Origin of the sequence: Oerskovia flava (assembly GCF_026163685.1) — a bacterium.
Classification (GTDB): Bacteria; Actinomycetota; Actinomycetes; order Actinomycetales; family Cellulomonadaceae; genus Oerskovia_A; species Oerskovia_A flava.
Genome location: NZ_JAOXSR010000002.1, coordinates 57042 through 114712, shown reverse-complemented (window position 1 = coordinate 114712; position 57671 = coordinate 57042). Strand labels below are relative to the sequence as shown.

Here is a 57671-nt window from a genome sequence, read left to right as displayed (position 1 = left end):
ACGAGGTGGTGACGCCCTAGAGCGCGACCTCGCTCATGAGGGTGCCGAGCTCGGTACGGCCCAGCACGCGGGTGGTGCCGGGACGCAGGTTGCCCAGGTGGATCGGACCGATGCGGGTCCGCAGCAGCTGGGTCACGGGGTACCCGACCTCCTCGAACATCCGCCGCACGATGCGGTGACGGCCCTCGTGCAGCTCGACCTCCACGAGGCTGGCCTGCGGGGTCGAGTCGACGACCCGGTATCGGTCGACGCGGGCCGGCCCGTCCTCGAGCTCGACGCCGTGCAGCAGCTTGTTCGCGGTGTTGCCCGCCACGCGGCCCTCGAGGGTCACGAGGTACGTCTTGGGGATCTCGTACTTGGGGTGCGCGAGCCGGTTCGCGAGCTCACCGTCGTTGGTGAGCAGCAGCAGGCCCTCACTGTCCGCGTCGAGGCGACCGACGTGGAAGAGACGCTCCGTGCGGTTCGCGACGAACTCCTGCAGCGACGGACGCCCCTCGGGGTCGTGCATGGTCGAGACCACACCGAGCGGCTTGTTGAACGCGAGCGTGATCTTCGTCGTGTCGAGCTGCAGACGCATCCCGTCGACGTGCACGACGGCGCGCTCCGGGTCGACGCGCACGCCGAGCTCCGTCACCCGCACGCCGTCGACCTCGACGCGGCCGTCCGAGATGAGGTCCTCGCACGCACGGCGCGACCCCACGCCCGCCGAGGCGAGGACCTTCTGCAGCCGCACACCGTCGGCGACGTGGACGTCGCGAGGCGGGCTCTCCGGCGCCGCGCGGCGCGCACGGGCAGGACGCGACGCCCCAGCGGCCCCGCGCCCCGTGCCACGTCCGGTGGCACGGCCGCCCCCGCGGGGGGACCCGCCGTCGGGCCGACCGGTGGACCGGCGGGGACGCCCGTCGTCGGCCTCGCCCGGTCGCGGCTGGCCGGACTGCGTCCGACCGGCCCCTGCCTGGTCAGGCCTCGCCTGACCCGACCGTGGCTGGGTGGAACGCGCCTGGCCGGACCTGCCCTGGCCCGACCGTGCCTGACCGGACCTGCCCTCGTTCGACCTCGACCCGCCCGACGCGCGACCGGACCCCTCGCCCTGGTGCTGCCTGCTGCTCATGATCGTCCTTCGGTCGTCGGTGCGGTGCGACCCGCGGTGCTGGTGTCGGTGCTGACGTCGGTGCTCGTGCCGGCGCCGTCGGCGTGATCGTGGTGATCGTCACGTCCGGCGGGCTCGTGACGCGGCCCGAGACCGCCGAACGCGTCGAGCCCGTCGAGGGTCTCCATGTCCGGCAGGTGCGGTGCCAGGTGCGGCAACTCGTCGAGGCTCGTGAAGCCCATCCGTTCCAGGAAGTACCCCGTGGTCCCGTACAGGACCGCCCCGGTCGACGGGTCCTGACCCACCTCGGCGACGAGCCCACGCGTGGAGAGCGTACGGACCACGCCGTCGACGTTCACCCCCCGGACGGCCGAGACCTGACCGCGGGTGACCGGCTGACGGTACGCGATGACGGCGAGGGTCTCCAAAGCGGCCTGCGTGAGACGGGCCGTCTGCCCCTCCAGCACGAACCGCCCGACGACCTCGGCGAACGCGGGCGCCGAGTAGACGCGCCACCCGCCGCCTGCCTCGCGCAGCTCGAACCCGCGCGGCGCGAAGCCGTGCTCGCCGCGGTACTCCTCCGCCAGCGACACGAGGAGGTCGTCAACCTCACCGGTCGGGAGCCCGAGCGCCGCGGCCAGCCGCACGGCCGGGATCGGCTCGTCGGCGACCATGAGCACCGCCTCGAGAGCCGCCCTCGCCCCGCCCGGGAGGTCGTGCACGTCGTGCACGGCGTCAGGTTCGTCCATGGTCGCGTCGTCGCTCACCGCGATCCCTCCGTGTCATCATCGGCCCCGTCGACGGCGTCGAACTCCGCGTCGCCGTCGAACTCCGTGCCGACCTCGCCCAGGACGTCCTCGGTCTGCGCGTCCTCGCTGCCCGTCCAGCGCACCGTCAGCTCGCCGAGCGCCGTCACCTGGTCGAAGCCCACGACGCCCTCACGGAACAGCTCGAGCAGCGCGAGGAACCGCGCCACGACCACGACCGTCTCGCCCGCGTCGGCCACCAGGGCACGGAACGTCGCGGCGCCCTCGTGGCGCAGCCGGTCGACGAGGAACCCGGCCTGCTCGCGCACGCTGACGGCCGGCGCGTGCAGGTGGGCGAGGTCGACGCCGGGCGGTGGCGGCTTGGGCGCGAGCGCGTCGGCGGCGAGCGCCGCGAGCTGGTCGGGCCCGAGCTGCCAGACGAGGTCCGGCAGCAGCGCGGCAAACGCCGGCTCGAGCTGCACGACGCGCGGGAACCGGCGGCCCTCGGTCGCGAGACGCTCGGCCATGACGGCGGCCACCTGCTTGTACGCGCGGTACTGCAGGAGGCGGGCGAAGAGCAGGTCGCGGGCCTCGAGGAGCTCGAGGTCTTCGGCGTCCTCCACGTCACCGGCCGGCAACAGCCGTGCCGCCTTGAGGTCGAGGAGTGTCGCCGCCACGACGAGGAACTCGCTCGCGGTCCCGAGCGCCCAGCCGCCGCGGACCCCGCGCCGCGTCGCGGGCGCGTCGGCCGCGCGGATGTACGCGATGAACTCGTCGGTGACTTGCGCGAGCGACACCTCGGTGATGTCCAGCTTGTGCTTCATGATGAGCGACAGCAGCAGGTCGAACGGCCCGGAGAAGTTCTCCAGGTGCACCTCGAAGCCGGTCGGGACGGTCGCGACCGGTGTCGTGTCAGGCGGCGTCGCCACGTGCTACCAGCTCCCGGGCCAGCTGCCGGTAGGCGGTAGCGCCCGCGTGGTTCGGGGCGTACACGGTGATGGGCTCGGCCGCCACCGACGCGTCCGGGAACTTCACGGTGCGGGCGATCACGGTGTGCAGAAGCTTGTCGCCGAACGCCTCGTGGACGCGGGCGATCACCTCGCGCGAGTGCAGCGTGCGCGAGTCGTACATCGTGGCGAGGATGCCGTCGACCTCGAGCAGCGGGTTGAGCCGGTCGCGGACCTTCTCGATGGTCTCCACGAGCATCGCGACACCCCGCAGGGCGAAGAACTCGCACTCGAGCGGGATGAGCACCCCGTGCGCCGCGGTGAGCGCGTTGACGGTGAGCAGGCCGAGCGACGGCTGGCAGTCGACGAGGATCACGTCGTACTCGTCGGCGATCGGTCGCAGCACCCGGGACAGCACGGACTCGCGGGCGACCTCGCCGACGAGCTGGACCTCGGCCGCGGACAGGTCGATGTTCGCGGGCAGCAGGTCCAGGCCCGGGACGTTGCTCTGGACGACGATGTCGTGGGCCGTCACGGCCCGGTCCATGAGCAGGTTGTAGACGGTGCGGTCCAGGTCGTGCGGATTGACCCCGAGGCCGACCGACGCCGCACCCTGCGGGTCGAAGTCGACGAGGAGGACCCGGCGCCCGTACTCCGCGAGCGCGGCGCCCAGGTTGATCGTCGTCGTGGTCTTGCCGACGCCGCCCTTCTGGTTGCACATCGCGATGATGCGCGCCGGGCCGTGCCCGGACAGGGGCGCGGGGTCCGCGAACTGCGGGAGCTCGCGGCCGGCAGGGTCGAGGGGCGCCGACACACCGACGGGCGCCGTCGAGGGGTCCGTCGAGCTGTCGGTCGTGGTCTCGCTCGGGGCCTGGCTACTCACGCTCGCCACGGTACCCCAGGGGCCGCGCCCGCACGTCTGCACGCGCCGGGAGCGCGCAGAACCTGTGGACCGGTCAGCCGAGCGCGCGCGGGTGGGCGGAGGCGTAGACCTCGCGCAGCGCGTCGCGCGTGACGAGCGTGTAGATCTGCGTCGTGGTCACCGACGCGTGCCCCAGGAGCTCCTGGACCACACGCACGTCGGCGCCGCCCGCGAGCAGGTGCGTGGCGAACGAATGCCGCAGGGTGTGCGGGGAGATCCGCTCGGGGCGGTCGATCCCCGCACGCTCGGCCGCGCCACGGAGCACCGCCCACGCGCTCTGCCGGCTCAGCCGCGCGCCGCGCGTGTTGAGGAACAGCGCGGGGGTGCCGCTCCCCTGGCGTGACAGGTGCGGGCGGGCGCGCACGAGGTACGCGTCGATCGCGCGCCGCGCGTAGGACCCGACCGGCACGACCCGCTCCTTGCTGCCCTTGCCGAAGAGCCGGACGGCACCACCGTCGAGGTCGATGTCGTCGACGTCGAGGGTCACGGCCTCCGTGATGCGCGCCCCCGTGGAGTAGACGAGCTCGAGCAGCGCACGGTCGCGCAGCGGCCCCGGGCCGTCGCCCGCACCGGCGGCCTCGAGGATCCGTTCGACCTCCTGGGTCGAGATCGCCTTGGGCAGCCGCTTGCCGAGCGCGGGGGGCCGCACGTCGGTCGCCGGGTCCGTCGGGGTCATGCCCTCCGCCGCGCAGAAGCGGTGCCAGCCGCGCACGGCCGCCACCGAGCGCGCGGTGGACGACGGCGAGAGGGGGCTGCCGCCGTCGGACCCGGTCCGCAGCGCGGTGACGTAGGAGGCGACGTCGTCGGCGTCGACGTCGCCGAGCCCCGTGCGGCCGCAGCCGGCGAGGTAGGCGACATAGCGCGTCAGGTCACGCCGGTAGGCCGCGACCGTGTTGACCGAGAGGCCGCGTTCGACAGCGACGTGCGCCAGGTACTCGCGCAACGGACGCTCCAGTCCCCCCGGAACGGGTGGGGCCGGAGCGTCCTCGTGCACGCTCCCTCGCGTCACACCGCCCGCCCGTCAGAAGGGGAGGAACACGTCGACGGCCACGGCCACGAAGAGCAGGGTGAGGTACGTGATCGAGGCGTGGAAGACCTTCATCGCACCGAGCTTGCCGCGGGTCGGGTCGTTCGCCCGGCGCAGCATCGTCACGCACGACGAGAGGAACCAGGCGCCGAGGGCGAGCGCCACGAGGCCGTACACCCACGTCATGCCCGCCAGCGGCCACAGCGCGAGCGAGGACGCGATCATGGCGACCGTGTAGAGCACCATCTCGCGGGCGACCTTGCGGTTGTCCGCGACCACCGGGAGCATCGGCACGCCGGCCTCCGCGTAGTCCCGGCGGAACTTGATCGACAGCGGCCAGTAGTGCGGCGGCGTCCAGAAGAAGATGACGAGGAACAGCGCGAGGGCCGCCCAGCTGAGCGAGCCCGTGACCGCCGACCAGCCGATGAACACGGGCATGCACCCCGCGATGCCGCCCCAGACGATGTTCTGCGGCGTGCGGCGCTTGAGGATCATCGTGTAGCCGACGACGTAGATCGCGATCGCCGCGAACGTCAGCCACGCCGACGCCGCGTTCACCTGCCACGAGAACCACACGAGCGCCAGGACCCCGAGGACGGTCGCGAAGACGAGCGCGGCCCGTGGGGTCACCTCCCCCGTGACCAGCGGGCGGCGCTTGGTGCGGTTCATCACCTCGTCGATGTCACGGTCGAGGTAGCAGTTGAAGACGTTCGCCGACGCCGCGGCCGCGGTCCCGCCCAGCAGCGTCGCGACCACGAGGCCGAACGACGGGAAGCCGCCCTGGGCGAGGATCATCGTCGGGACGGTCGTGACCAGCAGCAGCTCGATGACCCGCGGCTTCGTCAGCGCCACGTACGCGCCGACGCGGCTGCGCACCAGGTCGAGGGTGGTCGCCGCCGCCGGGACCCGGGAGTCCGCGGAGGTCGCGACGGCGGGAGACGGGACACCCGTCTCGTCGATCGGTGCCTGGCTCGTGGTGTGCACGCGCTTCGGTGTTCCGTTCTGGCGAGGTTCTTCGTGGTCAACGGCTGACGCCACGAGCGCCCGCGGTGGGGGCCGCGGCGCGTGGCCCACGCCTCATCGTACGTCGTGGCACTCCACGAGCACGCCGCGCGCACGCCGCGCACGGTGTGAGATTCGACGGGTCGCGACGTGCTCGTGGCCCGCCCGACGGGATCGTTCGCCGTGCGCACGGTGATCCACGGTGTGGTCGCCCTGGAACGTCGGTGCGGGTGCGCGTATAGGCTGAGGAGCGCAACTGACACCTCCTGCCTCGCCCTGCGGCGTGCACGCTCCGCCTGTGCGCCCGGTCTCGGCCGGCCCGCACACCGCGGCCCCGGCCCCGCGCGGCCCACGGCAGGAAATAGTTCAACGGTTGCTCCGAGCTGTTCGACGACGATCCGGGGCGAGGCTCCGGACAGGAAAGAGGTCCGGTGAACGCGTTCGTTCCTGCCAACCAGCCCCTCGAGTGGTCCGACCTGGACGACCAGGCGGTCAAGATGATCAAGGCGCTGGCCGCAGACGCCGTCGAGAAGGTCGGCAACGGGCACCCGGGGACCGCCATCTCCCTCGCGCCCGCCGCCTACCTGCTGTTCCAGAAGGTCATGCGCCACGACCCCAGCGACTCGCACTGGACGGGGCGCGACCGCTTCGTCCTGTCCGCGGGCCACTCCTCGCTGACGATCTACCTCCAGCTGTTCCTCGCCGGCTACGGCCTCGAGGTCGAGGACATCGCCGCGCTGCGCACCTGGGGCTCGAAGACCCCCGGACACCCCGAGTACAAGCACACGAACGGCGTCGAGATCACCACGGGCCCCCTCGGCCAGGGCCTCGCCTCCGCCGTCGGCATGGCGATGGCCGCGCGCCGCGAGCGCGGCCTGCTCGACCCCTCGAGCGCCCCCGGCGAGAGCCCGTTCGACCACCACGTGTACGTCATCGCCTCGGACGGCGACCTGCAGGAGGGCGTCACCTCCGAGGCCTCGTCGATCGCCGGGCACCAGCAGCTCGGCAACCTCGTCGTGATCTGGGACGACAACAAGATCTCGATCGAGGACGACACGGACATCGCGTTCACCGAGGACGTGCTCGCGCGCTACGAGGCGTACGGCTGGCACACCCAGCGCGTCGACTGGACCCAGGGCGGCACCGGCTACGCCGAGGACGTCGACGGCCTCGCCGCCGCGGTCGCGGCCGCCCAGGCCGAGACCGGCAAGCCGTCGATCATCGCGCTGCGCACCATCATCGGCTGGCCCTCGCCCACCAAGCAGAACACCGGTGGCATCCACGGCTCCGCCATGGGCGCCGACGAGATCCGCGGCCTGAAGGAAGAGCTCGGGCTCGACCCCGAGGCGACCTTCGCCGTGCCCGCCGAGGTCCTGGCCCACACCCGCGCCGTCGGCGAGCGCCAGAGCGACCTCCGCGAGCGGTGGAACACGGCGTTCGACGCGTGGAAGACCGCGAACCCCGAGGGCGACGCCCTCCTGCAGCGCCTCACCGCCCGCGAGCTGCCGGCCGGCTGGACCGACTCCCTGCCGACCTTCGAGGCCGGCAAGGACGTCGCCACCCGTGCTGCCTCCGGCAAGGTCCTGTCCGCACTGGCGGACACCCTGCCCGAGCTCTGGGGCGGCTCGGCCGACCTCGCAGGCTCGAACAACACGACCATGGACGGACAGCCGTCGTTCGTGCCCGTCGAGCACTCCACCAAGAAGTTCCCCGGCCACGAGTACGGCCGCACGCTGCACTTCGGCATCCGTGAGCACGCCATGGGCTCGATCCTCAACGGCATCGTGCTGCACGGCGGGACCCGCGCCTACGGCGGCACGTTCCTCACCTTCAGCGACTACATGCGTCCCGCGGTGCGCCTGGCCGCGCTCATGGAGATCCCGTCGACGTTCGTGTGGACGCACGACTCGATCGGGCTCGGCGAGGACGGCCCGACGCACCAGCCGATCGAGCACTTCGCCGCGCTGCGCGCCATCCCCGGCCTCGATGTCGTGCGACCCGCCGACGCCAACGAGACCGCCTGGGCCTGGCGCACGATCCTCGAGCACGACGACCGGCCCGCCGGCCTCGTGCTCACGCGCCAGAACGTCCCGACGTTCCCGCGCGGCACCGACGGGTACGCGGACGCGTCCGGCACCGCGCGTGGCGGCTACGTGCTGCTCGACACCGACGGCACGCCCGACGTCATCCTCATCGGCACCGGCTCCGAGGTGCAGCTGGCCGTGGCGGCGCGCGAGCAGCTCGCCGCCGAGGGTGTCGCGGCACGGGTCGTGTCGCTGCCGAGCCGGGAGTGGTTCGACGCCCAGGACCCCGCCTACCGCGAGTCCGTGCTCCCCGCGGGCGTCGCCGCCCGCGTGTCCGTCGAGGCGGGCATCGGGCAGGGCTGGCGCGACCTCGTCGGCGACGCCGGCCGCATCGTCAGCCTCGAGCACTACGGGGCCTCCGCGGACTACAAGGTCCTCTACCGCGAGTTCGGCATCACCGCCGAGGCCGTGGCCGCCGCCGCGAAGGAGTCGATCGCCGCAGCCCGCGACGGCGCGGCACCGGGCGGCGCAGCGGTCCCCTCCCAGGGCGGGACCGGCGACCAGCTCTGATCCGTTTGTAGGCTTCCGGGAGGGGACGGGCCGACGTCCGTCCCCTCCCGGGCCGTCAGACCCACGAGAGGGAGAACACCGTGCACCACGACGCAGCACCCGCCCCCGTCCGCGAGCTGTCCGCGGCAGGAGTCTCGATCTGGCTGGACGACCTCTCCCGAGAACGGCTGCGCAGCGGGGGGCTGGCCGAGCTGGTCCGCACCCGGGCCGTCGTCGGGGTCACGACGAACCCCACGATCTTCGCGGGCGCCCTCGAGTCCGGTGACGCGTACGACGCGCAGCTCGAGGAGCTGTCCGCGGCCCGCGTCGACGTCGAGGCTGCCGTCGAGACCATCACCACCGACGACGTGCGCGCGGCCGCCGACGTGCTGCGCGACGTCTACGACGCCACCGACGGCATCGACGGTCGGGTCTCCATCGAGGTCGACCCCCGCCTGGCGCACGACACCGACGCCACGGTCTCCACGGCCGTGCGGCTCTGGCGCACCGTGGACCGCCCGAACGTCCTCATCAAGATCCCGGCCACGCTCGAGGGCCTCGACGCGATCACCCGCACCCTCGCCGAGGGCATCAGCGTCAACGTCACGCTCATCTTCTCCCTCGAGCGGTACCGCGCCGTCATGGACGCCTTCTGCGAAGGGCTCGAGCGGGCGGCCGCGGCGGGCCACGACCTGTCCACGATCGCGTCGGTCGCGTCGTTCTTCGTCTCGCGCGTCGACTCCGCCGTGGACGCGGCGTTGACGGCCGTCGGCACGCCCGACGCCCTCGAGCTGCGCGGCCGCACGGCGATCGCCAACGCCCGGCTCGCGTTCGAGGCGTACGAGCAGGTGCTCGCGAGCGACCGCTGGCGCGCCCTGGCCACCGCCGGCGCCCACCCCCAGCGGCCCCTGTGGGCGTCAACAGGCGTGAAGAACCCCGAGTACCGCGACACGATGTACGTCGACGAGCTCGTCACCGACGGCGTCGTCAACACCATGCCCGAGCCGACGCTCGAGGCGTTCGCCGACCACGGGGCGGTCTCCGGCGACACCGTGGTGGGCACCTACGAGGCGTCGCGCGCCGTCCTCACGGCCATCGAGTCGTTCGGCGTCTCCGTCGACGAGGTCACCACGACGCTCGAGCGCGAGGGCGTCTCGAAGTTCGAGACCAGCTGGGAGGACCTGCTCGCGACGGTCTCGGCCGGACTCCGCCGCACGGCGCCGACGTCGTGACCACCAGGACGGACGTCACACCGTCAGGATGCGACGGACGCCCTACGCTCTGACCAGGTCCGCGTCCCGGACCGACCATCCAGCCCGCCGACGAGAACGGTGACACCAGGTGAGACCGGCCAAGATCAGCGCAGAGCACAACCCGCTGCGCGACCCGCGTGACCTCCGACTCCCCCGCATCGCGGGCCCCTGCGGCCTCGTGATCTTCGGCGTCACGGGCGACCTCGCCCGCAAGAAGCTCATGCCGGCCGTGTACGACCTCGCCAACCGAGGGCTCCTGCCACCGGGCTTCGCGCTGACCGGCTTCGCGCGGCGCGACTGGGCCGAGCAGGACTTCGCCCAGGTCGTGCGGGACGCCGTCAAGGAGCACGCACGCACCCCGTTCCGCGAGGCGACCTGGAAGCAGCTCGCCGAGGGCATCCGGTTCGTCCAGGGCGAGTTCGGCGACGACGAGGCGTTCGAGCGGCTGCGGCAGACCGTCGAGGAGCTCGACGCGGACCGTGGGACCCGAGGGAACCACGCCTTCTACCTCTCGGTGCCACCCGGGGCCTTCCCGCTGGTCTGCGAGCAGCTCTCCCGCTCGGGCCTGTCCGAGTCCACCGACGACGCGTGGCGGCGGGTGGTCATCGAGAAGCCCTTCGGGCACGACCTCACGAGCGCACGCGAGCTGAACGACGTCGTCTCCGAGGTCTTCCCCCCGGACTCCGTCTTCCGTATCGACCACTACCTGGGCAAGGAGACCGTCCAGAACCTCCTGGCGCTGCGGTTCGCCAACCAGCTCTACGAGCCCATCTGGAACGCCAACTACGTCGACCACGTCCAGATCACCATGGCCGAGGACATCGGCATCGGTGGCCGCGCCGGGTACTACGACGGCATCGGCGCGGCCCGGGACGTCATCCAGAACCACCTCCTGCAGCTCCTGGCTCTCACGGCCATGGAGGAGCCGGTCTCCTTCGACGCCGACCAGCTCCGCGCCGAGAAGATCAAGGTCCTGTCCGCCGTGCGGCTGCCGCGCGAGCTCGCCAAGCACACGTCGCGCGGCCAGTACTCCGCTGGCTGGCAGGGCGGCGAGGAGGTCGTCGGGTACCTCGACGAGGACGGTATCTCCCCCGAGTCGGCCACCGAGACGTTCGCCGCGATCCGCGTCGACATCGACAACCGGCGATGGGCGGGCGTCCCGTTCTACCTGCGGACGGGCAAGCGCCTGGGCCGTCGTGTGACGGAGATCGCGGTCGTCTTCAAGTCCGCACCGCACCTGCCGTTCGAGTCCTCCGCCACCTCGGAGCTCGGCAAGAACGCCCTCGTGATCCGCGTGCAGCCGGACGAGGGCGTGACGATCCGCTTCGGCGCCAAGGTCCCGGGCACCGCGATGGAGGTGCGCGACGTCACCATGGACTTCGGGTACGGCCACGCCTTCACCGAGTCCTCGCCCGAGGCGTACGAGCGGCTCATCCTCGACGTGCTGCTCGGTGACCCGCCGCTCTTCCCGAGCCACGAGGAGGTCGAGCTGTCGTGGAAGATCCTCGACCCGATCACCGCCTTCTGGGAGTCCAAGGGCACACCGGACCCGTACCGCTCCGGGACCTGGGGACCAGACTCCGCCGACAAGATGATGGCCCGGGACGGTCGCACCTGGCGGCGGCCGTGACCGCCCCCCGGGCCGTCGGGCCCGCCACCCGCCGCGTGCACGCGGCACCCGCCCCGAGGAGCCCGTGGAGGCGACCCGCATGATCATCGACCTGCCCGAGACCACCACGAACGCGGTCAACAAGCGACTCGTCAAGCTGCGGGACGAGGGCGGCGCCGTCGCGCTCGGCCGTGTCCTCACGCTCGTGGTCCTGGCCGACGAGGCCGACGTCGAGGACGCCGTCGCCGCCGCCAACGGCGCGAGCCGGGAGCACCCCTGCCGCATCGTCGTCGTCGCGCCGTCCGTGCAGCGCACGCAGCCGCGCCTCGACGCGCAGATCCGCATCGGTGGCGACGCCGGCGCCAGCGAGGTCGTGGTCCTGCGCCCCTCGGGGCCGCTCGCCGCGCACTCCGACACGCTCGTCATGCCGCTCCTGCTGCCCGACGCCCCGATCGTCGCCTGGTGGCCGCGAGAGCTGCCCGACGACCCGTCGCGCGACCCCGTCGGGCAGATGGCGCACCGCCGGATCACGGACACCGTGGGCTGCGCCGACCCGGTGGCACGGCTGGCCTCCCTGAGCTCCACGCACAGCCCCGGCGACACCGACCTCGCGTGGACCCGCGTGACCCTGTGGCGCGGGCTGATCGCGGCCGCGCTCGACGAACCGCCCTACGAGTCCGTCACCGCGGTCGAGGTCGAGGGCCAGGAGGACCACCCCTCGGTCGACCTCCTCGCCGGCTGGCTCGCGCTGCAGCTCAGGTGCCCCGTCACGCTCACCCGTCGTTCCGGCGTCTCGGGTGTGACCCGGGTCGTGCTCGGGCGCAAGGGTGGCTCGATCGTCCTCGACCGGCCCGACGGCCGGGTCGTCACCATCAGCCAGCCCGACCAGCCCGACCGGCGGATCTCGCTGCCGATGCGCCAGCTCGAGGAGTGCCTCACGGAGGAGCTGCGCCGGCTCGACCCCGACGAGGTCTTCGGCGACGTCCTGACCAAGGGCCTGACGCGGGTGAGCTCGTGACCGGCACCGCTACGGGCCGGTCGGTACCGCGCCTGGTCGTCGTCCACCCGGACGCGACCGTCCTGGCCCGGGCGACCGCGGCCCGGCTGCTCACGCGCATCCTCGACGTGCAGTCGGTCCGCAGCACGGTGCACGTCGTGCTCACCGGGGGGACCGTCGGGATCGCGACCCTCGCCGAGGTGGCGGCCGACCCCGTGCGGGACGCGGTCGACTGGGCCGGCGTGCACGTCTGGTGGGGCGACGAGCGCTTCCTGCCGGACGGCGACCCCGACCGCAACGAGACGCAGGCCCGCGCGGCGCTGCTCGATGCGTTGCCGACGCTGCCGCCCGGCAACGTGCACGTCGTGCCGGCGCTGTCCTCGGAGGTCACGACCCCCGAGGACGCCGCGGCCCGCTACGCCGCGACGCTCGCCGAGCACGCGCCCGACGGGGCCGACGCACCCGTGTTCGACGTCCTCCTGCTCGGGATGGGCCCGGACGCCCACGTCGCGTCCCTGTTCCCCGGCCACGAGGCCCTCGACGTCCGGGGAGTCGCGGCCGTCGGCGTACACGGCTCACCGAAGCCACCGCCCGAGCGTGTCTCGCTGACGTTCGAGACGATCTGCGCCGCCGCGGAGGTCTGGGTCGTCGCGGCCGGAGCCGAGAAGGCCGACGCCGTCAGCGCCGCCCTCGGCGGTGCGTCCACGCACGACGCCCCTGCAGGTGCCGTGCGCGGGGTCGCACGCACCCTCTGGCTGCTCGACGTCGCCGCTGCCGGCGGGACGAGCTCGGCGCGCTGACCCCCGCCCGCCGCGGGCGGGCCCGACGAGAGAGTGGTGCACCATGACGGATCGCGACACGTGGGAGCGCGTCGACCGGTACTACGCGCCGCTCGTCGGGGAGGACGACGCACTCCGCGAGACCGACGCACGTGCCGCGGCGGCGGGCCTGCCCGCGATCCAGGTCTCGCCCGCTCAGGGGAAGCTCCTGCACCTCCTGGCCCTGGTGCAGGGCGCGCGCCGTATCCTCGAGATCGGGACGCTCGCCGGCTACAGCACGATCTGGCTGGCGCGCGCGCTCGAACCCGGAGGGCGCCTCGTGACCTGCGAGCTCGACCCGACCCACGCCCGGGTCGCCCGCGAGAACCTCGCGACGGCGGGTGTCGCCGACCTCGTCGAGGTGCGTGAGGGTCCGGCCGCCGACACGCTGCGGGAGCTGGTGCGCGGCGGGGACGAGCCCTTCGACCTCGTCTTCATCGACGCGGACAAGCCCTCCAACCCGCTGTACCTCGAGCTCGCCCTGCAGCTCGTACGGCCCGGCTCGCTCGTCGTCCTCGACAACGCGGTGCGCGGGGGTGCCGTGGCCGACGCGCTGAGCACCGACGAGAACGTGCTGGGTGTGCGCCGGTTCGTCGAGGACGTCGTCGCGAACCCACGGCTCACCGCGACCGCCGTCCAGACCGTCTCGGTCAAGGGCTACGACGGGTTCGTGCTCCTGCGCGTCGCCTCCTGAGCGCGCTCCGCCGGAGACAGCGCTGACGGACCGACCGGTGGGGCCTCCGGCCCTCGAGAGGGTCAGCCTCCGCGACGGGCCCGCAGGGCGGCGAGCGCCTCGTCGAGGATCGCGATCCCGTCCTCGTCGGTGCGGCGCTCCTTCACGTACGCGAGGTGCGTCTTGTACGGCTCGTTACGCTGCTGGCTCGGCGGGCTGGACGCATCCTGCCCGGCCGGGAACCCGCACCGCGGGCAGTCCCACGTCTCCGGCGCCTCGATCTCAGCCTCCAGGGAGAAGCTGGGGCGGGTCTCGTGCCCGTTGGCGCACCAGTACGAGACGGAGAACCGCGGGGCGGCGTCGCCCCGCTCCGTCTCGCCCAGGGGCCCGGCACCTACCCGAGAACCACGGATCGCACTACCACCAGCCACCAGATCACTCCCCTGTTGTGCGAACCGGGCCCGTCAGGACCGGTCGTGTCGTACACGGGACGTCCGTCACGCCCCGGCCGAACCGTCAGCTGACCCGCTGGATGAGACCGAGGAGGACGATGACGATCGCCCAGACGACGGCGAACGTGATCGTGATGCGGTTGAGGTTCTTCTCCGCGACGCCCGAGCTCCCGACGCTGCTGGAGATACCACCGCCGAACATGTCGGACAGTCCCCCACCCTTGCCCTTGTGCATGAGCACGAGCATCGTGAGGAAGCAGCTGGTGAGGACCAGCATGATCTGGAGGGCAATGCGGAGCGCGTCCACGAGTACGTCCTTGATGCTCTGGGTCCGCCGGAGGAGCCGGACCGCACGGGTGTCCGGTGCCGCCGGGGTCCGCCGGTGGCACGCAGGACAAGGGTAGGCGACGACAGGCCGATCCGGCCAACCCCGGCCCCGCAGAGCTCACGGGGATCAGGGGTCGGCCGGACCCGGCCGTCGTCAAGATGCTCGAGAGTCAGACCGCGTGCGACTGGTAGCGCACGATCTTCGCGAACTCCTCGGGGTCGAGGCTCGCACCACCGATCAGTGCACCGTCGACGTCGGGCTGCGCCATGATCGACGCCACGTTGCCGGACTTCACCGAACCGCCGTAGAGCACGCGCACACCTGCGGCGAGCTCGGCGTCGTAGAGCTCGGCCAGCCGCGCACGGATCGCACCGCAGACCTCCTGCGCGTCCTCCGGCGTCGCGACCTCACCGGTGCCGATGGCCCACACCGGCTCGTACGCGATGACGATCTGAGCCGCCTGCTCGGCGGCGAGGCCCTCGAGCGCACCGTCGACCTGGGCGAGGGTGTAGGAGACCTGGTCGCCCGCCTTACGCACGTCGAGGCCCTCCCCGACGCACAGGATCGGCACGATGCCCTGACCGAAGGCCGAGCGCACCTTCGCGTTGGCGACGGCGTCGTCCTCCTGGTGGTACTCGCGGCGCTCGGAGTGGCCCACGGCCACGTACGACACGCCCAGCTTGGCGAGCATCACGGGCGAGATCTCTCCCGTGTACGCGCCCTCCGTGTGCTGCGAGACGTCCTGCGCCCCGTAGCCGAGCTCGAGCTTGTCCGCGTCCACGAGCGTCTGCACGCTGCGCAGGTCCGTGAACGGGGGCAGCACGACGACCTCGACGGAGGAGTAGTCGTGCTTGGCGTCCTTGAGCGTCCACGCCAGCTTCTGCACCATGTGCGTCGCCTGGTGGTGGTCGAGGTTCATCTTCCAGTTGCCCGCCATGAGCGGGGTGCGCTTGTCAGCCACGATGTGCCTTCTCTCTCGAGATGTAGGGGTCAGTTGTCGAGGACGGAGATCCCGGGCAGGTCCTTGCCCTCCAGGAACTCCAGGCTCGCGCCGCCACCGGTCGAGATGTGGCTGAAGCCGGCCTCGTCGAAGCCGAGCAGACGCACGGCCGCGGCGGAGTCGCCGCCGCCGACGATGGTGAACGTGCCGCCTGCCGTCGCCTCGACGAGCGCCTGCGCGACGGCACGGGTGCCGGCCGCGAACGCCTCGAACTCGAAGACACCCATCGGGCCGTTCCAGACGACGGTGCGCGCGTCGGCGATCTTGCTCGCGAAGAGCTCGCCGGAGGCGGGGCCGATGTCCAGGCCGATCGTGCCCTCGGGGATGGCGTCGGCGGCGACGACCCGGTGCGGGGCGTCGGCGGCGAACGACTCGGCCGCGACGATGTCGGTCGGCAGGACGATCTCGACGCCGTTGGCCTCGGCCTGCGCCAGGTAGCCCTTGACGGTCTCGATCTGGTCCGCCTCGAGCAGGGAGTTGCCGACCTCGTAGCCCTTGGCCGCGAGGAAGGTGAAGACCATGCCGCCACCGATGAGCAGGCGGTCCGCCTTGGTGAGCAGGTTCGCGATCACGCCGAGCTTGTCGGAGACCTTGGAGCCCCCGAGCACCACCGCGTAGGGACGCTCCGGGTCCTCGGTCGCCTTCTTCAGCGAGTGGACCTCCTTGAGCACCAGCTCGCCGACGGCGGCAGGCAGGACCTTCGCCACGTCGTAGACCGAGGCCTGCTTGCGGTGCACGACGCCGAACCCGTCGGAGACGAAGACGTCGGCGAGCGCCGCGAGCTCGTCCGCGAGGGCCGCGCGCTCGGCATCGTCCTTCGAGGTCTCGCGGGCGTCGAACCGGATGTTCTCGAGCAGCGCGACCTCGCCGTCACCGAGCGCGGCGACGGTCTCGCGGGCCGAGTCGCCGACCGTGTCGGCCGCGAGCGTCACGCGGGCTCCGAGCAGCTCGCCGAGCCGCTGCGCGACGGGCGCGAGCGAGTACTTCGCGTCCGGCTCACCCTTGGGGCGCCCGAGGTGCGCCATGACGACGACCTTGGCGCCGGCGTCGGTCAGCCGGGTGAGCGTGGGCAGGGCGGCGCGGATGCGGCCGTCGTCCGTGATGGTCGTCCCGTCGAGGGGGACGTTGAAGTCCGAGCGCACCAGCACGCGCTTGCCGCGCAGGTCGCCCAGGTCGTCGATGGTCTTCATGAGCACTCCAGTCGAGAGGTCAGTCGAAGAATCTGCCGGCGTGACGGCCGGCGGGTCGGCCCGATCGGGCCTGACACGACGACGTCCGCGTGCGCGCGGGGCCGGCAGGCCACGGCGCGCACGCGGACGTATCGCACTACACGTCGGTCGAGGACGTCAGAGACGCGCGCCCACGTACTGCGTGAGGGCGACGAGGCTGTTGGAGTAGCCCCACTCGTTGTCGTACCAGGAGACGACCTTGACCTGGTCACCGGTCACCTTGGTGAGCTTCGAGTCGAAGATGCTCTGGTGCGGGTTGGTGACGATGTCGCTCGAGACGATGTCCTCGTCCACGTACTCGAGGATGCCCTTGAGCGGGCCGTCGGCAGCAGCCTTGACCGCGGCGTTGACCTCCTCGACCGTGACCTCCTTGGAGGCGGTGAAGGTGAGGTCGGTCGCGGAACCCGTGATGACGGGCACGCGGAGCGCGTAGCCGTCGAGCTTGCCCTTGAGCTCGGGGAGCACGAGAGAGACGGCCTTGGCGGCACCCGTCGAGGTCGGCACGATGTTCTGCGCGGCGGCACGAGCGCGGCGCAGGTCGCCGTGGGGGCCGTCCTGCAGGTTCTGGTCACCCGTGTAGGCGTGGATCGTGGTCATGAGGCCACGCTCGATGCCGATCGAGTCGTTGAGCGCCTTGGCCAGGGGGGCCAGGCAGTTCGTGGTGCAGGACGCGTTCGAGATGATGTTGTGCGCCGCGGCGTCGTACTGCTCGTGGTTCACGCCGACGACGAACGTCGCGTCCTCGTTCTTCGCCGGGGCGGAGATGATGACCTTCTTGGCCCCGCCGGCGAGGTGCGCCTTGGCCTTCGTCGCGTCGGTGAAGAAGCCCGTGGACTCGATGACGATGTCGGCACCGAGCTCACCCCAGGGCAGGTTCGCCGGGTCGCGCTCGGCGAGCGCACGGATCGCCTTGCCGTCGACGATGATGTTGTCGTCGTCGAAGTCGATGCTCAGGGGGAAACGGCCCAGCACGGTGTCGTACTTCAGCAGGTGCGCGAGCGTCTTGTTGTCCGTGAGGTCGTTGACCCCGACGATCTCGATGTCTGCACCCGACGCAATGATTGCGCGGAAGAAGTTACGGCCGATCCGACCGAAGCCGTTGATGCCGACGCGGATGGTCACAATGCCCTCCTCAGGGCGCGCCGGTTGGTTCCGACGCACACGGTTGTTACCGAACGATCACGTACGACGCTGTACGTAGGTGGTGACCGATGACGCTTCCCCTCACCGGTCGACAGGCGCCCCTGAGGGCGGCTCTCGGCGAAGGGTCGTCCCAGCAAGCGCTGCGGCGGCCCGGGTCCGTCACGGACGCCGGCGAAGGTGCACGTCCTCGTCACCTGACAACCCCGAGCCTATACCCAAGCGCCCCCAGCCCGTGACCTGGCGCGAGGAATGAGACAGTACACGCGCACCTGACGAACACTCCGCCGGTCCGGTCAGAGATCGAGCAGGTCAGGGCTCAGTCCGGCCTCGGTGTCCGGGATCCCCAGGTCGGCCGCGCGCTTGTCCGCCATCGACAGCAGGCGCCGGATCCGTCCCGCGACCGCGTCCTTGGTCAACGGCGGGTCCGCGATCTGCCCGAGCTCCTCGAGCGAGGCCTGCTTGTTCGCGAGCCGCAGCTCCCCGGCCTCGCGCAGGTGGTCAGGGAGGTCCGCTCCCAGGATCTCGAACGCCCGCTCCACGCGCGCGCCGGCCGCGACCGCGGCCCGCGCCGAGCGCCGCAGGTTGGCGTCGTCGAAGTTCGCGAGCCGGTTCGCCGTGCCCCGGACCTCGCGGCGCTGCCGCCGCTCCTCCCACACGACCACCGTCTCGTGGGCGCCGAGCCGGGTGAGCATCGCGCTGATCGCGTCACCGTCCCGGATCACGACCCTGTCGATCCCCCGGACCTCGCGCGCCTTGGCGGAGATGCCGAGGCGCCGGGCGGCACCGACGAGCGCGAGGGCTGCCTCCGGGCCGGGGCACGTGACCTCCAGCGCCGACGAGCGGCCGGGCTCGGTGAGCGACCCGTGGGCGAGGAACGCCCCGCGCCACGCCGCCTCCGCCTCGTCCACCCCGGCGGAGACCACCTGGGGCGGGAGACCACGGACCGGACGACCACGGTTGTCGAGCAGACCCGTCTGCCGGGCGAGCGACTCGCCGTCCTTGACCACCCGCACGACGTAGCGGCTGCTCTTGCGCAGCCCGCCCGCCGAGACCACGATCAGCTCGCTCGTGTGGCCGTACACGTCGCTGATGGCCTGCCGCAGCCTGCGGGCTGCGATCGCGGTGTCCAGTTCCGCCTCGATGACGATGCGGCCGGAGATCAGGTGCAGCCCGCCCGAGAACCGGAGCGTCGACGAGACCTCGGCCTTTCGGCAGGACGTCTTGTCCACCTTGAGTCGGGCCAGCTCGTCCTTCACCTGTGCCGTGAGCGCCATGGCGCCATCCTGCCATCAACGCCCGGCCCCCGTGACGCGAACGGACGCGCACGCGCCCGGTGACCAGGTGCGTCGCGCTCAGCGCGAGACCGTGCCCACGTCCCCGATGAAGCCGTCGAACACGTCCTGGTAGGCCGCCGCGAGGCGCAGCGGGTCGTGCCGGGCGGTGCCGTCCCCCCGACGCACCTGGCGCAGGAGCAGGCGCGCGCCCATGCGCGCCGCGGTCTCGCTGAGCTGCTGCGTGTCCTCGACCGCGGACGGGTCGGCGACCACCGCGTCGATGCGCAGTCCCGGGTCGTGCGCGTGGAGGGCGTCGAGGTGGTCGGTCGCGCTCAGGCCGAACGTCTCCCCCGCGTCCGACGAGAGGTTCAGGGTCACGCACCGCCGTGCCCGGGTCTCGTGCAGGGCGGTCGCGAGCTCGGGGACGAGCAGGTGCGGCATCACCGACGAGTACCAGGAGCCGGGGCCCAGCACGACCCAGTCCGCGGCACGCACCGCATCGATCACCTCCGGGCAGGCCGGCGGGTCCGGAGGGATCAGACGGAGCTGCTCGATCCGACCCTCGGTGACCGCGACCTTGCTCTGCCCGACCACGGTCTCGAGACGGTCGCCCGACCGGACCTCGGCCTCGATCCGCAGCGGCACGGACGCCATGGGCAGCACCCGTCCACGGGCACCGAGCAGCCGCCCGACCCAGTCGAGGCCCGCCACCTGGTCGTCCAGCAGCTCCCAGAGCGCGACGATGAGCAGGTTCCCGACGGCGTGCTGGTCGAGGTCGCCGGCGGAGGTGAACCGGTGCTGGAGCAGGCTGCTCCACGTCCGGCCCCACTCGGAGTCGTCGCACAGCGCCGCGAGCGCCATGCGCAGGTCCCCGGGCGGCAGGACGTCCAGCTCGGTGCGCAGCCGGCCCGAGGAGCCGCCGTCGTCGGCCACGGTTACCACGGCCGTCAGACGGTCCGAAACGAGACGCAGCGCCGACAGGCTCGCGGAAAGTCCGTGGCCGCCGCCGAGCGCGACGACCGCGGGGTTCGCGACGTGCACGGTGTCATTCCCTCCCGAGGTCACGCGCGGTGACCGTCACCCGCTGGCCCTGCGCGCGCAGGCGCTGGGCGAGGAGCTCGCTGATGGCGACAGACCGGTGCTTGCCCCCGGTGCACCCGACGGCGATGGTCACGTACCGCTTCTCCTCGCCGAGGTAGCCGGCGAGGACAGGCTCGAGAGCGCTGAGGTAGCGGTCGACGAACTCCGTCGCACCGGGGCGCGCCAGGACGTAGTCCCGCACCGCCGCGTCACGGCCCGTGAGGTGGCGCAGCTCGGTGATCCAGTACGGGTTGGCCAGGAACCGTACGTCCACTACGTGGTCCGCGTCGAGCGGGATCCCGTACTTGAACCCGAAGGAGACGACGTTGATCCGCAGCGTGTCCGGCGTCCCGTCAGCCACGGCCGCGCGCACCTCGCGCGCGAGGTCGTGGACGTTGAGCTCGGAGGTGTCGATCGCGACGTCGGCGCGCTCCTCGATGCTCGCGAGAAGCTTGCGCTCGGCGGCGATGCCGTCGAGGATCCGCCCCTCTCCCTGCAGCGGGTGCGGTCGGCGCACCTGCTCGTAGCGGCGGACGAGCACCTCGTCGGACGCGTCGAGGAAGAGGATCCGGTAGAAGACGCCGGAATCGCGCAGGTGCCTGAGGACGTCGACGAGGTCGGTGAAGAACTCGCGTCCCCGGACGTCGACGACCGCGGCGATCCGCTCGAGCGTGGAGCTCGACCGGGTCATGAGGTCGACGAGCGGCACGATCATCTTCGGCGGGAGGTTGTCCACCACGAACCAGTCGAGGTCCTCCAGGACGGCCGCCGCCCGCGAGCGGCCCGCGCCCGACATGCCGGTGATGATGAGCACCTCGGCGACGTCGGCATCGGGGCCGTGGCCGGCGAGCTCGATCGCGGGGATCCCGGACGGCACGGTGGTCGGTTGGGGTTCGCTGCTCATGTGTCCAGCATGCCAGCCGGCGACGGTCCGCCCTCACCCATCGCTACCGGTGTGTCCGTGGGGGCAGGCGGTGCGAGAGCCGCGACGACGGCCGCAGCGGTCCGCGTGCCCATACCGGGCACGGTGGCGATCTCCTCGGCGGTCGCGGCCCGCAGCCGCTTGAGCGAGCCGAAGTGCTTGAGGAGCGCGCTCGTGCGCGCCGGCCCGAGGCCGGGGACGTCGTCGAGGGCGGAGGCGGTCATCCCCTTGCCACGCTTCTTGCGGTGGTAGGAGATCGCGAAGCGGTGCGCCTCGTCCCGGACCCGCTGCAGGAGATAGAGCCCTTCGGACGATCGCTGGAGGATGACCGGGTAGTCCTCGCCGGGCAACCACACCTCCTCCAGCCGCTTGGCGAGCCCGCACAGCGCGACGTCCTCGATCCCGAGCTCGTCGAGCGCGCTCGCGGCCGCGGCGACCTGCGGAGGGCCACCGTCGACCACGACGAGGTTCGGGGGGTAGGCGAACCGGGCCGGGCGCTCTGCGGCGTCGGACGCGTCCACCTGGCGGCTGCGCGGCGTGTAGCCCGACGCCGGGCCGTCTCCAGGGTGCTCGGGAACATCGGCGGCGAGGTCTGCGCCGTCGACGTCACGCGTGTCCTGGTCCAGCGGGTTACCGGTCTCTGCGACGCGCGCCTGGTCCGCGAGATGCCGACGGAAACGGCGCGTGACGACCTCGTGCATCGCGGCGGTGTCGTCGCGAGCGCCCTCGCCGTCCGGCCCGCGCACGGCGAAGTGCCGGTACTCGCTCTTGCGCGCCAGCCCGTCCTCGAAGACGACCATGGACGCGACCTGGTGCGTCCCCTGCGTGGTGGAGACGTCGAAGCACTCGATGCGCAACGGAGCGCTCTCGAGGCCGAGCGCCTCCTGGATCTCCCGCAGGGCCTGGCTGCGGGTGGTGAGGTCACCGGCACGTCGCGTGCGGTGCAGCACGAGGGCGTGCTCGGCGTTCTTGTGCACGGTCGCGGCGAGCTCCCGCTTGTCACCTCGTCGCGGGACCCGGACGTCGACCTTCGCCCCGCGCAGGCGGGTGAGCCACGCCGTCACCTGCTCCACGTCGGGCGGGAGCACCGGCACGAGCACCTCGCGCGGGACCGCGTCACGCACGGCGGCACGGTCCCCGCCGCCCGCCTCGTCGGCGGCCCCGTAGACCTGCTGCAGCAGGTGCTCGACGAGCTCGGCGTCCGTGACGTCCTCCACCTTCTCCACGATCCACCCACGCTGCCCGCGGATCCGGCCGCCCCGGACGTGGAAGACCTGCACCGCGGCCTCGAGCTCGTCCCCGGCGAGCGCGAAGACGTCGGCGTCGGTCGCGTCGGTGAGGACGACGGCGTTCTTCTCGGTCGCACGCTCGAGCGCGGCGATGTCGTCGCGCAGACGGGCAGCCTGCTCGTAGTCCATCTCCGCCGCGGCCTCCCGCATGCGCTGGTCCAGCCGGCGCACGAACTTCGCGGTGTCACCGGCCATGAAGTCGCAGAAGTCCTCGGCGAGGTCACGGTGGTCCTCCGGCGAGATCCTGCCGACGCACGGCGCGGAGCACTTGTCGATGTAGCCGAGCAGGCACGGCCTACCGGTCTGGTGCGCGCGCTTGAACACACCGGACGAGCACGTGCGCACCGGGAAGACCCGCAGGAGGAGGTCGAGCGTCTCGCGGATCGCCCACGCGTGGCCGTACGGGCCGAAGTAGCGGGTGCCAGGGCGCTTGGTCCCGCGCATCACCTGTGCCCGGGGGAACTCCTCGGACATCGTCACCGCGAGGTACGGGTAGGACTTGTCGTCGCGGTACTTGACGTTGAACCGCGGGTCGTACTCCTTGATCCAGGTGTACTCGAGGGCGAGCGCCTCCACCTCCGTGCCCACGACCGTCCACTCGACGGACGCGGCGGTGGTGACCATCGTCTGGGTGCGGTGATGGAGGCCGGCGATGTCCTGGAAATAGCTCGAGAGCCGCGACCGCAGGTTCTTCGCCTTGCCGACGTAGACGACCCGGCCGTGCGCGTCACGGAACCGATAGACCCCCGGCGAGGTCGGGATCTCTCCCGGCGCAGGACGGTACGTCGCGGGGTCAGCCATAGGTTCCAGCCTAGTTGAGCCCGCCCACTCTCAGGCCGCGACCGAGCATCACCCGGCTCTCGTTGTGACGCAGGTCACCGCCCCCAGTAGGGTGGCTCCATGGGCGCCTTCCACTCCTACGCAGCGACCGTCCGGTGGACGGGCGCGGGCGAGACCGGGACCACGAGCTACACGGCCTACAGCCGCGACCACGACGTCGAGATCACCGGACGACCCGCGATCCGCGCGTCGGCCGACCCCGCCTTCCGCGGGGACCCTGCCCGGCACAGCCCCGAGGAGCTCTTCGTGGCGAGCCTGGCGCAGTGCCACATGCTGTGGTTCCTGCACCTCGCGTCCGCCGCGGGTGTGGTCGTGCTCGAGTACGAGGACGACGTCGAGGGCAGCATGCGCGTCGAGTCCGCAGGCGCGGGCCAGTTCACCGAGGTCGTGCTGCACCCGCGCGTGACGGTCACGTCGACGCCCGACGGCGACGACGTGACGCTGACGGAGCTGCACCACCTGGCCCACGACCACTGCTTCCTGGCACGGTCCGTGAACTTCCCGGTCCGCGTCGACCCCGTCCCGGCCCGGGTCGCGAGCCGCTGAGAGAGTCGCTCACGCCTCCCGATCGACCGAGGCCGTCGAGGTCGACGCGCGCGTCGTGACCGCGCCCGTGGCGCGGGCACTCGCCGCCGCCGTGCGGCCGCCCTTGCGGGTCGCGGTCGCCTTGCGGGCCCCGGTGCCGGACGCGCTCGCCGCGCTGGCCTTGCCCACCGCGCCGGACTTGCCAGCGGCCTTGCCCGATGACTTGCCGGACGCCTTGCCTGCCGGGGTCACCGGAGCCTTCGCGGGCGCGACCGGGACCGGCGGGTGCCCGTCGAGGACGTCCGCGAGGAACCTGCCCGTGTGGCTCGCCGGGACGACGGCGATCTGCTCGGGCGTGCCCTCGGCCACAACCGTCCCTCCACCGGACCCGCCCTCGGGACCCATGTCGATGACCCAGTCGGCGCTCTTGATGACGTCCAGGTTGTGCTCGATCACGAGCACCGAGTTGCCCTTGTCCACCAGCGACTGCAGCACGGCCAGCAACTTGCGGATGTCCTCGAAGTGCAGTCCGGTCGTGGGCTCGTCGAGCACGTAGACGGTGCGTCCCGACGAGCGCTTCTGCAGCTCGCTCGCGAGCTTGACGCGCTGCGCCTCGCCACCGGAGAGCGTCGGCGCGGGTTGGCCGAGACGGACGTAGCCGAGCCCGACCTCCACCAGCGTCTTGAGGTGCCGGGAGATCGCCGGGACCGCCGCGAAGAACTCGGCGGCCTCCTCGATCGGCATGTCGAGCACGTCCGCCACGGTCTTGCCCTTGAAGTGGACCTCGAGCGTCTCGCGGTTGTACCGCGCGCCGTGGCACACCTCGCACGGCACGTAGACGTCCGGGAGGAAGTTCATCTCGATCTTGATCGTGCCGTCTCCGGAGCACGCCTCGCAGCGCCCGCCCTTGACGTTGAACGAGAAGCGACCAGGTGTGTACCCACGGACCTTGGCCTCGGTGGTCTCGGCGAAGAGCCTGCGGACGTGGTCCCACACCCCGGTGTAGGTCGCGGGGTTCGAGCGCGGCGTTCGGCCGATCGGACCCTGGTCCACGTGCACGACCTTGTCGAGGTCCTCCAGCCCTGTGACCCGTGTGTGCCGGCCCGCGACCTGCCGGGCTCCGTTGAGCTGGTTGGCGAGCACCGTGTAGAGGATGGAGTTCACGAGCGTCGACTTGCCCGAGCCCGAGACACCGGTGATCGCCGTGAACGTCCCGAGCGGGAAGCTCACGTCGATCCCGCCCAGGTTGTGCTCCCGGGCACCGACGACCTCCACGGCCCGTCCCGGGTCGACGGGCCGGCGCTGCGCGGGCAGCGGGATGGTGCGGCGTCCGGAGAGGTAGGCACCGGTGACCGACTCCGGCGCCTCGAGCAGCCCGGCGTAGTCGCCGGAGTGCACCACGCGCCCGCCGTGCTCACCCGCGCCCGGGCCGATGTCGACCACCCAGTCCGCGGTCCGGATCGTGTCCTCGTCGTGCTCGACGACGATGAGCGTGTTCCCCAGGTCGCGCAGCCTGGTCAGCGTCTCGATGAGCCGACGGTTGTCGCGCTGGTGCAGGCCGATGCTCGGCTCGTCGAGCACGTACAGCACCCCGACCAGACCGGACCCGATCTGCGTCGCGAGCCGGATCCGCTGCGCCTCGCCGCCGGACAGGGTGCCGGCAGGGCGTTCGAGGGAGAGGTAGTCGAGACCGACGTCGAGCAGGAAGCCGAGGCGTGCGTGGATCTCCTTGAGCACCTCGGCCGCGATGGCCCGCTGCCGCTCGCCGAGCTCGAGCCCGCCGAGGAACTCCGCCGCCTCACGCAGCGGGAGCCGGCAGACGTCCGCGATCGACCGGTCACCCACCTTGACCGCGAGGACCTCGGGCTTGAGACGCGTGCCGTCGCAGACCGGGCACGGCACCTGGCGCATGTACGCCTCGTACTTCTCCTTGGACCAGTCCGACTCGGTCTCGGTGTGCCGCCGCTCGAGGAACGACACGACGCCCTCGAAGCCCGTCGAGTACTGACGCTCACGGCCCCATCGGTTGCGGTAGCGCACGTGCACCTCGTGGTTCTGCCCGAACAGCACGGCGTTCTTCGCGCGCTGCGGCAGCGCGCGCCACGGCGCGTCCATCGAGAAGCCGAGGTCGTCGGCGAGTGCCGTGAGGACCCGCACGAAGTACTCGGAGGAGATCTGCGCCCACGGCGCGACCGCGCCCTCGGCGAGCGACTTCTCCTCGTCCGGGATGACGAGGTCCGGGTCCACCTCGAGGCGGAAGCCGATCCCGGTGCACTCCGGGCACGCGCCGTACGGCGCGTTGAAGGAGAACGTCCGCGGCTCGATCTCGTCGAGCGCGAGCTCGTGGTCGTTGGGGCACGCCCGCTTCTCCGAGAAGCGGCGCTCCCGGTGAGGGTCGTCGGCGTCGGCGTCGACGAGCTCGATGACGAGCAGTCCCCCGGCGAGACCGAGCGCCGTCTCGACGGAGTCCGTGAGGCGGCGCTGGACGCCCTCCCGGGCGACGAGGCGGTCGATGACGACCTCGATGTCGTGCTTGAGCTTCTTCTCCAGCGCGGGCGGCTCCGTCAGCGAGACGACCTCCCCGTCGACGCGGGCGCGCGCGAAGCCCTTCGACTGCAGCTCCTTGAACAGCTCGGAGTACTCCCCCTTGCGCCCCCGCACCACGGGTGCGAGCACCTGGTAGCGGGACCCCTCCGGAAGCTCGAGCAGCCGGTCGACGATCTGCTGCGGGGTCTGGGCGGTGACCTTCTCCCCGCACACCGGGCAGTGCTGCGTGCCGGCGCGCGCGAACAGCAGGCGGAGGTAGTCGTAGACCTCCGTGATGGTGCCGACCGTCGACCGCGGGTTGCGGTTGGTCGACTTCTGGTCGATCGAGACAGCCGGTGAGAGGCCCTCGATGAAGTCGACGTCGGGCTTGTCCATCTGGCCGAGGAACTGGCGCGCGTACGCCGAGAGGGACTCGACGTAGCGACGCTGACCCTCGGCGAAGATCGTGTCGAAGGCGAGCGAGGACTTCCCCGAGCCCGAGAGCCCGGTGAACACGATGAGCTGGTCACGCGGCAGGTCGAGGTCGACGTTTCGCAGGTTGTGCTCACGGGCACCGGAGATGACGAGGCGATTGCTCACCGAAGCATCGTAAGCCCGCCCACCCACAGTCGCACACCTGTTCGACGTCACCTTCACCACTCGGTACCGGCGCGACGGCGCGCCCCGGTGGGAGACTGACGAGTCAGGCCCAGGACGACGAGCGAGGAGCTTCCCGTGACCCGTGACGACGCCTACACCGGCGACGTGCAGGTGGGCGGCCCGGCCGCCCACCGCGTCCTCGACGAGATCGAGATCCGCAAGCTCGCCGTCGGACCCATGGCGAACAACGCCTACCTCCTGACCTGCCGGCGCGACGGCGCCCAGGTCCTCGTCGACGCGGCGGCCGACGACGACCGGCTCCTGGACCTGGTGCGCGAGGGCTCGGGCGGCGCACGGCTGGACCTGGTGGTCACCACCCACAGCCATCACGACCACCTCGGGGCCCTCGCGTCGATCGTGTCGGTCACCGGCGCGGCCACGGTGGCGGGTGCTGCGGACGCCGAGGCGATCCGGGCCGGGTCGGGTGTCGACCCGTCGCAACGGGTGCAGCACGGCGACCTGCTCTGCGCCGGGCACCTGACGCTGGAGGTGATCGCCCTGCGCGGGCACACGCCCGGGTCGATCGCGCTCGCCTACCGGGAACCGGCGCACGTGCACGCCCTCGGCGCGGTCCCCGGCCGGGTGCACCTGTTCACGGGCGACTCGCTCTTCCCCGGCGGTCCCGGGAAGACCGCCGGACCGGCGGACTTCGCGCGCCTCATGGACAACCTCGCCGACCGGGTCTTCGACCGGTTCGACGACGGCACGTGGGTCTACCCGGGGCACGGCGCCGACACGACGCTCGGCGCGGAACGCGACCAGCTCCCCGTGTGGCGGGCGCGCGGATGGTGAGGTGCTCACGGACGCGTCGCTCCGGGGTGGTTCAATGTCGCCCATGCCGATCCACGCCGTGACCTACGCGTACCCCGACCGACCTGCCGAGCTCGACGCCGTGCGAGCCGAGCACCGCGCGTTCCTGCGCGACCTGCACACCAACGGCTCGCTCCTGGCGTCCGGGCCTCTCCCGGCCACCGAGACCGCCGGTCCGGGTGCGCTCATCGTCGTGGACGCGCCGTCGGCCGCCTCGGTCGAGGAGATCCTGGACCAGGACCCGTTCGCGCGGGCGGGGCTGATCACCGAGCGCACCGTGCGTCCCTGGTCGCCGGTCATCGGCGATTGGGCCGACCGAGCCTGACCCCGCCGTCCCGACCAGGACCTGCCGGCCGGGCCTCGACGAGGCCCGGTCGTGCGGGTCAGTGCTTCTCGTCCGCTGTGGGGCTGGCAGCCTCGCGCGCAGCGGCCGCCTCCACGGCAGCACGCTCCGCCGAGCGGAGGCGCTCACGTCGGTCCTTGAGGAGGCTGGCGACCGTCGTGATGGTCAGCACGACGACGATGAAGATCAGCGAGAGCGACGTGGGGATCTCGGGGACCACCGTGATGTGCTCGCCCCCGTTGATGAAGCCCACCTCGTTGGTGTGCATCGCGTGGATGAGCAGCTTGACGCCGATGAACCCGAGGATCGCGGCCAGACCGTACGCGAGGTAGACGAGCCGGTCGAGCAGCCCGTCGATGAGGAAGTAGAGCTGGCGCAGGCCGAGCAGCGAGAACGCGTTCGCCGCGAAGACGAGGTAGGTCTCCTGGGTGAGCCCGAAGATGGCGGGGATCGAGTCGACCGCGAAGAGCAGGTCTGCGCTGCCGATGGCGATCATCACGATGAGCATCGGGGTGATGTACCGCTTGCCGTCGATCCGGGTGGTCAGGCGGTCCTCGACGTAGGCGTCCGTGGTCGGGAAGATCCGCCGGGTCAGGCGCAGTACGCCGTTCTCCGAGAACTCCTCGTCGTGGCCCGAGCCCGACTTGATCTGCGCGTACGCCGTGTAGATCAGGAACGCACCGAAGACGTAGAAGATCCAGCTGAAGTTCTCGATGAGCGCCGCACCGAGCAGGATGAAGATCGTGCGGAGCACGAGGGCGATCGTGATGCCGATCAGCAGGACCTTCTGCTGGTAGAGCCGCGGGACGCGGAAGCTGGTCATGATGAGGACGAACACGAAGAGGTTGTCGACCGACAGGCTCTTCTCCGTGACGTAGCCGGCGAAGTACTCGCCGCCGTAGACCGAACCCCACACCGCCCAGACGACGACGCCGAAGAGCAACGCCACGGCGACGTAGCCGGCGGACCACCAGGCAGCCTCACGGATGCTGGGAGCGTGCGGGGTGCGCACGTGCCCGACGAAGTCGAACGCGAGCATGCCGACGATCAGACCGACCGTGACGAGCCACACCCAGACAGGGACATCCATCTGCCGAACCTCCGGTACGTAGGGAGAAGTACCGGAGGTCTCTTCCGCCCGCGCGTCACGTGCCCGCCGGAGCGGTGGCGTGAGCCGCGCTGGACCGGTGACACCGGGCCGACGACTGCGCCGACCGTGATGACGACATCACCGCGTGGGAATACTCCCCTCCAACGAGGTGCAAGCATAGGTCATCGGACGCCCTCGTGCGTCAGGCGGTCGCCGCGTGCATCTGGCGGAGCTCCTTCTTCAGGCCGGAGATCTCGTCGCGCAGCCGCGCCGCGAGCTCGAACTGCAGCTCGCCCGCGGCGGCGTGCATCTGGTCGCTGAGCTCCTGGATGAGGTCGGCGAGCTCGCTCGCCGCCACGCCGGCGAGCCGGTTGCCGCCCGTCGCGCCTTCCTTGGGACCTCCCGGGACCGGAGCCTTGGCCTTGCCGGACTGCCGGTAGCCGCCGGCGAGGAGCTGGGCGGTGTCGATGTCCTCGCGGGCGAGCATGTCGGTGACGTCCGAGATCCGCTTGCGCAGCGGGGTGGGGTCGATGCCGTGCTCGGCGTTGTAGGCGACCTGCTTCTCGCGGCGCCGGGTGGTCTCGTCGATCGCCTGGGCCATCGCGGGGGTGATCTTGTCGGCGTACATGTGCACCTCGCCGGAGACGTTGCGGGCCGCGCGCCCGATCGTCTGGATCAGCGACGTCCCGGACCGCAGGAAGCCCTCCTTGTCGGCGTCCAGGATCGCGACGAGCGAGACCTCCGGCAGGTCGAGACCCTCTCGCAGGAGGTTGATGCCGACCAGGACGTCGTACTCCCCCATCCGTAGCTCCCGCAGCAGCTCGACGCGCCGCAGCGTGTCCACCTCGGAGTGCAGGTACCGCACCCGCACGTCCTTCTCGAGCAGGTAGTCCGTGAGGTCCTCGGACATCTTCTTCGTCAGTGTCGTGACGAGCACACGCTCGTTGCGCTCGACCCGCTCGCGGATCTCGTGGAGCAGATCGTCGATCTGCCCGGTCGTCGGCTTCACCACGACCTGCGGGTCCACGAGGCCGGTGGGCCGGATGATCTGCTCCACCACGCCGTCGGACATCGAGAGCTCGTAGGCCCCCGGTGTCGCGGACAGGTAGACCGTCTGCCCGATCCGCTCGACGAACTCCTCCCAGCGCAGCGGCCGGTTGTCCATCGCGCTCGGCAGCCGGAAGCCGTGGTCGACGAGGTTGCGCTTGCGGGACATGTCGCCCTCGAACATCGCCCCGATCTGCGGGACCGTCACGTGCGACTCGTCGATGACGAGCAGGAAGTCCTCGGGGAAGTAGTCGAGGAGCGTGTGCGGTGGCGTCCCCGCGGCGCGACCGTCGATGTGGCGCGAGTAGTTCTCGATGCCGGAGCAGCTGCCGATCTGCCGCATCATCTCGATGTCGTACGTCGTGCGCATCCTCAGGCGCTGCGCCTCGAGCAGCTTGTTCTGCTGCTCCATCTCCTCGAGCCGCGCGCCGAGCTCGGCCTCGATGGAGCCGATCGCACGCTCCATGCGCTCCGGGCCGGCGACGTAGTGCGTGGCCGGGAACAGGTGCACGCTCTTCTCCGACCGCACGACGTCGCCCGTCAGCGGGTGCAGGAGCGCGATCGCCTCGATCTCGTCGCCGAAGAACTCGATACGGATCGCGAGCTCCTCGTAGACCGGGATGATCTCGACCGTGTCGCCGCGCACCCGGAACGTCCCGCGGGTGAACGCCATGTCGTTGCGGGTGTACTGCATCGTCACGAACTGTCGCAGCAGGTCGTCGCGCTCGACGACGTCCCCCACGTCGAGCCGGACCATCCGGTCGACGTACTCCTGCGGCGTGCCGAGCCCGTAGATGCAGGAGACCGAGGCCACCACCACGACGTCCCGCCGGGTCAGGAGCGACGACGTCGCGGAGTGTCGCAGCCGCTCGACCTCGTCGTTGATCGACGAGTCCTTCTCGATGTAGGTGTCCGTCTGCGCGATGTACGCCTCGGGCTGGTAGTAGTCGTAGTACGAGACGAAGTACTCGACCGCGTTGTTCGGCAGCAGCTCGCGGAACTCCGTCGCCAGCTGGGCCGCCAGCGTCTTGTTCGGCGCCATGACGAGGGTGGGGCGCTGCAGCTCCTCGACGAGCCAGGCCGTGGTCGCGGACTTGCCGGTGCCCGTCGCGCCGAGGAGCACGACGTCCTTCTCCCCCGCGCGCACACGCTCGGCGAGACCGGCGATCGCGGTCGGCTGGTCGCCCGAGGGCTGGAAGTCCGAGACCACCTCGAACGGTGCGACGGTGCGCTGGAGATCGGTGACAGGACGCATGGGTCAACGGTACGGCGAGGCACCCACACGCCGCGACGGGATGGCTGGACCGACGCAGCGACCGGCTCGGCCACCGCCCCGGTCGCCGTCCACGACAACCTCGTGGACGCTCTTGCGCCGTCGGCACGCCGACCCCTAGTGTTCCCGTGGCCGACATTCGTTCGGACTGCTTACGTATCTGTGCCTACCTCCCGGAGAGACCTCATGGTGCGCCCCACCTCGCGTCGACGTCGACGCGCCGCCTGCAACGTCCTGCTCGCCGCGACCCTGGCAGCGGGCGCGACCGCGACCAGCGCCGGAGCCGCGACCTCCGCCCGTGCGGACACCGCCGCCGGCACGACCTGCCCCGCACCCGGCGAGCTGCCCGGCCTCGGCGGCACGCTGCACTCCTTCACCGATCACGGCGTCGCCGTCTACGTCGGCGGCTCCTACCAGGCCGTCCCCGGCGCCAAGGAGAGCGAGGGCCTGCTGGTCGTCGAGGGTGACGCGACGTTCGCCGCGGGACAGATGAACGTCGGGACCGTCGGCGTGGGCTCCGGCATCACGCCCGACGCCGGCGAGATGCTGGTCGTCGGCGCAGACCTCACCGTGGACCGGGGACCGGTGCAGGTGGGCTTCGGCACCGACCCGGGTGGTGACGTGATCGTCGGCGGCACCCTGCACGGCCAGGAGCTGCTCGACACGCAGGGCACCGGCGACGCCACGCGGCGCGGCGTCGTCCGCACCGGCGTCGGTGACGAGGCGCTCGCCGAGCACGGCTCGCTCGGCGCGACCTTGACAAGCCTGTCCTCGTCGCTCGGGGCGGCGGCGCCCACCGGCACGACGCGTCGCGACGGCCCGTCCCTGACCTTCACGAGCACGACGGGTTCCGGGCCCCAGACCTTCTCGGTCGACGCGGCCGAGCTCGCGCAGGTGCGCGAGATCCGCTTCGTCGGTGTCTCGCAGGACGCGCCGGTCGTGGTCAACGTCTCGGGCGAGCGGGTCGAGCTGTCGCCGACATACCAGGCCTTCGGCGCCGCACGGATCGACGACCCGACGTCGTCCGGGTTCGGCAACGCGGCCTCGCAGATCCTGTGGAACCTGGCCGAGGCGACGGAGGTGACCCTGGGGACGAACGACCAGCTGGTGGGCAGCGTGCTCGTCCCCGCGTCGTCCGGCGTCGTGACGGTGCGCACCAGCACCAACGGTCGCCTCTGGGTCGCGGGGGACCTCGTCGTCGGCGGCAGCGGGACGCACGGCCTCGAGCACCACGCCTACCCGTGGATCGGCGCACCGGAGCTCGGCTGCGACCGGACGCCGTCCCCGGCGCCCGAGCCGCCGGCCGTCGTCCCCCCGACCGAGCCGGACGAGCCGCCCGCGGCGTCGGGCCCCGGGACGGACACCGACCCGGCGCCGTCAGCGAACGTGCCGGCACCCGGCAGCCCGACGGGCGGGCTCCCGACGGAGCAGGACGAGCCGAGGGCACCGGTCGACCCCTCACGGGACGACGACGCAGGGCGTACCGCCGGTCCTGACCCGGCGGCAGGAGCCGGGCCGGCGCCGACCCCGGCGGCAGGGACCGACACGCTCGCCCGGACGGGCGCCGGCGTCGGGGTGCTCGTGGGCGCGGCCCTGACCCTGCTCGCCGCAGGTGGGCTGCTGGTGGTGACCGTCCGACGCCGGGCTGCGCGCTGACCCGCGGGCGGGACGGCCGTCAGGCCTCCGTGCCGCCGGACAGGGCGGGCTCCGGGCCGTCGACCAGCGCTGCGGCCGCGACCGTCCGCAGCGCTCCGACGATCTGGTCGAGGGACATCCCCTCGCCGGGCTCCGACGTCGCCCGGGGCACGTGGACGAACCCGGCCACGAGGTGGGGCTCGTGGCGGGCGACGTGGTCCATGAGCGCGTAGAACGTCGCGTTGCAGACGTAGGTCCCGGCGGTGTTGGACACCACCGCCGGGAGCTCGTCCTCCCGCAGCGCGGCGAGAGTCGACTTCAGGGGCAGGCCGGAGAAGTACGCCGCCGGCCCGCCGGGGACCACCGGGACGTCGACGGGCGCGGCCCCGTCGTTGTCCGGTATCCGCGCGTCCACCACGTTCACGGCCACACGCTCGAGCCGGACGTGCGTCGTCCCCGCAGCGAGCCCCACGGCGACCACGGCACGCGGCCGGTGCTCCTCGATCGCGCGGGCGAGCTCCGCCCAGGCGCCCGCGAACGTGCACGGCAGCCGCACGGCCACGACCTCCTCGCGTGGATCGCCGCCGACCCCTCGCGGCGCGACCCGCTCGCCTGCGAGTCGCTGCACCGCGAGCCAGGACGGGTTCGTCTCCTCGCCGCCGAACGGCTCGAACCCGCTGAGCAGGATCACGCGTCGCTCTCCTCGGCGACCTCGCGCTCGACCCGCTCCCAGAGGGCGTCGACCTCGGCGCGCAGGTCGTCGACCTCACCACCGCCGTCGAGCGTGACGTCCGCCACGGCGAGCCGTGCGTCGTCGTCCGCCTGGGCGGCCAGCCGGGACTCGGCCTCCGTCCTGGTCAGCCCGCGCGACTCGACGAGGCGTGCGAGCCGTACGTCCCGCGGGGCGTCGACGACGACGACGAGGTGGAAGTGCTCGGCCTGACCGGTCTCCACGAGCAGCGGGATGTCGTGCACGACGACGGCGCGCGGGTCCGCCGCGGCGGCGGCGGCCTCGTCCTCGGCGGAGCGGCGCCGGACCTCCGGGTGCACGATCGCGTTGAGCCGCTCGCGCGCGCCGTCGTCCGCGAAGACGACCGCCGCCAGCCGCGACCGGTCGAGGCTCCCGTCCGGGAGCAGCATCTCGGCACCGAACTCCGCGACGATGCGGTCGAGCCCCACCGATCCGGGCGCCACCACCTCGCGGGCGAGGAGATCGTGGTCGATCGTGACCGCCCCCAGCGCGGCCAGACGCTCGAGCGCCACGGACTTGCCTGCGGCGATGCCGCCTGTGAGACCGATGCGGAACATGCCCCCATCCTGCCAGGCATCGGGTGCGGCGACTCGTCGCCGGCCCTCACACCTCGCCGGCGACCAGCCGCAGCAGGCGCAACAGCTCGGCACGTTCGACGTCGGACAGGCGCGCCAGCAACGTGCCGGCCTCGTCGGCGCGGGCGGCACCGATCTCCTCGACGACGGCACGGCCCTCGTCGGTGAGCTCGACCAGGGTCGCGCGCCGGTCGGTCGGATCGGGGATCCGCCGCACGAGCCCCGCATCCTCCGCGTCGTCGACCTTCGACGTGATCGACCGGGGCGCGACGTCGAGCGTCGTGGCCAGCGCGCTGAGGCGCCGTGGGCCGTCGCACCGCGCGAGGACGTGCAGCAACCGGTACTGACCCGGCGTGGTCCCAGCCGGGCGCAGCCGCGCGCCGGCGTCGCGGCGCACCTGGCGCATGGCCGCGTGCAGCAGAGTGAGGAACTCGGCGCTGTCGCCCGCCGGGCCGTCGGTGGTCGATGTCACGCCGTGAGCCTATCGGCCGCACCGGCTCTTGTGAACTACCTCATCGTGAGGTACGCTCAGCATCTCGGTGTCGAGGCGCTCCCGCCTCCACCGCCCTCTCCCTCCGACCCCCAGGAGGCACCATGCCAGCACCATCCACCGGATTCGGCGGACCAGGCGGCGGAGGCGGACTCCGCACGTTCCGCCAGGACTCGTCCGTGACCCGTCACCGCCTGCGCCGTGGCACCACCCGGCGCATCCTCGCCTTCGCCCGCCCCTACCGCGCGCAGCTCGTCGTCTTCCTCGTCCTCATCAGCCTCAGCGCCGCGGCGGGTGCCGCGACCCCGCTGCTCTTCCAGATCCTCATCGACGACGGCATCACCGCCGGCCGCACCGACGTGGTCGTCACCGTCGCGCTCGTCGTCGCGGGCCTCGCCCTCCTCTCGGGGCTGCTGAGCATCGTCGAACGATGGTTCTCCGCACGCATCGGCGAGGGGCTCATCTACGACCTGCGCACCGCCGTGTTCGACCACGTGCAGCGCATGCCGCTCGCCTTCTTCAGCCGCACCCGGACGGGCGCGCTCGTCCAGCGCCTCAACGGCGACGTCCTCGGCGCCCAGCAGGCGTTCACGTCGACGCTGTCCAACGTCTTCAGCAACCTCCTCACCGTCACGTTCGTCCTCGCCGCGATGCTCACCATGTCCTGGCAGCTGACGCTCGTCGCGCTCGCGCTCCTGCCCGCCTTCGTGCTGCCGGCCCGCTGGGTGGGGCGACGCCTCGCCGGGATCACGCGCGAGAGCTACGCCCTGAACGCCGAGTCCGCCCAGCTCATGAACGAGCGGTTCAACGTCGCCGGCGCCCACCTCGTCAAGGTGTTCGGGCAGCCCGAGCGCGAGTCCGAGCGGTTCGCCGGGCAGGCCGGGCAGGTCCGCGACATCGGCGTGCGCGCCGCGATGTACTCGACCGTCTTCCGCGTCGGCCTGACGACGGTCGCGGCCGTCGCCGTCGCCGTCGTCTACGGCCTCGGCGGGCTCATGGCGATCTCCGGGTCGCTCACCGTCGGTGTCGTCGTCGCCCTCACGGCCTACCTGGCCCGTCTCTACGCACCGCTCACCGCGCTGTCGAACGTCCAGGTGGACGTGATGACGGCACTCGTCAGCTTCGTGCGGGTCCTCGAGGTCCTCGACCTGCGTCCGAGCGTCACCGACGCGCCCGACGCGCGCGACCTGCGGGACGACGTCGCGCGGCACGGCGCCCGGCTCGAGCTCGACGACGTGACCTTCCGCTACCCGGGCGCGGCGGACGTCTCGCTCGCCTCCCTCGAGGCGGTCGCGGCCGACACGGCCGACCCGACGCACGACACGCTCCAGGGCATCTCCTTCACGGTGCCTGCCGGGTCGATGGTCGCGCTCGTCGGCCACTCCGGGGCGGGGAAGACGACCGTCTCGCAGCTCGCCACGCGGATGTACGACCCGACGGGCGGCGTCGTGCGCATCGCCGGTCGTGATCTGCGCGACGTCACGCAGGAGTCGCTGCGCGACACGATCGGCGTCGTCACCCAGGAGGCCCACCTCTTCCACGACACGATCGCGGCGAACTTGCGCTTCGCGAAGGCCGACGCGACCGATGCGGAGCTCGAGGCAGCGCTGCGCCGTGCGCACGTGTGGGACCTCGTCGCGGGTCTGCCCGCCGGTCTCGAGACCGTCGTCGGGGACCGTGGCTACCGGCTCTCGGGCGGCGAACGTCAACGGTTGGCCATCGCGCGGGTGTTCCTCAAGGCGCCTCAGGTGGTCGTGCTCGACGAGGCGACCGCGCACCTGGACTCCGAGTCGGAGGCGGCCGTCCAGCTCGCCCTCGCCGACGCGCTGCGAGGCCGCACGTCTCTGGTCATCGCCCACCGCCTGTCGACGGTGCGCGACGCCGACGCGATCGTCGTGCTCGACGCCGGCCGGGTGGTGGAGGCCGGCACGCACTCCGAGCTGCTTGCTCGTGACGGTGCCTACGCCGACCTCTACCGCACGCAGTTCGCGGACTCCGACGTCGCGGCCGCCTGACCTCCTCCACCGAGCAGGTCTGAGCAGGTCTGAGCACGGCGAAGGCCCGCCACCCCTCGCGGGGTGGCGGGCCTTCGTGGCGTCCGGGTCGCGGCCCGAGGGCCGCGGTCGGATCAGTTGCCGGTCAGCTTCTCACGCAGTGCGGCGAGCGCCTCGTCGGAGGCGAGGGTACCCGCCACCTCCTCCTGGACCGGAGCCGAGGAGTAGGTCGAGCCGGACGACGACGCAGGAGCGGACTCGCTGGTGCTCGTGGACGACTCGACGTCGGCCTTGAGCGCCTCGGCGACCTGCTTGCGGTGGGCGTCCCAGCGCTCGTGCGCCTTGGCGTACTCGGCCTCCCAGGCCTCGCGCTGGGTCTCGAAGCCCTCGAGCCACTCGTTGGTCTCCGGGTCGAAGCCCTCGGGGTACTTGTAGTTACCCTGCTCGTCGTACTCGGCAGCCATGCCGTAGAGCGCGGGGTCGAAGTCGTCCGACTCCGGGTCCACACCCTCGTTGGCCTGCTTCAGCGACAACGAGATCCGGCGACGCTCGAGGTCGATGTCGATGACCTTGACGAACACCTCGTCGCTGACGTTGACGACCTGCTCGGGCAGCTCGACGTGACGGACAGCGAGCTCGGAGATGTGCACGAGGCCCTCGATGCCGTCCTCGACGCGCACGAACGCACCGAACGGGACGAGCTTGGTGACCTTACCCGGGACGACCTGCCCGATGGCGTGGGTCCGGGCGAAGGTCTGCCACGGGTCCTCCTGCGTCGCCTTGAGCGACAGCGAGACGCGCTCGCGGTCGAAGTCGACGTCGAGCACCTCGACCGTGACCTCCTGGCCCACCTCGACGACCTCGGAGGGGTGGTCGATGTGCTTCCAGGACAGCTCGGAGACGTGCACGAGCCCGTCGACGCCGCCGAGGTCCACGAACGCACCGAAGTTGACGATCGAGGAGACGACACCGGGGCGCACCTGGCCCTTCTGCAGCGTCTGCAGGAAGGTGGAGCGGACCTCGGACTGCGTCTGCTCGAGCCAGGCGCGGCGGGAGAGGACGACGTTGTTGCGGTTCTTGTCGAGCTCGATGATCTTCGCCTCGATCTCCTTGCCGACGTACGGCTGGAGGTCGCGGACACGACGCATCTCCACGAGCGAGGCGGGCAGGAACCCGCGCAGGCCGATGTCGAGGATGAGGCCGCCCTTGACGACCTCGATGACGGTGCCGGTGACGACGCCGTCCTCTTCCTTGATCTTCTCGATCGTGCCCCAGGCGCGCTCGTACTGTGCGCGCTTCTTGGACAGGATCAGGCGGCCTTCCTTGTCCTCCTTCTGGAGGACGAGCGCCTCGACGGCGTCGCCGACGTTGACGACCTCACCGGGGTCCACGTCGTGCTTGATGGACAGCTCGCGGGAGGGGATGACGCCTTCGGTCTTGTACCCGATGTCGAGGAGGACCTCGTCGCGGTCGACCTTGACGATCGTGCCTTCGACGATGTCACCGTCGTTGAAGTACTTGATGGTGGCGTCGATGGCGGCGAGGAAGTCCTCCTCGGTGCCGATGTCGTTGACGGCGACCTGCGGGACAGACTTCGCGGGGGTGGAGATGGTCATTGAGTTCGATGCTCCGATGCGGACAGGAAGTAGTACGGATGGGTGTCGAGCTGGTCACGTCGGACCAGACGGGGGCGGCGCGTCGTTCCAGTCCGGGGTTACCGGACATGCTGGAGGCGCACTGCACCGTCGAACATCCTATCCGCGTGCTGCCGAAGGGGTCAACGCGACGCTCAGGACAGCACCCGGGCCACGCGCAAGAGGTCGGCCGGGACTTGCTTGACCTTCCCCGCGACCTCGTCGAGCGGCACCATCACGACCTCTTCTCCCCGCAGCGCCGTCATCACGGCCGATTCGCCGCGGCTGACCGCGTCGACGGCGGCGACGCCGAATCGACTGCCGAGGATGCGGTCGGTCGGGGTGGGCGAGCCGCCCCGCTGGACGTGCCCGAGGACCGTCAGGCGGGTGTCGAACCCCGTGCGCTCCGCGATCTCGGTACTGACGCGTTCGCCGATCGAACCGGCGATGATCTCGCCGTACCGGCCGAGCTGCTGCTCGAACTCCATGGCGCTGCCGGCCCGCGGCAGCGCGCCCTCCGCGACGACGACGATCGAGAAGTTCGCGTGGGCACGGTGGCGGTGGCGCAAGAACTTCACGACCTGCTCGATGTCGAACGGCTCTTCCGGTGCCAGCACGACCTCCGCACCACCCGCGATGCCCGCGTTGACCGCGATCCAGCCCGCGTGCCGGCCCATGACCTCGACGACCATCACGCGGTTGTGGCTCTCCGCCGTCGTGTGCACGCGGTCGATCGCCTCGGTCGCGATGTTCACCGCGGTGTGGAACCCGATCGACAGGTCGGTGCCCGCGACGTCGTTGTCGATGGTCTTCGGGATCGCGACGATGTTCACACCGGCCTCGGCCACCTTGCTCGCCGCGTGCAGCGTGCCGTCCCCGCCGATGCACAGGAGCCCGTCGATCCGTTCGGCCTCGAGCGTGGCCATCACCGCGTCCATGCCGCCGTCGGCCGCGTGCGGGTGAAACCTCGCCGTGCCGAGCAGCGTGCCGCCGACGGGCAGGACGTTGCGGATGTCGGACCGTGCCATCGGGTAGACGTCACCGTCCGCGACACCCCGCCACCCGTTGCGGAACCCGATGACCGAGTGCCCGTACTCGCCCGTCGCCTGCTTGACGACGGCACGGATCGCCGCGTTGAGCCCGGGGCAGTCTCCGCCCCCCGTCAGGAGTCCGATGCGCACGCCAGTACCTCTCCTCGCCATTGGGTCCGCGGTCGAGCGACCGCGTTCTCACCCTAGCGGCGTACGGCCCGGCGACCTACCCGCAAAGGTCCCGAATCCGGTGCGACACAATGGAGCCGTGGACGAGTCGATCGGGTCGGTGGGGTACCGCGACGTGCCGTCGGACGCCGGTGGTGGCGCCGCGCGCGGATGGTGGGACCTCAACGCCCAGGACTACCTCGCCGACCACGGCCGCTTCCTCGGCCCCGCGGACTTCTGCTGGTGCCCCGAAGGACTGCGCGAGCGCGACGCCGGTCTCCTCGGCGAGGTGCGGGGGCGACGGGTGCTCGAGGTAGGAGCAGGTGCCGCGCAGTGCTCGCGCTGGCTCGCAAGCCAGGGTGCGAGCACCGTCGCGACCGACGTCTCGGGCGGGATGCTGGCCGCCGGCGCCGCCCTCAACCGGGCGACCGGGATCCGGGTCCCGCTCGTCCAGGCGGACGCGCGACGGCTCCCGTTCGCGGACGACGGCTTCGACGCCGTCTTCACGTCGTTCGGCGCCATCCCGTTCGTGCCCGACGCCGACGCCGTCCACCGGGAGGCGGCTCGTGTGCTGCGACCCGGTGGGTCCTGGACCTTCTCGGTCACCCACCCGCTGCGGTGGGCCTTCCCCGACGACCCGAGCGAGCACGGCCTGACCGCGCACCGCTCGTACTTCGACCGCCGTCCCTACGTCGAGAGCGGCACGAGCGGCGCGGTCACCTACGCGGAGTACCACCGCACGATCGGGGACCACGTCCGCGAGGTGGTCGCGGCCGGGCTCGAGATCGTCGACGTCGTCGAGCCGGAGTGGCCGGCCGACAACGACGAGGTCTGGGGCGGCTGGGGCCCGGTGCGGGGCGCCTACCTGCCGGGCACCGCCATCTTCCGCACCCGGCTGCCCGTGCGCTGAGCCTTCCGGCGCAGCGCCCCTCGGAGCGCCGAGACCGGGCTCAGTGCCCGGCGTCGTGCCAGGTCGGACCCGCACCGACAGAGACGTCGAGCGGGACGGACAGGTCCGCGGCCGCGCCCATCTGCTCCCGCAGCACCTGCTCGACCTGAGCACGTTCCCCCGGTGCGACCTCGACGACGAGCTCGTCGTGCACCTGCAGCAGGAGCCTCGACGCGAGACCCTGCTCGTCGATCTCCCGCTGGACGCCGAGCATCGCGACCTTGATGAGGTCGGCGGCGCTGCCCTGGATGGGTGCGTTGAGCGCCATCCGCTCCGCCATCTGCCGGCGCTGGCGGTTGTCGCTCGTGAGGTCCGGCAGGTAGCGGCGACGTCCGAGGATCGTGGCCGTGTACCCCGTGGCCCGCGCCTCGTCGACGACTCCCGTGAGGTAGTCCCGCACGCCGCCGAACCGGGAGAAGTAGTCGTCCATGAGGTTCTGCGCCTCGCCGACCTCGATGTTCAGCTGCTGCGAGAGGCCGAACGCCGACAGCCCGTACGCGAGCCCGTAGGACATCGCCTTGATCTTGGATCGCATGGCGGGCGTGACGTCCGTCGTCGGGACGTCGAAGACCCTCGAACCGACGTAGCTGTGCAGGTCCTCCCCCGTGCGGAACGCCTCGATGAGCCCGGCGTCCCCCGACAGGTGCGCCATGATGCGCATCTCGATCTGGCTGTAGTCCGCGGTCAGGAGGGTCTCGTACCCGTCGCCCACGACGAACGCCCGCCGGATCCGCCGGCCCGCCTCGGTGCGGATCGGGATGTTCTGCAGGTTCGGGTCCGTCGAGCTGAGCCGGCCCGTCGCGGCGATGGTCTGCTGGAAGCTCGTGTGGATCCGGCCGTCGGGCGCGACCGACTTGAGCAGTCCCTCCACCGTCTGCCGCAGACGGGAGGCGTCCCGGTGCGCGAGCAGGTGCTCGAGGAACGGGTGCCCGGTCTTCGCGAAGAGGTCGGCGAGCGCCGACGCGTCCGTCGTGTACCCCGTCTTGATCTTCTTCGTCTTGGGCATCGAGAGCTGGTCGAAGAGGACCTCCTGCAGCTGCTTCGGGGAACCGAGGTTCACCTCCCGGCCGATCACGTCGTACGCGTCCGCGGCGGCGGACGCCACGAGCTCGCCGAAGTGGCGCTCGAGGTCCTCCAGGTACGCCACGTCGGCGGCGACGCCGCGCTGCTCCATCCGGGCCAGCACACCGGACAGCGGCAGCTCGAGGTCGGTGAGCAGGCCGGCCGACCCCCGGTCGCGCAGCTCGCCGGCGAGCACCTCGGACAGCTCGACGACCGCGGCGGCCCGGACGGCGGACCGGCGGGACTCCCCGCCGCCGTCGAGGGAGAGGTCGAACGCGCCCTGCGGGTCAGCGTCGGTGTCCTCGACCCGCAGCTCGCGGTGCAGGTGGCGCAGCACGAGGTCACCGAGGTCGTAGCCCCGCTGGTCCGGGTGGCACAGGTACGCGGCGAGCTCGGTGTCGAACGTGACACCGGCGAGGTCGAAGCCCCGCGAGGCGAGCTCGTGCCAGGCCGCCTTTGCGCCGTGCAGGACCTTGGGCGCTCCGGGGTCGGCGAACCACGCGGCGAGCGCCTGCTCGTCGGCCGCGCCGATCTCGGCGAGGTCGAGCGCGACCGCGGTCCCGGCGTCGTCCGCGAGCGCGACCGCCCAGGCGTCGGCGCCGACCGGCGCGGGCTTGCCCGTGACCTCGACACCGAGCAGCCGCCCGGCACGGTCGGCGAGCCACGCACCGAGCCCGCCCGTCTCGAGGGTGTCCAGCTCGACGTCGAACCCGGCCTCCTGCTCGACCTCGCCGCCGGGCGCGATCGCCAGCAGCCGGTCGCGCAGCGCGCGGAACTCGAGGGCGTCCAGGACCCGGTGCATCGCCTCGCGGTCCCACGGCTGCGTGACGAGGTCGTCCGGACCGAGCGAGAGCGGCATGTCGGTGAGCAGGGCGTTGAGCTGGCGGTTCACCCGGACCTGCTCGAGGTGTGCGCGCAGGGACTCCCCCGCCTTGCCCTTGATGTCGCCGGCGCTCGCCAGGACACCCTCGAGGTCGCCGTAGGTCGTGATCCACTTGGCGGCCGTCTTGGGCCCGACCCCGGGCACCCCGGGCAGGTTGTCCGCGGTCTCCCCGACGAGCGCTGCGAGGTCCGGGTACCGCTCCGGCGGTACCCCGTACTTCTCGACGACGGCGTCAGGTGTCATACGGGCGAGCTCGGAGACGCCCTTCTTCGGGTAGAGGACCGTGACGTCGTCGCGGACGAGCTGGAAGGCGTCCCGGTCGCCCGAGCACACGAGCACCTCCATCCCGAGCGCGGCGCCCTGCGTCGCGAGCGTGGCGAAGATGTCGTCCGCCTCGTAGTTCTCCTTCTCGAGGGTCGGGATCCGCAGCGTCTCGAGGATCTCCTTGATGAGCGGGACCTGGCCCTTGAACGGCTCGGGCGTCGAGTCCCGCCCGCCCTTGTACGAGGGCAGGGCCTCGGTGCGGAACGACTGCCGACCGGCGTCGAACGCGACGGCCACGTGGGTCGGCTGCTCGTCACGCAGGAGGTTCGTCAGCATCGAGGTGAAGCCGAAGACGGCGTTCGTGTGCTGGCCCGTCGTGGTCGAGAAGTTCTCCGCCGGCAGCGCGAAGAACGCGCGGTAGGCCATGGAGTGTCCGTCGATCAGCAGCAGGCGAGGTCGCGAAGAGGTCGTCACAGGTGCCAACCTATCGGCTATGACCGACACTCACGGACCCGAGTCCCCCCTGCCCACCGGACCGCGCACCGCCGCCTCCGCCTACGAGGCGCTGGGCTTCTCCGTCACCGGCACCCTCATCGAGCGCATGGGTGTGGAGCTGCTCGAGGTCGGGGCGGAGCGCACCACCGCGCGCATGCCGGTCGCCGGGAACACGCAGCCGGCGGGGCTGCTCCACGGTGGCGCGTCGGTCGTGCTCGCCGAGACCTGCGGGTCGGTCGCGGCGCAGCTCCACGCCGGGCGCGGTCGGGCGGCGGTGGGCATCGAGGTCAACGCCACGCACCATCGCGCGGCGCGTACGGGGTTCGTGCACGCGGAGGCGACGGCGCTGCATCTCGGGCGCACGACCGTGAGCTACGAGATCGTGGTGCGCGACGACGACGATCGGAGGGTGTGCACGGCGCGACTCACCTGCATGATCCTCGCGACCGCGTGATCGGCGCCGCCGCGGTTCGGCGCTCGTCGACGGAGGCGCCGGCGTGGCGCGTGATCGAGCGACGGTCAGGTCGTGACGGCAGGTCCGGTGACTGCCGGCCCTGAGGGCGAGAGAGGTGCCGGCTCGAGCACCGCGGCAGCTTCCTCGGCGCGTCGGTAGTCGTCCTGGAAGAGCCGCAGGTCGACCGGTCCGCTCTCGGTGCGGGCGCGGCGCCGACGGGCGATGAGGTCCTCAAGACCTCGCGCACCGCGGCGCACCGAGCTGGGGTCGGCTGCCAGGCGCCGCTGGAGCACCGCCGTCGAGACGACGCGGTGCCCGGCCGCCGGGGCGAAACCGAGGCGGGCGAGGAAGCGCTGCACCCCGCGCGAACCGGGGATGGGGACGGAGTAGACGTCGATCGCGCCGGACTGCTCGGCGAGCTCGGCGGCGGCCGTGAGGAGCGCGTGTCCCACACCGCGGCGTCGCGAGCTTTCCGCCACGTACAGCGCCTCGATGTAGAGGCTGGGCTCGTCCGTGAAGAGCGCTGGCTGCAGGACCCGCACCAGGAGGAACCCGACGGGGACACCCTCGTGGAAGGCCGCGAGGACCTGGCCACCGGGGACCGCCTGCAGGACGCTCAGCTGACGCACGAGACGGGACTCGTCGGCGACGCAGAGCTGCGCCGCCGCGGTCGACTCGCTCCGGGCCTCGGCACACAGGGTGGCGACGGCGGGAAGGTCGTCCCCGACCGCAGGCCGCACCTCGACAGACACTCGCACGCGGACCTCCTCCGGCTCTCGCCACACTCCCCGCACGGATCATCCGCCGGGCACAGCCAGGCAACGACCTCGTCGGCGGCCGTGTGGCCATCAACAGTTCAATATGGCGGCCGGTGTTCACCGCCCTGGAACTGGACGCCGATCCTCGACGATATCCCCGATCGGACGACCGCACAAAGGCCCAGGCCAGGGCGGTGACCGCCGCGGTCCGCCGTGGAGCACGGCTGCGACCACGACGCGCGGATCAGGCGCTTCCGACCTGCTCGATGACGGCGTCGGCGACCTCGCGCATGGTCAGGCGGCGGTCCATCGACGTCTTCTGGATCCAGCGGAACGACTCAGGCTCCGAGAGGCCCATCTTCGTCATCAGCAGACCCTTGGCGCGGTCGACGCGCTTGCGGGTCTCGAACCGCTCCGCGAGGTCGGCGACCTCGGACTCGAGGGCGCTGATCTGGGAGTAGCGCGAGATCGCGATCTCCACCGCCGGCAGCAGGTCCGCCGGGCTGAAGGGCTTGACGACGTACGCCATCGCACCGGCGTCACGCGCACGCTCGACGAGCTCGGTCTGCGAGAACGCCGTGAGCAGCACCACGGGTGCGACGCGGGCCTTGCCGATCTTCTCGGCAGCCGAGATGCCGTCGAGCTCGGGCATCTTGACGTCCATCACGACGATGTCCGGCTTGAGCTCGAGCGCGAGCCGCACCGCGGTCTCGCCGTCGCCCGCCTCACCGACGACGTCGAAGCCGGCCTCGCGCAACGTCTCGACGACGTCGAGACGGATGAGGGCCTCGTCCTCGGCCACCACGGCGCGCCGCGCCGGGCGCCCGGTGCTGGGCGCCGGAGCCTCGTCGTCCGGGGTCGGCTCGGGCTGGATCATGGGGGGCAGGTCGAGCGGCTGCTTCGCCTCGCGCTGCACGTCGTCGTCACTCACGTTGCTCATCGTAGTGCGCCCGAGCACCCCGCGCTCCCGGCTCGTCACATCCCGGGGTGTGATTCTCGTTTCGGTGCGCTCTGTGGTTCGATGGTGCACGCACGCGCACGGGACCGTTCGACCCCGGCGCAGCGGCCCCGGTAGCCCAACCGGCAGAGGCGTTCGGCTCAAACCCGATCCAGTGTGGGTTCGAATCCCACCCGGGGCACCCCTCCGCCCTCGCAGACACAGCGCCACTCCCCCCGCAGGGGGAGTTCGCCCCAGAGCTCGCGTCACCTCGTCGTGGATTGACGCCCCGGCCCACCGGAGTAGGTTGACAAGAGGGGCGCCGAGCGGGAGGAGCGTCCGATGGTGCGACTCGGGTACGGGTTGCCGTGCGTGCACCCGGCGGAGGAGATGGTGGGCCTGATCCGCGCGGCAGACCGGCTGGGATTCCACTTCTGCCACCTGAACGACGACGCCTCGGGCCTCGACCCGTGGTCCGTGCTCGCCGCCGCCGCGCGGGAGACCTCGACGATCCGGCTGGGAGTCAGCGCCACGCACGTCTACCTGCGCGAGCCCACCCTCGTCGCGCAGGCGCTGGCCACGCTCGACCAGCTCTCCGGAGGACGTGCGCAGGCCGTGGTCAGCTTCGGTGTCCCCCAGATGCTCGACGCGTACCACGTCGGCTGGCGGGGCACCCGGCCGCTGGCGCGGGTCCGTGAGGCGATCGGTGTCATGCGCGCCTACCTCGACGACGGCAGCGTCGATCAGCAGGGCGAGTTCTTCCGCTACTCGGGTGTCCGTACCATGGCCCGTCCGGTCCAGGAGCACCTGCCGCTCTTCGTCGGCGGGCTGGGTGGACCGAGATCCTTCGAGCTGGCCGGTGAGGTCGCCGACGGGATCGAGTGCGGCAGCAGCTCGCGGGAGAACTCGGAGTACGTCGCGCAGCACGTCCGCGCAGGCGCCGCGCGTGCCGGACGAGACCCGGGCACCCTGCGGCTCGGGGCGAGCGTCCTGAGCGCGGTCGGCGACGACGCCGCCGTGGCCAAGGAGGCGGCGGGGGCCGTGGCCGCCGCCTGGCTGCCCACCTACCCGGCACCGATGCTCGCCCGCCACGGGCTGGAGGCCGGGCTGGATCACGGCCGGAGGGCGACGGCCGGCGAGGCGCTCACGATCGCCGGCACCCCGGAGCAGTGCGCCGAGCGGATCCGGACCGACCTCGTGGACGCCGGCATCGACCACGTGCTGCTGGCCCTCGTCGATCCGACGCTCGTGGAGATCGTCACCGGCACCCGGCCTGCCGGGCTGCCCGACGCCCGCGAGCAGCTGCGGCTCGTCCACGACCGGGTCTTCCCCGCCTTCGCGGACGCCGGACCCGGCTAGCGGCACAAGGGCCGCACCCCTACCCGCCGCCCGCGCAGACCCCGGGCGTCATCTGGCGGAAACAGGCCCTTCACACGCCGCTCGTATCGTCCGGACATGAGTACCCGTCCGCAGCGCGGTCCCGGCGGCTCCCCACGAGACGGGGCGCGGCGATGATCGAGCACGTCGACCCGTTCATCGGGACCGAGGTCACCGACCTGCCGCCTCAGCACGGGCTGGCGGCGACCTGGTGGTGGCCCAAGCCCCAGGTGGGCAACACCCACCCGGGCGCGAGCCACCCGCTCGGCATGGTCTCGGCCTGCGCCTACTCCGGCGCCTACCCCACCGGCTACGGCCGCTACGACATCAGCACCGAGGGCGTCCCCACCGAGCTGTACGACCGGGCGCTGACGTCCGGCATCACCCACTTCCAGCAGTCCGGCACCGGGGCGATCCGCAAGTACTACAACTACTTCCGTGTCACGCCGATGCTCCAGCCGCTCGACGCGCTCGGCACCCTGTGGGAGATGCACGACGAGCTGGCCGAGCCGGGGTGGTACTGCACCACCCTCGAGTCGGGCATCCGCTGCGAGGTCACGGTCGGCCCCAAGAGCGCCGTCCACCGGTTCACGTTCCCGAGCCACCGCGACGCCCGGCTCGTCATCGACTTCTCCCTCGGTGGGCTCGCGATCCCCCACGGGGCCACCGTGCCGCTGCGCGCGCACCTCGAGTCCCTGGGTCCGGGCGTGGCCCAGGGCGAGATCGTCGTCGAGGGCGCGCCGCTCGCCGTCCACGTCGAGTGCGACACCGACCAGTGGCGGCAGATGCTCTGGTACGACCGCCGGCTCATGCCGGGCGGCACACGGCTCGACTTCGACTACATCCGCCCGACGACGCTGCGACCCTTCGGACTGATGTGGGCAGGTCCGACGGAGCCCGGCCAGGTCGTCGAGCTGCGCTTCGGGTTCTCCCTGCGCGGGACGGCCCAGGCGCGCGAGAACCTCTACGCCGACTGCGGCCCCGGCCCGTCGAGCTTCGCGACCCGGCGCGCGGCGACGACCCAGACGTGGCGGGATCACCTGGGCACGATCACGGTCGACACCCCCGACCGCGAGCGCCAGACGGTCTTCTCTACCGCGCTCTACCACTCGCTGCTCAAGCCGTGCCTCGCCCCCGACGAGAGCCCGTTCTGGCCGGCGGACGGCCCGTTCGCGTTCGACATCAGCACGATGTGGGACATCTACCGCACCCAGCTGCCGTTGCTGACGACGCTGCTGCCGCACCGGGCGGTCGAGCTCGCGAACGCGCTGCTGTACATCTGCGAGCAGGAGGGGAACCTCCCGATCGGCTACCGGATGGCGCGCGGCGCCGACCGGTTCTCCCGTCAGGCGAGTGCGCTCGCGCAGACGTTCCTCGCCGACCTGTGCCAGCTCGAGCTGCCGGGCGTCGACTGGGACTGGGCCCTCGCGCACATGCACAACGACCTGCGCCGCACCTACGGCGAGGACTACCTGCTGCACGGCATCGCGCACCCCATCAGCCACACGCTCGACGTCGCGTTCGGGTACTGGTGCACCATGCAGGTCGCGCAGCACGTCGGGGACCGCGCGCTGGTCGCCGAGTTCGAGCCGCTGGCCGCGGGCTGGGTGAACGCCTTCGACGACACCGGTCTCCTCAAGGACTCGACGTTCTACGAGGGCGGCCGGTGGAACTACTCCTTCCGGCTCGTGCACGACATGGCGGCGCGCATCGCGCTCGCTGGCGGGGACGAGGCGTTCGTCGGGCTGCTCGACCGGTTCTTCGGGTTCGGCGCGGACCCCGTCACGCAACCGGGTGTGCGTCCGGGCGCGGACGAGATCGCCCGCGGGTACGCGCTCGACCGGTTCGAGGGCCTGAACAACGAGCCCGACATGGAGGCGCCCTGGGCCTACCACTACGCGGGCCGGCCGGACCGGACTGCGGAGGTGGTCCACGCCGTCGTGCACCAGCAGTTCGGCACGGGGCGCGGGGGCCTGCCGGGGAACGACGACTCGGGAGGTCTGAGCTCCTGGTACGTGTGGGCCTCGCTCGGCCTGTTCCCCGTGGCAGGGCAGAACGTCGTGCTCGTCAACGCCCCCTCGTTCGCGGAGTCCCGGATCGGTGTCGGGGACCGCTCCCTGACGATCCAGACCGAAGGCTTCCGCGAACCCCGCCGGGACGACCCGCCGCAGTACGTGCGCTCCGTGCGGCTCGACGGCGTCCCGCTCGAGCGAAGCTGGCTCACCGGGGCCGAGCTGCACCGCGGCGGGCACCTGCTCGTCGAGCTCGGCGACACCCCGAGCGACTGGGGGACGAGGGAGCGCCCGCCGTCGTTCCCGCTCCGCACCGCTCCTCGCGGGCCCGACCCGACCACCGTCCCAGCTCCCGGCCCGGTTCTCCGCCGGGCCATCCCTTCGACGCAGGAGGCGACATGACTCCCACCACCTCGCAGCGCTGGACCCGGCTCGTCATCGTCGTACGGGCCGACCCCGTGATCTGCGGGCACTCCGGCGAGGCGCGCAACCTCGCCGAGGCCGCCCTCGACCGCGGGTTCTCCGAGGTCCGGATCGTCACGTGGCCAATCGAACGGCTCCAGGCCGCCGGTCTTCCGCTCAAGCCGCTCGACACGGTGCTGCCGTACCGCGACGGCATCGTCGTCGAACGTCCCGAACCCGTCGGTGACTACAAGGTGCCGGACGGTCGTCACCTCGCCGGGATCACGGGGCGGCTCGTCGAGCTCTTCACCGACGGCGTCCCCACGGTCTGCCTCTCGCTGTACCTCTCCCCCCACACGACCGCCGTGACCGACGCCGTCCGGGTCGCCGCGAGCACGGGCCTGCCGGTCGACGTGGTCACCATGGCGGAAGCGGTGGGCTCCGACGTCACCAACGTGGTGCGCTCGTGCGTCGAGGAGGGCCGCTTCGGCGCCGCGGCGCACGTGCTCTCCGGCTACCTCAGCAGCGACGTCTGCCTCGCCGTTTCCGAGTACACGCGCGACCTCGTCGTGTCCTGCGCCGAGGAGATCGACGGACGCCACGGCACATTCTTCGCCGCGCAGTGCCGTGACCGCGTGAAGATCTCCTACCCGGCGATCGACACGAGCGCCTACCTCGACCTCGACGACGAGGTCCTCGACCAGGTGCTGACCCGGCGTGGCCTCGACCGCGACGGCTACGTGCTGTTCCTCTCGCGCCTGTCGAAGGCCAAGGGGGTCGACGACCTCGTCGCGGGGTTCGCACGCAGCCACGTGCCTCCCTCCACGCGCCTCGTCGTCGCGGGCAGCGGACCCGAGGCGGCAGCGCTGCGCGAGCTCGCGGCAGCCTCGGGGGTGGGTGACCGCATCGACTTCCTCGACGACGTCGACGACGCCGAGAAGCCCTACCTCATGGCCGGCAGCGCGGCCTACGTCCTGCCGAGCAAGCCGTTGCCCGAGTTCGTCGAGACGTTCGGGATCGCCCTCGTGGAGAAGATGCTCGCCGGCGGCGGCCCGGTGATCACGACCGACACCGGCGGCATCCGCGAAGCCGTGGGCGGGCACGCGATCATCGTGCCGGTCGAGGCCCCCGACGCCATCGCCGCCGCCCTCGACCGGGTGCTCGTCGAGCTCTCCCCCGCCGAGCGTCGCACGTGGGAGGACGACGCGCGTCGCTACGCCCTCCAGTTTGACCGCGGCCAGGTGTTCGACCGGATGTTCGCCCACCTGGACGGCCCGGCCTCCGGCGGGGCGGACGTCCCGGCCGGTGCCCGCCCCGCGCTGGTACGCGTCTGACGCCGGAGCACAGCGAGACCCCACGGACCCCCGGCGTGGACGACGACGGCCCCGGCCCTCCGGAGGAGTCTCCAGGAGGGCCGGGGCCGTCGTCGTGCGCTACCGGTCAGGCGTCGGTCTTGTCGCCGATCTTGTGCACGAGGATCGAGTTCGTCGTGCCGGAGACCCCGACCGGGGCACCCGCCACGACGACGACCAGGTCGCCGACCTCGGCCAGGCCGTTGGCCTGCAGGGTCGAGTCGACCTGCCCGACCATCGCGTCCGTGCTGTCGACCTTCGGGACCTCGTAGGTCTGCGTGCCCCACGTGAGCGAGAGCGCGTTGCGGACGGCCTCGCGCGGCGTGAAGGCCAGCAGAGGGATCGACGCGCGCAGACGCGACATCCGCCGCGCCGAGTCGCCGGACTGGGTGAACGTCACCAGGTACTTCACACCGAGGATCTCACCGATCTCGGCCGCGGCCCGGGTGATCGCCCCGCCACGCGTGTGCGGCGTCGAGCCGAGGGGCGCGATGCGCTCGCGGCCGAGCTGCTCGGTGGCCTCGATGATGCGGGCCATCGTCTCGACCGTGAGGATCGGGTAGTCGCCGACGCTCGTCTCGCCCGAGAGCATGACCGCGTCCGCGCCGTCGAGAACGGCGTTGGCGCAGTCGGAGGCCTCCGCACGGGTAGGGCGCGGCGAGTTCGTCATCGACTCCAGCACCTGCGTGGCGACGATGACGGGCTTGGCGTTGCGACGTGCGAGCTCGACGATGCGCTTCTGGACGAGCGGGACCTGCTCGAGCGGCAGCTCGACCGCGAGGTCACCGCGGGCGACCATCACGCCGTCGAACGCGTCCACGATCTCCGCGAGGTTGTCGACCGCCTGCGGCTTCTCGATCTTCGCGATGACCGGGACCACACGGCCCTCGTCGTCCATGATCTGCTTGACGTCCGCGAAGTCCTCGGCGGACCGGACGAACGACAGGGCGATGATGTCCGCACCGAGCTTCAGCGCCCAGCGCAGGTCGTCCCGGTCCTTCTCGGAGAGGGCCGGCACGGAGACGGCGACACCCGGAAGGTTGAGCCCCTTGTTGTTGGAGACCGGGCCGGCCACCTCGACACGGGTGACGACGCGCGGGCCCTCCACGGCGGTGACGCGGACGAGCACCTTGCCGTCGTCGATGAGGATCGGATCGCCGACGCGGGCGTCGCCCGGCAGACCCTTGTGGGTCGTCGAGACGAGCTCCTTGGTCCCGACGACGTCCTCGGTCGTGATCGTGAAGGTGTCGCCCTCCTCGAGCCAGTGCTTCTCGTCCTCGGCGAACCGGCCCAGACGGATCTTCGGACCCTGCAGGTCGACGAGGACGGCCACCGAGCGCCCCGACGCCTTCGCGGCCTCGCGCACGTTGCGATACACGGACTCGTGGACCGAGTACTCCCCGTGGCTACGGTTCAGGCGGGCGACGTCCATGCCGGCATCGACCAGCGCCCGGATCTGCTCGGGCGACTCGGTCGCGGGTCCGATGGTGCAGACGATCTTTGCTCTACGCATTTCTCCAGCCTCGTTGTTCTTCTGGCGCCCGGACGAGACCGGACACGCAGCGGGGTGCCCCTCCCTAGGATGCCCCGCTCATCGACCCGGCGCAGGACACCCCGCGTCGGGGTCACGCTCATGCGCGCAGCGACACCGTCCCCGCGCGTACCGGAGCGGGAAGCTCCGTCCCACCCTGCAGGTACGCGTCGACCGACGCTGCGGCCGCCCGTCCCTCGGCGATCGCCCAGACGATGAGCGACTGCCCACGACCGGCGTCCCCGGCGACGAAGACCCCTGGGAGATCCGTCGAGAAGTCGTCGCCCCGCGCGACCAGGCCGCGGGAGGTCAGCTCGACGCCGGCCTGTGCGGTGATCGTGTCGGTCTCCGGCCCCGTGAAGCCCATCGCGATGAGGACGAGGTCGGCAGGAATCTCACGCTCGGTGCCCGGCTTGGGCACGCGTCGCCCGTCCGGCAGGTACTCCGTCTCCGCGACCGTCAGGGCGCGCACGGCTCCCTGGTCGTCCGCGAGGAACTCGACGGTCGAGGCCAGGTACGTGCGTTCGCCGCCCTCCTCGTGCGAGCTCGACACCTCGAAGAGGATCGGGTCGGTGGGCCAGGGCTGGCCCGCCGAACGCTCGAGAGGCGGCTGCTTGCCGATCGCGAGGGTCGTGACGCTCGCGGCACCCTGGCGCAGTGAGGTCCCCAGGCAGTCCGAGCCGGTGTCGCCGCCACCGATGATGATGACGTGCTTGTCCGTCGCGACGATCTGGTCCGGGACCTTGTGGCCCGCGACGACGGCGTTCGCCTGGTGCAAGAAGTCCATGGCGACGTGGACGCCCGGCAGGTCCTTGCCCGGCACGTCGAGACCGCGCGGGATCGTCGCTCCGGTCGCGACCACCACGGCGTCGTACCGGGTTCGCAGCTCGTCCCACGTGATGTCCACGCCGATCTCGACACCGGGACGAAATCGCGTGCCCTCCGCCTGCATCTGCTCGATGCGGCGGTCGATGTGGAACTTCTCGAGCTTGAAGTCCGGGATGCCGTAGCGCAGCAGTCCTCCGATGGCGTCGTCACGCTCGAAGACCGCGACGGTGTGCCCCGCACGCGTGAGCTGCTGGGCCGCGGCAAGACCCGCCGGGCCCGAGCCCACGACGGCGACGGTCGAGCCGGTGAGCCGCTGCGGGACCTGCGGGACGACGTAGCCGCGCGCGAACGCCTCGTCGATGATCGAGACCTCGACGTTCTTGATCGTCACGGCTGGCTGGTTGATCCCCAGCACGCAGCTCGACTCGCACGGTGCCGGGCAGACCCGGCCCGTGAACTCGGGGAAGTTGTTGGTCTCGTGCAGCCGCTCGATCGCGTCGGCCCACTGCTCGCGCCATACGAGGTCGTTCCACTCGGGGATGAGGTTCCCGAGCGGGCAGCCCTGGTGGCAGAAAGGGATGCCGCAGTCCATGCAGCGACCGGCCTGCTCCTTGAGGAAGGGCTGGCCCTCCTCGAGGTGGGCGTGCACGTCCTTCCAGTCCCGCAGGCGCACCTCGACGGGACGGTTCGGCGGGAGCGTCCGCTCCCGGGACTTCAGGAATCCGCGGGGATCAGCCACGGGCCACCTCCAAGATCTGGTCCCACACACCGGGAGCGGCGGGGTCGAGCCCCTCGTCCTCGGCCTGTGCGAGCGCTGCGCGCATCCGCGCGAAGTCGGCGGGCAGGATGCGGGTGAAGCGGGCCCGGGCGCCGGCCCAGTCGTCGAGCAGCCCGGCCGCGACCGGTGATGCCGTCTCCTCCAGGTGGCGACGGACCAGCGTGCGGACCAGCTCGTCGTCCGCGTCGTCCAGCGGGGAGAGCGTGAGCTCCCCCGCCGTGACCGCGCCGGCGTTGAGCGCACCGTCCCGCAGGTCGAGGACGTAAGCCGTCCCGCCGGACATGCCGGCACCGAAGTTGCGACCGGTCGGCCCGAGCACGAGGACGGATCCGCCCGTCATGTACTCGCAGCCGTGGTCGCCCACCCCCTCGACGACGAGCGTCGCACCAGAGTTGCGGACGCCGAAGCGCTCGCCCACCCGGCCGCTGAGGAAGATCTCGCCCGTGGTCGCGCCGTAGCCGATGACATTGCCCGCGACGACGTTGCTCGAGCCCGTCAGCACCGCCGAGCGGTCCGGACGCACGATGACGCGTCCCCCGGAGAGCCCCTTGCCGACGTAGTCGTTGGCATCGCCGAAGAGTCGCAGCGTCACGCCGCGCGGCAGGAAGGCACCGAGCGACTGCCCGGCAGAACCGGTGAGGGTGACGTCGATCGTGTCGTCGGGCAGGCCTTCGCCGCGGAAGCGCTTGGTCACCTCGTGACCCAGCATCGTGCCCACCGTGCGGTTGACGTTGCGCACCGGCAGCGCGATGCGCACCGGCTCCCGCCTCTCGAGGGCGTCCGCCGCGAGCGCGATGAGCTGGTTGTCCAGCGCCTTCGCGAGGCCGTGGTCCTGCGTCGTCGTGTTGCGCAACGACGACCCCTCGACCGGCTGCGGGACCTCGAGCACCGGGCCGAGGTCGAGCCCCTGCGCCTTCCAGTGGTCGATCGCCTTGCGCGTGTCGAGCGACTGGACGTGACCGATCGCCTCCTCGACGCTCCGGAAGCCGAGCCCTGCGAGGTACTCGCGGACCTCGGTCGCGATGAACTCGAAGAAGTTCACGACGAACTCCGGCTTGCCCGTGAACCGGGCGCGCAGCTCGGGGTTCTGCGTCGCGACACCGACCGGGCACGTGTCCAGGTGGCACACGCGCATCATGATGCAGCCCGAGACGACCATGGGTGCGGTCGCGAAACCGAACTCCTCGGCGCCGAGCAGCGCGGCGACGACCACGTCACGACCGGTCTTCATCTGCCCGTCGACCTGCACGACGATGCGGTCGCGCAGGTTGTTGAGCACGAGGGTCTGCTGCGTCTCCGCGAGCCCGATCTCCCACGGCGTGCCCGCGTGCTTGAGCGAGGTCAACGGGCTGGCGCCCGTGCCGCCGTCGTGCCCCGAGATGAGGACGACGTCCGCGTGCGCCTTGGACACACCCGTGGCCACGGTCCCCACGCCGAACTCGCTCACGAGCTTGACGTGGATACGCGCCGCCGGGTTCGCGTTCTTGGCGTCGTGGATGAGCTGCGCGAGGTCCTCGATCGAGTAGATGTCGTGGTGCGGCGGCGGCGAGATGAGCCCGACGCCCGGCGTGGAGTGCCGGGTCTTGGCGACCCACGGGTACACCTTGTGACCCGGGAGCTGACCGCCCTCACCGGGCTTGGCGCCCTGGGCGAGCTTGATCTGGATGTCGTCGGCGTTCGTGAGGTACTCGCTCGTGACGCCGAAGCGGCCCGAGGCGATCTGCTTGACCTTGGAACGACGCTCCGGGTCGTACAGGCGCTCGGGGTCCTCGCCGCCCTCGCCCGTGTTGGAGCGTCCGCCGAGGCGGTTCATCGCCACGGCGAGCGTCTCGTGCGCCTCGGCCGAGATCGAGCCGTAGGACATGGCACCCGTGTTGAAGCGCTTGACGATCTCGCTGACCGGCTCGACCTCCTCCAGGGGGACCGGGTCGCGGTCCGGGACCAGGTCGAGCAGCCCGCGCAGCGTCATCAGGCGGGAGGACTGGGAGTCCACGCGCTCGGTGTACTGGCGGAAGATGTCGAACCGGCGCTCACGGGTGGCGTGCTGGAGCCGGAAGACGGTCTCGGGGTCGAAGAGGTGCTCCTCGCCGTCCCGCCGCCACTGGTACTCGCCGCCCGTGGTGAGTCGCACGTGCGCCTGGTGGTTGCCCGACGCCGGGTAGGCCTCGGCGTGCCGGGCCGCGACCTCGGCCGCGATGACGTCCAGCCCGACCCCGCCGAGGCGGGTCGTCGTGCCGGTGAAGTAGTCGCCCACGAGCTCGTGGGACAGGCCGATGGCCTCGAAGACCTGCGCCCCGCGGTAGGACGAGATGGTCGAGATCCCCATCTTGCTCATGACCTTGAGCACACCCTTGCCGAGCGCCTTGATGAGGTTCGCGACGGCCTTCTCCGGGTCGACGTCGAGGTAGCCACGACGCGCGAGGTCCTCGACGGTCTCCATCGCGAGGTACGGGTTGACCGCGGCCGCGCCGTACCCGATGAGGAGCGCGACGTGGTGCGTCTCGCGCACGTCGCCGGCCTCGACCACCAGGGACACCTGGGTCCGGGTGTGCCGGCGCAAGAGGTGGTGGTGCACGGCGCTCGAGAGCAGGAGGGACGGGATCGGCGCGAGGTCGGAGTCCGAGTCCCGGTCGGAGAGCACGATGAAGCTCGCACCGGCCTCGACGTGCGCGTCGACCTCGGCGAAGATCTCCTCGAGCCGTTCGAGCAGGGCCTCACCACCGCCCGAGACCCGGTACAGGCCCCTGACGGTCACGGCCCGGAAGATCCCGGCGAGGTTCGGGTCCCGGTCGACGCGGATGATCTTCGCGAGCTGGTCGTTGTCGAGCACCGGGAACGGCAGCACGAGCTTGCGTGCGTGCTCGGGGGTGTCGACGAGCAGGTTCGGCTCCGGGCCGATCGCCCCGCCGATCGACGTGACGAGCTCCTCCCGGATCGCGTCGAGCGGCGGGTTCGTCACCTGCGCGAACATCTGGGTGAAGTAGTCGAACAGCAGCCGCGGACGCTTCGAGAGCACCGCGACGGGCGTGTCGGTGCCCATGGCGCCGAGCGGCTCTCCGCCCGTGCCCGCCATCGGGGTGAGGAGGATCTTGAGCTCCTCCTCCGTGTAGCCGAAGGCGCGCTGGCGACGCTGGACCGACGCCGGCGAGTGCGCGACGTGCTCGCGCTCGGGCAGCTGGTCGAGGTAGACGGAGTTCTCCGCCACCCACTGCGCGTACGGTCGCTGCGCCGCGAGCTGGCCCTTGATCTCGTCGTCCTCGATGATCCGGCCCTGGCCGGTGTCCACGAGGAACATCCGGCCCGGCTCGAGGCGACCCTTGCGCACGATCGTCGCCGGGTCGATGTCGAGGACGCCGGCCTCGCTCGCGAGCACGACCAGGCCGTCCTCGGTGACCCAGTACCGGCCGGGGCGCAGACCGTTGCGGTCGAGGACGGCACCGATGAGCGTGCCGTCGGTGAAGTTCAGGCAGGCCGGGCCGTCCCACGGCTCCATGAGCGTGGAGTGGTACTCGTAGAACGCCTTGCGGTCCGGGTCCATCTCGGCGTGGTTCTCCCACGCCTCCGGGATCATCATGAGCACCGCGTGCGGCAACGAGCGCCCCGACAGGTGCAGCAGCTCGAGCACCTCGTCGAAGCTCGCCGAGTCGCTCGAGCCGTCGGAACAGACCGGCAGCAGCGGACCCAGGTCGCCCAGCGCGTCGGAGCCGAGCGTGCCCTCGCGTGCCGCCATCCAGTTGCGGTTGCCACGCACCGTGTTGATCTCGCCGTTGTGCGCGATCATCCGGAACGGCTGCGCCAGCGGCCACGACGGGAACGTGTTGGT

45 protein-coding genes and 1 tRNA gene (1 of these 46 only partly in view) are annotated in these 57671 nt (G+C 71.6%); 17 read left to right on the top strand and 29 right to left on the bottom strand.

Features of this window, described 5'->3' with window-relative positions; genetic code table 11:
* Positions 1-16: 16 nt before the first annotated feature.
* From OHL10_RS05190 to OHL10_RS05165, 6 genes are all read right to left on the bottom strand, one after another.
* Positions 17-1111, bottom strand: coding sequence for a pseudouridine synthase (locus OHL10_RS05190; protein WP_265521117.1), 1095 nt, complete (start codon positions 1109-1111; stop codon positions 17-19).
* On the bottom strand, positions 1108-1839 hold the full coding sequence (gene scpB, locus OHL10_RS05185) for an SMC-Scp complex subunit ScpB (protein ID WP_265521443.1): 732 nt from the start codon (positions 1837-1839) through the stop codon (positions 1108-1110). Before scpB ends, OHL10_RS05190 begins: the two co-directional genes overlap by 4 nt.
* Before the next feature lie 14 nt (positions 1840-1853).
* Positions 1854-2765: a segregation and condensation protein A gene (locus OHL10_RS05180; RefSeq protein WP_265521116.1), complete on the bottom strand. Its 912-nt coding sequence runs from the start codon at positions 2763-2765 to the stop codon at positions 1854-1856.
* Entirely contained in the window at positions 2749-3597 is an 849-nt protein-coding gene (locus OHL10_RS05175) for a ParA family protein (RefSeq protein ID WP_265521442.1), read from the bottom strand. Before OHL10_RS05175 ends, OHL10_RS05180 begins: the two co-directional genes overlap by 17 nt.
* Positions 3598-3739: 142 nt before the next feature.
* Complete coding sequence (gene xerD, locus OHL10_RS05170) at positions 3740-4648, bottom strand: site-specific tyrosine recombinase XerD (RefSeq protein WP_425498963.1); 909 nt, start codon at positions 4646-4648, stop codon at positions 3740-3742.
* A gap of 78 nt (positions 4649-4726) precedes the next feature.
* Positions 4727-5611: a heme o synthase gene (locus tag OHL10_RS05165; RefSeq protein WP_265521441.1), complete on the bottom strand. Its 885-nt coding sequence runs from the start codon at positions 5609-5611 to the stop codon at positions 4727-4729.
* Between the two features lie 554 nt (positions 5612-6165).
* On the opposite strand from OHL10_RS05165, the gene tkt reads away from it, so the two are divergent.
* The 6 genes from tkt to OHL10_RS05135 all read left to right on the top strand — a co-directional run bounded on the left by tkt (position 6166) and on the right by OHL10_RS05135 (position 13678).
* Positions 6166-8328 carry a transketolase gene (gene tkt, locus OHL10_RS05160; RefSeq protein ID WP_265521114.1) on the top strand — a complete coding sequence of 721 codons (2163 nt, stop codon included), beginning with the start codon at positions 6166-6168 and terminating at the stop codon, positions 8326-8328.
* Positions 8329-8408: 80 nt separating this feature from the next.
* The gene (tal, locus tag OHL10_RS05155) at positions 8409-9539 is read left to right on the top strand and encodes a transaldolase (RefSeq protein WP_265521113.1); all 1131 of its coding nucleotides are present in this window, start codon (positions 8409-8411) and stop codon (positions 9537-9539) included.
* A gap of 109 nt (positions 9540-9648) precedes the next feature.
* Positions 9649-11190 (top strand): glucose-6-phosphate dehydrogenase, encoded by a 1542-nt coding sequence (gene zwf / locus OHL10_RS05150; protein WP_265521112.1) that lies wholly within the window; start codon positions 9649-9651, stop codon positions 11188-11190.
* 79 nt (positions 11191-11269) lie between these two features.
* Positions 11270-12187 (top strand): glucose-6-phosphate dehydrogenase assembly protein OpcA, encoded by a 918-nt coding sequence (gene opcA / locus OHL10_RS05145; protein ID WP_265521440.1) that lies wholly within the window; start codon positions 11270-11272, stop codon positions 12185-12187.
* Positions 12184-12966 carry a 6-phosphogluconolactonase gene (gene pgl, locus OHL10_RS05140; RefSeq protein ID WP_265521111.1) on the top strand — a complete coding sequence of 261 codons (783 nt, stop codon included), beginning with the start codon at positions 12184-12186 and terminating at the stop codon, positions 12964-12966. Before opcA ends, pgl begins: the two co-directional genes overlap by 4 nt.
* Before the next feature lie 43 nt (positions 12967-13009).
* Complete coding sequence (locus tag OHL10_RS05135; RefSeq protein WP_265521110.1) at positions 13010-13678, top strand: O-methyltransferase; 669 nt, start codon at positions 13010-13012, stop codon at positions 13676-13678.
* Positions 13679-13740: 62 nt separating this feature from the next.
* Here OHL10_RS05135 and OHL10_RS05130 read toward each other — a convergent pair whose 3' ends face one another.
* From OHL10_RS05130 to uvrC, 9 genes are all read right to left on the bottom strand, one after another.
* On the bottom strand, positions 13741-14088 hold the full coding sequence (locus tag OHL10_RS05130; RefSeq protein ID WP_265521109.1) for an RNA polymerase-binding protein RbpA: 348 nt from the start codon (positions 14086-14088) through the stop codon (positions 13741-13743).
* Between the two features lie 85 nt (positions 14089-14173).
* The gene (secG, locus tag OHL10_RS05125) at positions 14174-14416 is read right to left on the bottom strand and encodes a preprotein translocase subunit SecG (RefSeq protein WP_265521108.1); all 243 of its coding nucleotides are present in this window, start codon (positions 14414-14416) and stop codon (positions 14174-14176) included.
* Positions 14417-14606: 190 nt separating this feature from the next.
* Positions 14607-15398 carry a triose-phosphate isomerase gene (gene tpiA / locus OHL10_RS05120; protein WP_265521107.1) on the bottom strand — a complete coding sequence of 264 codons (792 nt, stop codon included), beginning with the start codon at positions 15396-15398 and terminating at the stop codon, positions 14607-14609.
* A 29-nt stretch (positions 15399-15427) separates the two neighbouring features.
* Positions 15428-16627 (bottom strand): phosphoglycerate kinase, encoded by a 1200-nt coding sequence (locus OHL10_RS05115; protein WP_265521106.1) that lies wholly within the window; start codon positions 16625-16627, stop codon positions 15428-15430.
* A gap of 156 nt (positions 16628-16783) precedes the next feature.
* Positions 16784-17788 (bottom strand): type I glyceraldehyde-3-phosphate dehydrogenase, encoded by a 1005-nt coding sequence (gene gap, locus OHL10_RS05110; RefSeq protein WP_265521105.1) that lies wholly within the window; start codon positions 17786-17788, stop codon positions 16784-16786.
* Positions 17789-18102: 314 nt separating this feature from the next.
* The gene (whiA, locus tag OHL10_RS05105) at positions 18103-19083 is read right to left on the bottom strand and encodes a DNA-binding protein WhiA (protein ID WP_265521104.1); all 981 of its coding nucleotides are present in this window, start codon (positions 19081-19083) and stop codon (positions 18103-18105) included.
* Between the two features lie 78 nt (positions 19084-19161).
* The gene (locus OHL10_RS05100) at positions 19162-20124 is read right to left on the bottom strand and encodes a gluconeogenesis factor YvcK family protein (RefSeq protein ID WP_265521103.1); all 963 of its coding nucleotides are present in this window, start codon (positions 20122-20124) and stop codon (positions 19162-19164) included.
* Positions 20125-20128: 4 nt separating this feature from the next.
* A complete protein-coding gene (rapZ, locus tag OHL10_RS05095; RefSeq protein WP_265521102.1) occupies positions 20129-21067 on the bottom strand; it encodes an RNase adapter RapZ in 939 nt (312 codons plus the stop codon).
* Positions 21064-23175 carry an excinuclease ABC subunit UvrC gene (gene uvrC, locus OHL10_RS05090; RefSeq protein WP_265521101.1) on the bottom strand — a complete coding sequence of 704 codons (2112 nt, stop codon included), beginning with the start codon at positions 23173-23175 and terminating at the stop codon, positions 21064-21066. Before uvrC ends, rapZ begins: the two co-directional genes overlap by 4 nt.
* Before the next feature lie 99 nt (positions 23176-23274).
* Between uvrC and OHL10_RS05085 the strand changes: the two genes are divergently transcribed.
* The gene (locus OHL10_RS05085; RefSeq protein WP_265521100.1) at positions 23275-23760 is read left to right on the top strand and encodes an OsmC family protein; all 486 of its coding nucleotides are present in this window, start codon (positions 23275-23277) and stop codon (positions 23758-23760) included.
* A 9-nt stretch (positions 23761-23769) separates the two neighbouring features.
* Here the strand turns inward: OHL10_RS05085 and uvrA are convergent, their stop codons facing one another.
* The gene (uvrA, locus tag OHL10_RS05080; protein WP_265521099.1) at positions 23770-26865 is read right to left on the bottom strand and encodes an excinuclease ABC subunit UvrA; all 3096 of its coding nucleotides are present in this window, start codon (positions 26863-26865) and stop codon (positions 23770-23772) included.
* Positions 26866-27000: 135 nt separating this feature from the next.
* Between uvrA and OHL10_RS05075 the strand changes: the two genes are divergently transcribed.
* Both OHL10_RS05075 and OHL10_RS05070 read left to right on the top strand, forming a co-directional pair.
* Positions 27001-27717, top strand: a complete 717-nt coding sequence (locus OHL10_RS05075) for an MBL fold metallo-hydrolase (protein ID WP_265521098.1) — start codon at positions 27001-27003, stop codon at positions 27715-27717.
* A gap of 43 nt (positions 27718-27760) precedes the next feature.
* Entirely contained in the window at positions 27761-28060 is a 300-nt protein-coding gene (locus OHL10_RS05070) for a YciI family protein (protein WP_265521097.1), read from the top strand.
* 58 nt (positions 28061-28118) lie between these two features.
* Here the strand turns inward: OHL10_RS05070 and OHL10_RS05065 are convergent, their stop codons facing one another.
* Both OHL10_RS05065 and uvrB read right to left on the bottom strand, forming a co-directional pair.
* Positions 28119-29168, bottom strand: coding sequence for a TerC family protein (locus OHL10_RS05065; RefSeq protein ID WP_265521096.1), 1050 nt, complete (start codon positions 29166-29168; stop codon positions 28119-28121).
* A gap of 202 nt (positions 29169-29370) precedes the next feature.
* Positions 29371-31470: an excinuclease ABC subunit UvrB gene (gene uvrB / locus OHL10_RS05060; RefSeq protein ID WP_265521095.1), complete on the bottom strand. Its 2100-nt coding sequence runs from the start codon at positions 31468-31470 to the stop codon at positions 29371-29373.
* 204 nt (positions 31471-31674) lie between these two features.
* On the opposite strand from uvrB, the gene OHL10_RS05055 reads away from it, so the two are divergent.
* Positions 31675-33144 (top strand): choice-of-anchor A family protein, encoded by a 1470-nt coding sequence (locus OHL10_RS05055; RefSeq protein WP_265521094.1) that lies wholly within the window; start codon positions 31675-31677, stop codon positions 33142-33144.
* 19 nt (positions 33145-33163) lie between these two features.
* On the opposite strand, the gene pcp is transcribed toward OHL10_RS05055, so the two are convergent.
* From pcp to OHL10_RS05040, 3 genes are read right to left on the bottom strand one after another with little or no spacing between them, the layout of a single operon-like run.
* On the bottom strand, positions 33164-33814 hold the full coding sequence (gene pcp / locus OHL10_RS05050; protein ID WP_265521093.1) for a pyroglutamyl-peptidase I: 651 nt from the start codon (positions 33812-33814) through the stop codon (positions 33164-33166).
* Positions 33811-34431, bottom strand: coding sequence for a dephospho-CoA kinase (coaE, locus tag OHL10_RS05045; protein ID WP_265521092.1), 621 nt, complete (start codon positions 34429-34431; stop codon positions 33811-33813). Before coaE ends, pcp begins: the two co-directional genes overlap by 4 nt.
* Positions 34432-34477: 46 nt before the next feature.
* Positions 34478-34921: a MarR family winged helix-turn-helix transcriptional regulator gene (locus tag OHL10_RS05040; RefSeq protein ID WP_265521091.1), complete on the bottom strand. Its 444-nt coding sequence runs from the start codon at positions 34919-34921 to the stop codon at positions 34478-34480.
* A 122-nt stretch (positions 34922-35043) separates the two neighbouring features.
* On the opposite strand from OHL10_RS05040, the gene OHL10_RS05035 reads away from it, so the two are divergent.
* On the top strand, positions 35044-36954 hold the full coding sequence (locus OHL10_RS05035; RefSeq protein WP_265521090.1) for an ABC transporter ATP-binding protein: 1911 nt from the start codon (positions 35044-35046) through the stop codon (positions 36952-36954).
* Positions 36955-37067: 113 nt separating this feature from the next.
* Here the strand turns inward: OHL10_RS05035 and rpsA are convergent, their stop codons facing one another.
* Positions 37068-38549: a 30S ribosomal protein S1 gene (gene rpsA, locus OHL10_RS05030; RefSeq protein ID WP_265521089.1), complete on the bottom strand. Its 1482-nt coding sequence runs from the start codon at positions 38547-38549 to the stop codon at positions 37068-37070.
* Positions 38550-38722: 173 nt separating this feature from the next.
* Positions 38723-39748: a 6-phosphofructokinase gene (locus tag OHL10_RS05025; protein ID WP_265521088.1), complete on the bottom strand. Its 1026-nt coding sequence runs from the start codon at positions 39746-39748 to the stop codon at positions 38723-38725.
* Between the two features lie 118 nt (positions 39749-39866).
* On the opposite strand from OHL10_RS05025, the gene OHL10_RS05020 reads away from it, so the two are divergent.
* A complete protein-coding gene (locus tag OHL10_RS05020) occupies positions 39867-40676 on the top strand; it encodes a class I SAM-dependent methyltransferase (protein ID WP_265521087.1) in 810 nt (269 codons plus the stop codon).
* Positions 40677-40716: 40 nt separating this feature from the next.
* On the opposite strand, the gene polA is transcribed toward OHL10_RS05020, so the two are convergent.
* Positions 40717-43350 (bottom strand): DNA polymerase I, encoded by a 2634-nt coding sequence (gene polA / locus OHL10_RS05015; RefSeq protein WP_425498972.1) that lies wholly within the window; start codon positions 43348-43350, stop codon positions 40717-40719.
* A 67-nt stretch (positions 43351-43417) separates the two neighbouring features.
* Between polA and OHL10_RS05010 the strand changes: the two genes are divergently transcribed.
* A complete protein-coding gene (locus OHL10_RS05010; protein ID WP_425498962.1) occupies positions 43418-43873 on the top strand; it encodes a hotdog fold thioesterase in 456 nt (151 codons plus the stop codon).
* 65 nt (positions 43874-43938) lie between these two features.
* Here OHL10_RS05010 and OHL10_RS05005 read toward each other — a convergent pair whose 3' ends face one another.
* Positions 43939-44631, bottom strand: a complete 693-nt coding sequence (locus OHL10_RS05005) for a GNAT family N-acetyltransferase (protein WP_265521085.1) — start codon at positions 44629-44631, stop codon at positions 43939-43941.
* A gap of 244 nt (positions 44632-44875) precedes the next feature.
* Positions 44876-45508: an ANTAR domain-containing response regulator gene (locus tag OHL10_RS05000; RefSeq protein WP_425498971.1), complete on the bottom strand. Its 633-nt coding sequence runs from the start codon at positions 45506-45508 to the stop codon at positions 44876-44878.
* 188 nt (positions 45509-45696) lie between these two features.
* Here OHL10_RS05000 and OHL10_RS04995 point away from each other — a divergent pair.
* From OHL10_RS04995 to OHL10_RS04980, 4 genes are all read left to right on the top strand, one after another.
* Positions 45697-45770: transfer RNA gene (locus tag OHL10_RS04995), tRNA-Leu, on the top strand.
* 140 nt (positions 45771-45910) lie between these two features.
* Complete coding sequence (locus tag OHL10_RS04990) at positions 45911-46927, top strand: LLM class flavin-dependent oxidoreductase (RefSeq protein ID WP_265521083.1); 1017 nt, start codon at positions 45911-45913, stop codon at positions 46925-46927.
* A gap of 152 nt (positions 46928-47079) precedes the next feature.
* Complete coding sequence (locus tag OHL10_RS04985; RefSeq protein WP_265521082.1) at positions 47080-49359, top strand: glycoside hydrolase domain-containing protein; 2280 nt, start codon at positions 47080-47082, stop codon at positions 49357-49359.
* On the top strand, positions 49356-50693 hold the full coding sequence (locus OHL10_RS04980) for a glycosyltransferase (RefSeq protein WP_265521081.1): 1338 nt from the start codon (positions 49356-49358) through the stop codon (positions 50691-50693). The genes OHL10_RS04985 and OHL10_RS04980 overlap by 4 nt, the downstream gene beginning before the upstream one ends.
* A gap of 106 nt (positions 50694-50799) precedes the next feature.
* Here OHL10_RS04980 and pyk read toward each other — a convergent pair whose 3' ends face one another.
* From pyk to gltB, 3 genes are all read right to left on the bottom strand, one after another.
* A complete protein-coding gene (gene pyk / locus OHL10_RS04975) occupies positions 50800-52224 on the bottom strand; it encodes a pyruvate kinase (protein WP_265521080.1) in 1425 nt (474 codons plus the stop codon).
* 118 nt (positions 52225-52342) lie between these two features.
* The gene (locus OHL10_RS04970; protein ID WP_265521079.1) at positions 52343-53809 is read right to left on the bottom strand and encodes a glutamate synthase subunit beta; all 1467 of its coding nucleotides are present in this window, start codon (positions 53807-53809) and stop codon (positions 52343-52345) included.
* Positions 53802-57671, bottom strand: partial view of a glutamate synthase large subunit gene (gene gltB, locus OHL10_RS04965; RefSeq protein ID WP_265521078.1) — the 3' portion only. Its footprint extends 687 nt past the window's final position; the window shows 3870 of its 4557 coding nt (coding positions 688-4557); the start codon falls outside the window, past its right edge — the gene reads right to left on this strand; the stop codon is at positions 53802-53804. The genes OHL10_RS04970 and gltB overlap by 8 nt, the downstream gene beginning before the upstream one ends.

Bases quoted from the DNA above. Each gene is read 5' to 3' on its own strand.
- OHL10_RS05190 (WP_265521117.1), bottom strand. From the start codon at position 1,111: ATGAGCAGCAGGCAGCACCAGGGCGAGGGGTCCGGTCGCGCGTCGGGC.
- scpB (WP_265521443.1), bottom strand. From the start codon at position 1,839: ATGGACGAACCTGACGCCGTGCACGACGTGCACGACCTCCCGGGCGGG.
- opcA (WP_265521440.1), top strand. From the start codon at position 11,270: ATGATCATCGACCTGCCCGAGACCACCACGAACGCGGTCAACAAGCGA.
- OHL10_RS05135 (WP_265521110.1), top strand. From the start codon at position 13,010: ATGACGGATCGCGACACGTGGGAGCGCGTCGACCGGTACTACGCGCCG.
- OHL10_RS05115 (WP_265521106.1), bottom strand. From the start codon at position 16,627: ATGAAGACCATCGACGACCTGGGCGACCTGCGCGGCAAGCGCGTGCTG.
- whiA (WP_265521104.1), bottom strand. From the start codon at position 19,083: ATGGCGCTCACGGCACAGGTGAAGGACGAGCTGGCCCGACTCAAGGTG.
- rapZ (WP_265521102.1), bottom strand. From the start codon at position 21,067: ATGAGCAGCGAACCCCAACCGACCACCGTGCCGTCCGGGATCCCCGCG.
- uvrC (WP_265521101.1), bottom strand. From the start codon at position 23,175: ATGGCTGACCCCGCGACGTACCGTCCTGCGCCGGGAGAGATCCCGACC.
- OHL10_RS05085 (WP_265521100.1), top strand. From the start codon at position 23,275: ATGGGCGCCTTCCACTCCTACGCAGCGACCGTCCGGTGGACGGGCGCG.
- OHL10_RS05070 (WP_265521097.1), top strand. From the start codon at position 27,761: ATGCCGATCCACGCCGTGACCTACGCGTACCCCGACCGACCTGCCGAG.
- OHL10_RS05065 (WP_265521096.1), bottom strand. From the start codon at position 29,168: ATGGATGTCCCTGTCTGGGTGTGGCTCGTCACGGTCGGTCTGATCGTC.
- uvrB (WP_265521095.1), bottom strand. From the start codon at position 31,470: ATGCGTCCTGTCACCGATCTCCAGCGCACCGTCGCACCGTTCGAGGTG.
- OHL10_RS05055 (WP_265521094.1), top strand. From the start codon at position 31,675: ATGGTGCGCCCCACCTCGCGTCGACGTCGACGCGCCGCCTGCAACGTC.
- coaE (WP_265521092.1), bottom strand. From the start codon at position 34,431: ATGTTCCGCATCGGTCTCACAGGCGGCATCGCCGCAGGCAAGTCCGTG.
- OHL10_RS05035 (WP_265521090.1), top strand. From the start codon at position 35,044: ATGCCAGCACCATCCACCGGATTCGGCGGACCAGGCGGCGGAGGCGGA.
- rpsA (WP_265521089.1), bottom strand. From the start codon at position 38,549: ATGACCATCTCCACCCCCGCGAAGTCTGTCCCGCAGGTCGCCGTCAAC.
- polA (WP_425498972.1), bottom strand. From the start codon at position 43,350: ATGGCCTACCGCGCGTTCTTCGCGCTGCCGGCGGAGAACTTCTCGACC.
- OHL10_RS05010 (WP_425498962.1), top strand. From the start codon at position 43,418: ATGACCGACACTCACGGACCCGAGTCCCCCCTGCCCACCGGACCGCGC.
- OHL10_RS05000 (WP_425498971.1), bottom strand. From the start codon at position 45,508: ATGATCCAGCCCGAGCCGACCCCGGACGACGAGGCTCCGGCGCCCAGC.
- OHL10_RS04990 (WP_265521083.1), top strand. From the start codon at position 45,911: ATGGTGCGACTCGGGTACGGGTTGCCGTGCGTGCACCCGGCGGAGGAG.
- OHL10_RS04985 (WP_265521082.1), top strand. From the start codon at position 47,080: ATGATCGAGCACGTCGACCCGTTCATCGGGACCGAGGTCACCGACCTG.
- OHL10_RS04980 (WP_265521081.1), top strand. From the start codon at position 49,356: ATGACTCCCACCACCTCGCAGCGCTGGACCCGGCTCGTCATCGTCGTA.
- pyk (WP_265521080.1), bottom strand. From the start codon at position 52,224: ATGCGTAGAGCAAAGATCGTCTGCACCATCGGACCCGCGACCGAGTCG.